General features: G+C 59.6%; 40 protein-coding genes. 9 read left to right on the forward strand and 31 right to left on the reverse strand.

The window, feature by feature from the left end; all coding sequences use genetic code 11:
* The 13 genes from ABYM29_RS04595 to ABYM29_RS04655 form a co-directional block, all read right to left on the reverse strand.
* A partial coding sequence (locus ABYM29_RS04595; RefSeq protein ID WP_372862699.1) for an FtsW/RodA/SpoVE family cell cycle protein occupies positions 1 to 554 on the reverse strand: 554 nt, incomplete at its 3' end.
* Positions 547 to 2418, reverse strand: a complete 1872-nt coding sequence (mrdA, locus tag ABYM29_RS04600; protein ID WP_372862702.1) for a penicillin-binding protein 2 — start codon at positions 2416 to 2418, stop codon at positions 547 to 549. The genes mrdA and ABYM29_RS04595, both read right to left, overlap by 8 nt.
* Before the next feature lie 3 nt (positions 2419 to 2421).
* Entirely contained in the window at positions 2422 to 2889 is a 468-nt protein-coding gene (gene rlmH / locus ABYM29_RS04605) for a 23S rRNA (pseudouridine(1915)-N(3))-methyltransferase RlmH (RefSeq protein ID WP_372862704.1), read from the reverse strand.
* Entirely contained in the window at positions 2879 to 3244 is a 366-nt protein-coding gene (gene rsfS / locus ABYM29_RS04610) for a ribosome silencing factor (RefSeq protein ID WP_372862707.1), read from the reverse strand. Before rsfS ends, rlmH begins: the two co-directional genes overlap by 11 nt.
* Complete coding sequence (nadD, locus tag ABYM29_RS04615; protein WP_372862709.1) at positions 3244 to 3915, reverse strand: nicotinate-nucleotide adenylyltransferase; 672 nt, start codon at positions 3913 to 3915, stop codon at positions 3244 to 3246. Before nadD ends, rsfS begins: the two co-directional genes overlap by 1 nt.
* A 15-nt stretch (positions 3916 to 3930) precedes the next feature.
* Positions 3931 to 5187, reverse strand: coding sequence for a glutamate-5-semialdehyde dehydrogenase (locus ABYM29_RS04620; protein WP_372862712.1), 1257 nt, complete (start codon positions 5185 to 5187; stop codon positions 3931 to 3933).
* Positions 5188 to 5315: 128 nt separating this feature from the next.
* A complete protein-coding gene (locus ABYM29_RS04625; protein WP_372862714.1) occupies positions 5316 to 5948 on the reverse strand; it encodes an LON peptidase substrate-binding domain-containing protein in 633 nt (210 codons plus the stop codon).
* The gene (locus tag ABYM29_RS04630) at positions 5926 to 8580 is read right to left on the reverse strand and encodes an RND family transporter (protein WP_372862716.1); all 2655 of its coding nucleotides are present in this window, start codon (positions 8578 to 8580) and stop codon (positions 5926 to 5928) included. The genes ABYM29_RS04625 and ABYM29_RS04630 overlap by 23 nt, the downstream gene beginning before the upstream one ends.
* A gap of 55 nt (positions 8581 to 8635) precedes the next feature.
* Positions 8636 to 9235, reverse strand: a complete 600-nt coding sequence (locus tag ABYM29_RS04635) for a flavin prenyltransferase UbiX (protein WP_372862719.1) — start codon at positions 9233 to 9235, stop codon at positions 8636 to 8638.
* Between the two features lie 3 nt (positions 9236 to 9238).
* Entirely contained in the window at positions 9239 to 10609 is a 1371-nt protein-coding gene (gene mpl / locus ABYM29_RS04640) for a UDP-N-acetylmuramate:L-alanyl-gamma-D-glutamyl-meso-diaminopimelate ligase (protein WP_372862722.1), read from the reverse strand.
* Between the two features lie 146 nt (positions 10610 to 10755).
* A complete protein-coding gene (locus ABYM29_RS04645) occupies positions 10756 to 11961 on the reverse strand; it encodes an alginate export family protein (RefSeq protein ID WP_372862724.1) in 1206 nt (401 codons plus the stop codon).
* Between the two features lie 365 nt (positions 11962 to 12326).
* A complete protein-coding gene (locus ABYM29_RS04650; protein WP_372862726.1) occupies positions 12327 to 14027 on the reverse strand; it encodes a protein kinase in 1701 nt (566 codons plus the stop codon).
* Between the two features lie 61 nt (positions 14028 to 14088).
* Positions 14089 to 15561 carry a NarK family nitrate/nitrite MFS transporter gene (locus tag ABYM29_RS04655; protein WP_372862729.1) on the reverse strand — a complete coding sequence of 491 codons (1473 nt, stop codon included), beginning with the start codon at positions 15559 to 15561 and terminating at the stop codon, positions 14089 to 14091.
* Between the two features lie 417 nt (positions 15562 to 15978).
* On the opposite strand from ABYM29_RS04655, the gene nirB reads away from it, so the two are divergent.
* From nirB to ABYM29_RS04680, 5 genes are all read left to right on the forward strand, one after another.
* Positions 15979 to 18528 carry a nitrite reductase large subunit NirB gene (gene nirB / locus ABYM29_RS04660; RefSeq protein WP_372862731.1) on the forward strand — a complete coding sequence of 850 codons (2550 nt, stop codon included), beginning with the start codon at positions 15979 to 15981 and terminating at the stop codon, positions 18526 to 18528.
* A gap of 80 nt (positions 18529 to 18608) precedes the next feature.
* Positions 18609 to 18926 carry a nitrite reductase small subunit NirD gene (nirD, locus tag ABYM29_RS04665; protein WP_372862734.1) on the forward strand — a complete coding sequence of 106 codons (318 nt, stop codon included), beginning with the start codon at positions 18609 to 18611 and terminating at the stop codon, positions 18924 to 18926.
* Between the two features lie 151 nt (positions 18927 to 19077).
* Positions 19078 to 19605: an inorganic diphosphatase gene (ppa, locus tag ABYM29_RS04670; RefSeq protein WP_372862735.1), complete on the forward strand. Its 528-nt coding sequence runs from the start codon at positions 19078 to 19080 to the stop codon at positions 19603 to 19605.
* Positions 19606 to 19735: 130 nt separating this feature from the next.
* Positions 19736 to 20167 carry a Zn(2+)-responsive transcriptional regulator gene (zntR, locus tag ABYM29_RS04675; RefSeq protein WP_372862737.1) on the forward strand — a complete coding sequence of 144 codons (432 nt, stop codon included), beginning with the start codon at positions 19736 to 19738 and terminating at the stop codon, positions 20165 to 20167.
* Entirely contained in the window at positions 20167 to 21183 is a 1017-nt protein-coding gene (locus tag ABYM29_RS04680) for a permease (protein ID WP_372862739.1), read from the forward strand. Before zntR ends, ABYM29_RS04680 begins: the two co-directional genes overlap by 1 nt.
* Here the strand turns inward: ABYM29_RS04680 and ABYM29_RS04685 are convergent.
* From ABYM29_RS04685 to ABYM29_RS04695, 3 genes are all read right to left on the reverse strand, one after another.
* The gene (locus tag ABYM29_RS04685) at positions 21180 to 21662 is read right to left on the reverse strand and encodes a hypothetical protein (RefSeq protein WP_372862741.1); all 483 of its coding nucleotides are present in this window, start codon (positions 21660 to 21662) and stop codon (positions 21180 to 21182) included. The genes ABYM29_RS04680 and ABYM29_RS04685 overlap by 4 nt on opposite strands.
* A 196-nt stretch (positions 21663 to 21858) precedes the next feature.
* Entirely contained in the window at positions 21859 to 22647 is a 789-nt protein-coding gene (gene cysE, locus ABYM29_RS04690; RefSeq protein ID WP_372862793.1) for a serine O-acetyltransferase, read from the reverse strand.
* Complete coding sequence (locus tag ABYM29_RS04695; protein WP_372862743.1) at positions 22647 to 23384, reverse strand: M15 family metallopeptidase; 738 nt, start codon at positions 23382 to 23384, stop codon at positions 22647 to 22649. The genes cysE and ABYM29_RS04695 overlap by 1 nt, the downstream gene beginning before the upstream one ends.
* A gap of 91 nt (positions 23385 to 23475) precedes the next feature.
* On the opposite strand from ABYM29_RS04695, the gene ABYM29_RS04700 reads away from it, so the two are divergent.
* Positions 23476 to 24543: a patatin-like phospholipase family protein gene (locus ABYM29_RS04700; RefSeq protein ID WP_372862746.1), complete on the forward strand. Its 1068-nt coding sequence runs from the start codon at positions 23476 to 23478 to the stop codon at positions 24541 to 24543.
* Entirely contained in the window at positions 24540 to 24878 is a 339-nt protein-coding gene (locus ABYM29_RS04705; RefSeq protein ID WP_372862748.1) for a Rieske (2Fe-2S) protein, read from the forward strand. The genes ABYM29_RS04700 and ABYM29_RS04705 overlap by 4 nt, the downstream gene beginning before the upstream one ends.
* Here ABYM29_RS04705 and sfsA read toward each other — a convergent pair.
* On the reverse strand, positions 24875 to 25579 hold the full coding sequence (gene sfsA, locus ABYM29_RS04710) for a DNA/RNA nuclease SfsA (protein ID WP_372862750.1): 705 nt from the start codon (positions 25577 to 25579) through the stop codon (positions 24875 to 24877). The two genes, ABYM29_RS04705 and sfsA, sit on opposite strands and share 4 nt — an antisense overlap.
* 119 nt (positions 25580 to 25698) lie before the next feature.
* Here sfsA and ABYM29_RS04715 point away from each other — a divergent pair, with 119 nt between their 5' ends.
* Positions 25699 to 28377, forward strand: coding sequence for an AsmA family protein (locus tag ABYM29_RS04715; protein ID WP_372862752.1), 2679 nt, complete (start codon positions 25699 to 25701; stop codon positions 28375 to 28377).
* Here the strand turns inward: ABYM29_RS04715 and ABYM29_RS04720 are convergent.
* The 4 genes from ABYM29_RS04720 to ABYM29_RS04735 all read right to left on the reverse strand — a co-directional run bounded on the left by ABYM29_RS04720 (position 28370) and on the right by ABYM29_RS04735 (position 32582).
* Positions 28370 to 29416: a methyltransferase gene (locus ABYM29_RS04720; protein ID WP_372862755.1), complete on the reverse strand. Its 1047-nt coding sequence runs from the start codon at positions 29414 to 29416 to the stop codon at positions 28370 to 28372. The genes ABYM29_RS04715 and ABYM29_RS04720 overlap by 8 nt on opposite strands.
* Positions 29409 to 30143: a 16S rRNA pseudouridine(516) synthase RsuA gene (gene rsuA / locus ABYM29_RS04725; RefSeq protein ID WP_372862758.1), complete on the reverse strand. Its 735-nt coding sequence runs from the start codon at positions 30141 to 30143 to the stop codon at positions 29409 to 29411. Before rsuA ends, ABYM29_RS04720 begins: the two co-directional genes overlap by 8 nt.
* Positions 30144 to 30257: 114 nt before the next feature.
* Positions 30258 to 30734 (reverse strand): hypothetical protein, encoded by a 477-nt coding sequence (locus tag ABYM29_RS04730; RefSeq protein WP_372862760.1) that lies wholly within the window; start codon positions 30732 to 30734, stop codon positions 30258 to 30260.
* Between the two features lie 261 nt (positions 30735 to 30995).
* Positions 30996 to 32582 (reverse strand): peptide chain release factor 3, encoded by a 1587-nt coding sequence (locus ABYM29_RS04735; RefSeq protein ID WP_372862763.1) that lies wholly within the window; start codon positions 32580 to 32582, stop codon positions 30996 to 30998.
* 256 nt (positions 32583 to 32838) lie between these two features.
* On the opposite strand from ABYM29_RS04735, the gene ABYM29_RS04740 reads away from it, so the two are divergent.
* Positions 32839 to 34143, forward strand: a complete 1305-nt coding sequence (locus tag ABYM29_RS04740) for a DEAD/DEAH box helicase (protein ID WP_372862766.1) — start codon at positions 32839 to 32841, stop codon at positions 34141 to 34143.
* Between the two features lie 21 nt (positions 34144 to 34164).
* On the opposite strand, the gene ABYM29_RS04745 is transcribed toward ABYM29_RS04740, so the two are convergent.
* The 10 genes from ABYM29_RS04745 to ABYM29_RS04790 all read right to left on the reverse strand — a co-directional run bounded on the left by ABYM29_RS04745 (position 34165) and on the right by ABYM29_RS04790 (position 42995).
* Positions 34165 to 34614, reverse strand: a complete 450-nt coding sequence (locus ABYM29_RS04745; protein WP_372862769.1) for a chemotaxis protein CheX — start codon at positions 34612 to 34614, stop codon at positions 34165 to 34167.
* A complete protein-coding gene (locus ABYM29_RS04750) occupies positions 34607 to 34978 on the reverse strand; it encodes a response regulator (RefSeq protein WP_372862771.1) in 372 nt (123 codons plus the stop codon). The genes ABYM29_RS04745 and ABYM29_RS04750 overlap by 8 nt, the downstream gene beginning before the upstream one ends.
* Before the next feature lie 39 nt (positions 34979 to 35017).
* Positions 35018 to 37120, reverse strand: a complete 2103-nt coding sequence (locus tag ABYM29_RS04755; RefSeq protein ID WP_372862774.1) for an ATP-binding protein — start codon at positions 37118 to 37120, stop codon at positions 35018 to 35020.
* 292 nt (positions 37121 to 37412) lie between these two features.
* A complete protein-coding gene (locus ABYM29_RS04760) occupies positions 37413 to 38450 on the reverse strand; it encodes a hypothetical protein (RefSeq protein WP_372862777.1) in 1038 nt (345 codons plus the stop codon).
* A 54-nt stretch (positions 38451 to 38504) separates the two neighbouring features.
* Positions 38505 to 38933: a group II truncated hemoglobin gene (locus tag ABYM29_RS04765; protein ID WP_372862780.1), complete on the reverse strand. Its 429-nt coding sequence runs from the start codon at positions 38931 to 38933 to the stop codon at positions 38505 to 38507.
* Positions 38934 to 38967: 34 nt separating this feature from the next.
* Positions 38968 to 40152, reverse strand: coding sequence for an acyl-CoA thiolase (locus ABYM29_RS04770; protein WP_372862783.1), 1185 nt, complete (start codon positions 40150 to 40152; stop codon positions 38968 to 38970).
* Between the two features lie 111 nt (positions 40153 to 40263).
* On the reverse strand, positions 40264 to 40995 hold the full coding sequence (locus ABYM29_RS04775) for a sulfite exporter TauE/SafE family protein (protein ID WP_372862785.1): 732 nt from the start codon (positions 40993 to 40995) through the stop codon (positions 40264 to 40266).
* Between the two features lie 4 nt (positions 40996 to 40999).
* On the reverse strand, positions 41000 to 41446 hold the full coding sequence (locus tag ABYM29_RS04780) for an RDD family protein (RefSeq protein ID WP_372862788.1): 447 nt from the start codon (positions 41444 to 41446) through the stop codon (positions 41000 to 41002).
* 315 nt (positions 41447 to 41761) lie between these two features.
* Positions 41762 to 42226, reverse strand: coding sequence for an adenylyltransferase/cytidyltransferase family protein (locus ABYM29_RS04785; RefSeq protein WP_372862790.1), 465 nt, complete (start codon positions 42224 to 42226; stop codon positions 41762 to 41764).
* A gap of 73 nt (positions 42227 to 42299) precedes the next feature.
* Positions 42300 to 42995 carry a phosphatidylcholine/phosphatidylserine synthase gene (locus ABYM29_RS04790; RefSeq protein WP_372862795.1) on the reverse strand — a complete coding sequence of 232 codons (696 nt, stop codon included), beginning with the start codon at positions 42993 to 42995 and terminating at the stop codon, positions 42300 to 42302.
* Positions 42996 to 43641: the final 646 nt, after the last annotated feature.

Here is a 43641-nt window from a genome sequence, read left to right on the forward strand (position 1 = left end):
AACAGCCCCGAGGTGGCGATCAAAATAGAGGTGCCCAAATCCGGTTGCGTGGCCACCAGCAATGTCGGCACAAAGATCAGCACCAGACTGGTGGCGGTATGCCGCCACCCCGGCGGCAAGGGGTGATTGGACAGGTGCCAGGCCACGGTCATCGGCATGATCAGCTTGGCCAATTCCGAAGGCTGGAAGCGAAAGCCGCCCAGCGACAACCAGCGCTGCGCGCCCTTGGCACCCACACCAAAGAAATGTACCGCCAGCAACAGCACGATACAGCCGGCAAAGGCAAACGGCGCCCAGCGCTGTAACTGTTCCGGGTGCAGCTGGGCCACCAGAATCATGGCGACAAAAGCCACCGACAAAAAGCGCCCCTGACGCAGCACCGCGCCAGTGCTTTCATCGCTGGCGCTGTACAGCACCATCAGCCCGACACCACTTAGCAACAGCAGTAAGAACAGTAACACCGGGTCGATGCGCAGACGCTGAGACAGGCTGCGCTGGCTGTGCATGGGGCCGCTGCCGCTGGGTAGCTGACGCACAAAATCCGAATTATTCATCGCTACTTTCCTCGCCGGGCAAGGGCGGCTCGCCCAATAGGTAGGCATCGATCATCGCTTTGGCCACCGGCCCGGCCACACCGCCGCCGCTCTCGCCATTTTCAACAATCACCGCCACCGCGATTTGCGGGTCTTCGGAGGGCGCAAAGGCAACAAACAGGGCGTGATCGCGCTTGCGCTTTTCCAGTGACTCAGAGTCATATTTTTCGCCCGCCGCAATCCCCACCACCTGGGCGGTTCCCGTTTTACCGGCCAGTCGATACTGCAGACCGGGGCGCAGCGAGCGACCGGTACCGCGGCTGTCATAAATCACCTGTTCCATGGAATGGTTAATGGCGTCCCAATAGGCCTCGGGCACATCTTCCATTTTGCCGAGCAGCGGCGCCTCGACCTCGGCCCCACCCACAGCGGCGAGCAGGCGCGGCGCCCGCAGCTCACCCCGCGAGGCGAGCACCGAGGTGGCCACCGCAATCTGCAGCGGCGTCGCCAACATAAACCCCTGACCGATGCCCACGTTAATGGTTTCGCCGGGGTACCAGTGACTGCCGCGCGTCTCCTGCTTCCATTGGCGAGACGGCAACAAGCCACCGCGCTCGTTGGTATTATCGATGCCGGTGACCTTGCCCAGGCCAAAGCGCTCGCCAAAGGCGTGCAGGCGATCAATACCCAGCTTATAGGCCAGCTCGTAAAAATACACATCGCAGCTTTCTGCGATAGCCTGCTCCATATTCACGGTAAAACCGTGACCGCCGCGCTTCCAGTCGCGGTAGCGGCGACTGTCGTTGGGCAGACTAAAAAAACCGGGGTCGGCATAGCGGGTCGCCGGTGTCACGGCGCCGTAGTACATGCCGGCCAGTGCCCAAATCGGCTTTACCGTCGACGCCGGCGGGTACTGGCCCTGCAAGGCGCGGTTGTACAGCGGCAGGTCGTTGTCGTTCTGCAGCGCCCGGTAGTCGCGACCGCTGATGCCGCTGACAAACAGATTGGCGTCGTAGCTCGGGGTGCTCAGCAGTGCGATAACCCCACCGGTTTTCGGGTTGATCGCCACGGCCGCGCCGCGCCGCCCCGCCATGGCCTCAAAGGCGACGCGCTGCACGTGGGCATCGAGGTGCAACTGTATATCACCACCGGGCAGGGGGTCGTGGCGCTCCAGCACCCGTAAAATACGGCCGTGGGCATTACTTTCGACGTTTTGATAGCCCACCGTGCCGTGCAACAGTTCTTCGTAGTATTTTTCCAGACCAATCTTGCCAATATGGTGGGTGCCGCTGTAATTCACCGGGTCGATAACATCCTGCTCGCTTTCACTCACCCGCCCGACATAGCCCAGCACATGGGCAAACAGCTCACCCTGGGGGTAGTGGCGCACCAACTGGGCGTCGATATCCACGCCGGGCATGCGGTGACGATTGACGGCAATGGCAGCGATTTCGGCTTCGCTAAGGCGAAATTTCAGCGGCACCTCTTCGTAGGGACGGCGGCGACGCAGACGTTTTTCGAACTGTTCGATGTCGTCGTCACTGAGTTCGACGAGACTGCTGATAAGCGCCAGCGTCTCGTCCAGCGACTTCACTCGCTCGCGCACCACACTGAGGGTATAGCTGGGAATATTTTCCGCCAGCAACACGCCGTTGCGATCGAAAATCAGCCCGCGCTTGGGGGCGATGGGCATTAACTGAATGCGGTTGCGGTCGGACTGGGTTTTATAGATGTCGTAGTCAAAGATTTGCAACTGGGTATAGCGCGATACCAGGATACTGGTCATCACCAGCAGCATAACGATAGACACCAGCATGCGGCGCTTGTATATGCTGCGCTCGTAATAGGTATTCTTCAGTAACTGGCGTCTGGGTAGTTTGGCCATTAATCAGCGGTGATAGGGGTGACTGGCAAGTATCGTCCACGCGCGATACAGCTGCTCGGCGAACATAACCCTTACCAGCGGATGTGGCAAGGTCATCGCCGACATCGACCACTTTTCCACTGCGGCCGACAGGCACTCTGCCGCCAGACCGTCTGGGCCACCAACCAAAATACTGACGTTATCGCCCTCCATGCGCCATTGCGACAGCGACTTGGCCAGCGACTCGGTGCTGATCGAGCGGCCGCGCACATCCAGGGCAATAATGCGGTCCCCGCGGGGGATGGCCGCCATCATCGCCTCGCCCTCTTGGGCAATGGCGCGGCGAATATCGGTGTTTTTCCCGCGCTTAGCCAGCGGCAACTCGCGGATATCAAACTGTATTTCGGGCGGCAGCCGCTTGCGGTATTCCGCCACCCCGGCCTCCACCCAGTCGGGCATTTTGCCGCCGATACAGAGCAGGCTAACTCTCATCAGCACCGTCGCTGCTGTCACTGTCGCCGGCCGCAGGCACTTGCCACAGGCGCTCCAAATCGTAGAACAGACGCGCTTCGGGCAACATGATGTGCACAACGACATCGCCAAAGTCCACCAACACCCAGTCAGCGGTCTGCTGCCCTTCCATGCCCAGCGGGGTGAAGCCGGCTTTCTTGGCGTCTACCCAAACATTGTCAGCGAGGGACTTAACATGGCGGTTAGAAGTACCACTACAGATCACCATATAATCGGTGACGCCGCTGATACCGCGAACATCCAGTGTGGTGATGTCGCGCCCTTTCAGGTCTTCCAGTGCGTCAATCACCAGGGTTTTCAATTGCTCAACGGCCATTAATTCTCAGTTCCTGTTTGCGTATCTTGATAGAGGCCCCAACGGGCAATTTGCTCTGCCACCGCAGCGGGCAGCAGGTAATGAATAGAGCGCCCGGCCGCCAAACGGTCGCGGATATCGGTAGCGGAGATCGGCAGCTGTATCAGCTTACTACTATAAAAACCGCCCGCCGCCCGGCGACCCAAATCGGCGGCAAGGGCGACGCGGCACGCGGCCATGGTGTCGGCCACCACGGCATCGGCCTGCAGCGGGTGATCGGCCCGCTCAATGACCATAAGATTGGCGTAGTCCAACAACTGCTGCCAGTGCTGCCAACGGTGCAGCTTGGCATAGGCATCACTGCCGACCACGGCGGTCAGCGCCACCTCGTCGCCCAGCTCCTGGCGCATCTCGCGCAGGCTGTCGACGGTATACGAGGCGCCGTCGCGACGCAGCTCGCGGTCGTCGACCTGCAGTTCAGGCACTTCGGCCACCGCCGCCTCGACCATCGCCAAACGCTGCGCACTGCTGGCACCGGGGCGCCCGCGCAGCGGCGGCTGATGGCTGGGCATCAAGCGCACTTCGTCGGCCACCAACAGTTCGCGCAGTTCGATGGCTGAGCGCAAATGCCCGTTGTGGATCGGGTCAAAGGTGCCGCCAAATACCACAATGTGCCGACGCGACGCGGCCATCAGCAATGCATCGCCTTAGCCGCGCACATGGCCATCGCCAAACACCACCCATTTCTGGGAAGTCAGACCCTCTAAACCAACCGGCCCGCGGGCGTGAATTTTATCGGTGGAGATGCCAATCTCGGCGCCCAGGCCGTATTCAAAGCCGTCGGCAAAGCGCGTAGAGGCATTGATCATCACCGAGCTGGAGTCGACCTCGCGCAGGAAACGCCGCGCCAGGGTGTAGTTTTCGGTGACAATGGATTCGGTGTGCCCGGAGCTGTAGCGGGCGATATGCGCCATCGCCTCGTCGATACCGGCGACCACCTTGACCGACAGAATGGGCGCCAGGTACTCGGTGGCCCAGTCTTCCTCAGTGGCTTCCACGGCCCCCATCAGCACCTGCCGGGTGCGCGGACAGCCGCGCAGCTCGACACCGGCGGCCTGCAGGTCGTCGGCGATACCGGGCAGCAGCTCTTCGGCGCGGCTCTCGGCAATCAACAGGGTTTCCATGGTATTGCAGGTGCCAAAGCGCTGGGCCTTGGCATTCACGGCAATAGCGCGGGCCTTGGCGGCGTCGGCGGCATCGTCGATATACACGTGGCAAATACCGTCGAGGTGCTTAATGACCGTTACCTGGGCGTCGCGCGAAATACGCTCGATCAGGCCCTTGCCGCCGCGCGGCACAATCACATCGACGTATTCGGGCATGGTAATCAGCTCACCAACGGCGGCGCGATCGGTGGTTTCCAGCACTTGCACGGCGGTTTCCGGCAGGCCGGCAGCGGCCAGGCCCTGACGAATACAGGCGGCCAGCGCCTGGTTAGAATGAATCGCCTCCGAGCCGCCGCGCAAAATGGCGGCATTGCCGGACTTCAGGCAGAGGCTGGCGGCCTCGGCGGTCACATTGGGGCGCGACTCGTAAATAATACCGACCACACCGAGCGGCACGCGCATTTTGCCTACTTGAATGCCACTGGGGCGGTAGTTCATGTCGCTGATTGCGCCCACCGGGTCGGGCAGCGCCGCAACCTGCTTCAGGCCTTCAATCACCGCGTCTATGCCCGCCGCGGTCAGCGCCAGACGGTCGAGCAATGCGGCGTCGAGGCCGGCGGCCTCACCGGCCTTGAGGTCTTTTTGGTTCGCCTCGGCGATGGCCGGGCGCGCAGCATCCACGGCCTCAGCAATAGCCAGTAGTGCGCGGTTTTTCACCCCGCTGTCAGCAGCGGCCAACAGCCGCGAAGCGGCGCGAGCCTGCTGTCCCAGCTGCTGCATATACTGTTTGACGTCCATCTACGCGAATCCCCTTGAGCCCTGCGCTAAAACCGGCGACCGCCGGTTGCGGAAAAAGCGCACAGTATACCGGAATGCGACGGGACTCACTACGCGGCAACACCCCGCAGTACACCCAGCCAGTGGACCTACAGCGAGAGACCGTCCAAAAGCATGTGCAGGGCGTCGAGCCGGGCCAGTGGATCATCCACTTCCAGCAGCGGATAGACATCAGCGGCATCCAAGGGCAGCAGCTGCGCCAGGCGATTGACCAGCTCCCCGGCACCGTTGACATCGGCACTAAAGCCCATGCGCTGAACATGGGGATGCTCCACCAACTGGGCGAGCAGCGCCGCCAGCTCCTCGGTGGTTTCCGGCAGCGGCACGTCTTCGGGCTCCTCCAGCCACTGCACCCGGCCGCGCTGCAAGCCGCTATCGTCGCGGTAGCTGTAGTCCAGGCGAAAGCGGCGGCCACCCTCAACGACCACCCCCAGCAAACCGTCCTCGGTTTGGTCCCAGTCGACGATATTCGCCTCGCAGCCCACCGCCGCCAGGCGCTGCGCGTCACCCGCGCCGGCCACTTCGCTGCCAGCATGCAGGTACACAATGCCGAAACTGCCCTGCTCGCGCAGGGTCTGGGTCACCAGGTCCAGATAGCGGCGCTCAAAAATTCGCAGTGCCAGGCGCCCGCCGGGAAACAATACCGAGCCCAGCGGGAATAGCGGGTAGTCATCTTGTTGCTCAATCGCCATCGCGGCATCAACCCCTGCTTTGTTGAGCATTGTTTTCCGGCCCCAGCGGCTTAAGCATCAGTATCAACTTAGGCAGCAGCAGCATGGCGCCGAGCAGCGCCGCCACCATCGCCAAGCCGGTAAGCAGGCCAAAGTAGATACTGGGGTTGAAATTAGACAGCGCCAAAATAGAGAAGCCAAAGACAATAATCACCGAGGTGTAATACATCGCCTTACCGATACTACCGTGACAGCGGTACATGGTTTGCAGGTAGTTGCGATCGCGGGGGAACTCGTCGCGAAAGCGATGTACGTAGTGAATCGTGTCGTCCACACCGATTCCCACGGTGATGGCAGCTATGGTAATGGTCATCATGTCCAGCGGGATACCCGCCAGCCCCATGCCGCCGAGCACCGCGCCGGCCGCCAGCAAATTGGGCGTCAGGGCGATCATCGCCAGGCTTAAGGAGCGAAACAGCACCACGAACATCGCCAGAATCGCGACAAACACCGCCGCCAGGGTGAGGATCTGCGAGGTAAATAGGCTTTGCAGCATATTGTTGTACAACACCAGCAGGCCGGTCAGCTCTACCTGTTCCTCCTCAAACCCCATCTCGTCAATCAAATGGCGCCGCACCTGCTTGAGAAATTCATTGCGCTCCAGGCTGTGACTGGTCTCTTTCACACGCAAGCTGATGCGCGCCTGGTCAACCTCTGGCGACAAATACGGGTCGAGCAAAATACCGCTGATCGACTCGGGCAAGGAGCGCTCCGCCAACGCTAGCTGCAGGTCGTCGACATTGCCCATGATCATCTGCATCAGCTCGTAAAATGTGGCCAGCGACAACACCTTACCGGTCTCAGGCAGGCCGTCGAGATAGTTGTGCACGTCCTGAATCCGGCGCATTCCCGCCACCGTAAACCAGGCACTTTGACTGGCACCGGCACTGCCAGCAGCCGCGCCAAAATCGTCTGCACCGCCGAAGTCATCGGCAAAATCATCGGCAAAGTCATCGCCGGCAAAGCTGCTGTCTGCGGCAAAATCATCGGCGCCGCCATCGTCGGGGCCGCCGTCGCCAAACAGCTGGTCAAACTCCGCGGCAGCAGCTTCAGCGACCGCGCTGTCGACCGGCGCCTGCGGCTCGTCAAGCACCGCAACGGCTTTGTCGCTGGGCCGGTTGAGAATGATGTCCAGACCAATGGTGCCGCCCAACTCGGCATCAATCGTTTCCATGCCCTGATAGATTTCCGTGTCTTGATGGAAGTAATCAATAAAGCGATTTTCCACTTTCAACTGGGAAATTCCCCAGCCACTGAGCAACAACAGCAGCACCGATACCAGCAAAATCGTGCCGCCAAAGCGTTCGGTCGCCACGGCAAAATAGCGCGTAAATGAACCTTCGCCGCCGGCGCCACCCTTCTCGTCGCGGGCGGGCAGCAGCATCAACACGCAGGGTAGCACCAGGAAGCTGAGCAGCAGTGCCGCGGTCACCCCCATCGACATCATCCAGCCAAAGTCGATCACCGGGCGAATACCGCTGACCACCAGCGAGGCGAAGGCCACCAGCGTGGTCAGCGCGGTATAAATACAGGGCCGCGCCATCAAACTCACGGTATCGCTAACGCGCTGCAGCTGCGTGCTCTGCGGCGCCAGCGCCGACAATTCGCGGTAGCGCACCACCAAGTGGATGGTGATCGCCAGGGTGATAATCAGCAGCAGCGCGACAAAATTGGCCGAGATGACCGTCAACCGCCAGTCCAAAAACGCCAACAGGCCAAGCATAAAGACCACGGTGAGCACACAATTAAGCAGCGGGATCAGCACCCAGCGCGGACTGCCAAAAATCACCAGCAGCAGCACGACGATAAACAGCAGAATGCCGCTGCCAAACACTTTCAGATCACTTTTCACAAAGTCGATCATGTCCACGGTGATCATCGGCACACCGCCGAGAAACAACTTGGCGCCGTTGCGATAGTCGTCCAACACCGCCCGCGCTTGCGAGACCAGCTCTTCCTGACTTTCGTGAACTTCGCTTACGTAATCGCTAAACGCTTTTTCGGCCTGCGCCAACTGCCGCTGCCCATCGGCAGTCAATACCCCCTGCTTGGCCTGCGCGCGAAGTGCATCGCGCTCATCCAACAGGCGATAAAACTTGTCGTCGCGCTGCAAGTTCACCTGCAGGGCCGTGGTCTTGCCGTCGGGGCTGGTGAGCAGCGAACGGTAAATCGGACTGTTGGCAAACTCCTGGCGCGCCATATCAACATTGGCGGTGCCGGCACCCAGGGTGGGAATGTCTCCGCCGGTGACATCAGCCAGGCTGACTGGAGGGCTCTGCAACAGCGGCACATCGAGAATGGAGTTGATGCTGGACACCTGGGGCAGCGCCGCCAAGTCGTCGCGCAGCCGTGCCAGCGTCGCCAGCTGCGGCTGGGCAAACAAATCGCCCTCGGGCTGATAGGTCACCAGCAAAAAGTCTTCTGTCTGGTAACGTTTGCTGATCTCGCGAAAGTACTCCAGCGAGGTGTCGCCTTCGAGCACCAGTGCTTCAGAAGACGCATCGAGCTTCATGCCGGGGATATAGCTACCGAGAAAGCCAATTACCACAAACAACACCAGTAAAACCCAGGGAGCGTTGCGAAGAATCAATGCTTGATACAGGCTGGCGAACCGCGCAGTCATTAGAGTTCCTTAATTGCCGGGCAGCAATGCCCAATAATTCACGAGAGAAAGTCGTTTATTCACCCCAGCGCGGCAGCAGTGTCTGCGCCACACCGAGATGGTCCAATACCCGCGCCACCACAAAATCGACGATATCGTCGACGCTACGGGGGCGGCGATAAAAGCCCGGCGATGCCGGCATGATGGTGGCGCCCATTTGACTGAGGCTGAGCATATGTTGCAGATGAATGCTCGACAAGGGCATTTCCCGCGTTACCAACACCAACTGGCGCCGCTCTTTGAGTACCACATCGGCCGCGCGTTCGATCAAATTGTTGCTGGCGCCGCAAGCAATCGCCGACAGCGTGCCGGTACTGGCCGGACACACCACCATCCGTGTCGGCGCACCGCTGCCCGAGGCCACTGCGGCCATCCAGTCTTCCGGGCCGTGTACCTGCAGCTGCGCGGGGTCACAGCCAAAGCGCGCCACCAGATACTTGTGCAGCGCCTGGGGCTTGGCCGGCAAGTTGTCATCCGTTTCCGTCGCCACCACCAGCAGCGCCGCCTTGGAGATCATAAAATGCACCGGACATCCCGCCGCCAGCAAACACTCCAGCAAGCGCAGGCCGTACTGCGCCCCCGATGCTCCGGTCATTGCCAGTGTGACAGACTCCATCACCTACTCCCTGTTACGCAGCGCGTTGAGCATTTGCTGATGCACGCCGCCGAAACCGCCGTTACTCATAATCACCAAGTGGTCGCCAGCGCGCAGCATCGCCGCCAGCGAACGCACGCAGCCGGCAAGATCGCTACTCAAACGCGCCGGCACCTGACTGTCGGCAATCACGCCATCCAGCGACCAGTTTAAACCCGGCGGCTGGTACCAAATGACTTCGTCAGCGGCCGCCGTGGAGGCCGCCAAACGATCTTGGTAGATCCCCATACGCATGGTATTCGATCGCGGTTCTATCAGCGCAATAATTCGACCACCGTCCTTCACCCGGCCGCGCAGGCCCTGCAGGGTGGTTTCAATGGCGGTAGGGTGGTGGGCAAAATCGTCGTAGACCGACACGCCATCAATGCAGCCCAGCAGCTCCATCCGCCGTTTCACGCCCTGAAAGCGCCCCAAGGAAGCAATACTGTCGGCCGGCAATACACCGACATGACGAGCTGCCGCAATCGCGGCCAGTGCATTGGCGACATTGTGGGCACCGGTATGCGACCAACTGACCTCGCCCTGCTCGCGCCCCTGATGCAGCACCGTGAAACGGGAGTAATCGTCACTGCATTGCGCCGACTGCCAGGCGGCATCGGCGCCGCTGACGCTCAGCTCCTCGCGCTCGCTCCAGCAACCCAGCGCCAGGGTGTCGTCGATAGCCACCACCGCCGCCGGGTAAATTATCCGGCCACTGGCCGGCACCGTGCGCACCACGTGGTGAAACTGGCGCTGTATGGCCTGCAGGTTGTCAAAAATATCGGCGTGATCGAATTCGAGGTTGTTAATAATCAGCGTGCGTGGGCGGTAATGGACAAACTTGGAGCGTTTGTCGAAAAAGGCGCTGTCGTACTCATCGGCCTCGATAACAAAAAAATCGGAGTCACCCAACCGCGCCGACAGACCGAAATCGGCCGGCACACCGCCGATCAAAAACCCCGGATCGTAACCGCAATCTTGCAAGATCCAGGCGAGCATACTACTGGTAGTGGTTTTGCCGTGGGTACCCGAGCAGGCCAGCACCCAGCGCCCCTGCAGTACATGGTCACTCAGCCACTGCGGCCCCGAGGTATAGGGCAGGCCGCGCTCCAACATATATTCAACGGCCGCATTGCCCCGCGACATGGCATTGCCCACCACCACCAGATCCGGCGCCGGGTCGAGGTGGGCGGGCTCATAGCCCTCCATTAACTCGATGCCCTGAGCTTCCAGCTGGGTGCTCATCGGCGGATACACGTTGGCATCGGAGCCGGTGACCCGGTGCCCCAGCTGCCGGGCCAAACTGGCGAGGCCGCCCATGAAGGTGCCGCAAATACCGAGGATGTGAATATGCATTACTTGTGCTTCGACCAAGGAATAGTGGCGAGCATGGTATCACCGGCCCCGGGTAAGCTCTACGGTCTGGCGCCGCCGCGGCAGACCCGCTCCCCAAAAAAAAGGCCGGGCAAAGCCCGGCCTTTTTGTCACTGCCAATCGACGCCTTAGAAAGAGGCGCCCACCCACAGCCACAGCTTGTCGGTATCAACCGCCAACTCATCGGCCGAATAGGCGGCGTACTTCACGCCCGCCGAATAGTGCTTGCCGAATTTCTTGCTGTACACCGCATTGACCTCACTGCCGTAGTTATCGACACCACTGCTGTCGTCATCGGCGCTGTAGTCGTGGTAAGCCAGTGCCCACTTGCCGCCGGCCAAGCTTCCACCCAGCGACACATAGCTGTCTACCAAACCGCCCGCCGGGGTGTTGAGGAAAATATCCGCCCAACCGTTAAATTTGTGCAGCGTGGCCAGCGGCGTGGCAAAGCCGTAGGCGCCGTCATCACTGCCCAGCACTTCGTAACCGAGCTTGGCAGTCAGCCCTGCAGCGCTGACACCCCCCTCAAGCAACAGATAGTCGGCATCGGCCTCATTGGCACCGGCTTCGGCCGACTGCGTCGCGTACTCGACGCTGTACAACAGCTTTGTGTTGCCGGCCGGGGCGGCGCCGCTGAAGCTCAAACCGTAGGTATCCAGCGTCGCCTCATTGCCCTGATCCAGCTCCAACAGATAGGAATAGGCGGTGAGTTTACCCGCGCCGGTCTGATAGCTGGCATTGACCAGATGGTCCTTGCTGTCGAGGTCGGCAGCCTCAGCAAAAATGCGATTGCGCTGGTTAATATAGGCGTAGTTCAGCGACAGTTTGTCGCTGGCCTTATAGGCCATACTCAAGCCGTCAAAGGTCTGTTTGTCCTGCCGCCAGCCAACGTGACCAACATGGCGGTGACCATCGAAGGCAATGACCTGACGACCCAGCTTAGCCGTTACCCCGCCCTGCGTATATTGCACAAAAGCCTGATCCAACTCAGTGGTTTCAGGGTCGGCAATCACCGAATACTGCCCGGTTTTATAGCCGCTAGGCGGTACACTGTAATCGCCCTCACCCGCGACAATGCGGGTATCTTCCATTTCCACGGTGGCGGAGAAACCGCTGACGCTGCCGGTCTGATAACCCAGCTTGGTACGCAGCGTCAGTGCGCTGGCGTCGTCCAGCCCGTTGTCTTGCTCCACCGATTCATAGCGCAGGCGAAAATCGCCATAGGCCTTACCGTCGCTCAAGGCCTCGGCAACGCTGTCGGCGGCCTGGGCAGGAATCGCCGCCGCACAGCCGGCAATGGCCACGGCCAGCGCCGCTTTTGAATAAACTGTCATACCGCTTATCTCCTAGTAGTCTTTAGCTATCTTGTGGCGGCACCTAACGGCCCAGCCATGGCGAAAAATTGTTGGCGAATTTATCACTGGCAAGCAGCCGCAATGGCCACCGCATTTCGCTCAAGCAGTATTTAGCAAGGCCTATGCCAGACTAGGCATGCCAGGAAAATATTTTTGAAAACCGATTAATATCAATGAGTTAACAATAGAAAATAGACTGAGAAAGGCGTTGACGGGGCCTGCGAACCAGCACGAGGCGCACCCGCAAAAAGATGCGACTCACAATGAAGCCGAGGCGCACCGAAACGCAGCCGCCCCGGCGCGCCAAAACCTTGCCGACGCGCACAATCGTGGCGCAGCCATGGTCAGCGATTCAAGCTCCACAGCAGCGCCAGCAGCAGAGCAAAACTCACACCCTGCCAAAAACGCAGCGGATGACGCTGAATCAGCGGCTGGAACTGCGCCTGCTGATAGTCGGGATTGGGGTGCTGCAGATCGTGAACAAACTCGGCGATATCGTGGTAGCGCAAATCGGCATTGATACTCAGCGCCCGTTTCAGCGCGCGGTCCAGCCAAAACGGCACATGGGGATTGTATTCACAGGCGGAAATATAGCGCAGCCGCGCGTAGTCGGCAGCGCTGCGACACTGCTCCAGTTTGCCCTCATAGGGCAGCTTGCCGGTCAGCATTTCGTAGGCCAGCACGGCCAGCGAAAACTGGTCGGCGCGCGCGCTCGGTGGCTTTCTCAACACATGCTCTGGCGCGGAGTACTGCGCGGTACCAAGAATGTGGTCGCGCTGCAGCGGCGCCGCAATTTCCGCCAATCCGGCGACATGGCAGCTGCCAAAGTCGATAATGCGCACACTGCCGTCATCGGCCACCAAGACATTGTCGGGCTTGATATCCTGGTGCAGGGTGTCGCGGCGGTGCATGGCCTGCAGGCCGCGGGCAACCTTGGCAAGCATCGCCACCGCCGCGCTGACCGCCGCCTTGTCGCGACCCGCCATCCACTGCCCCAGTGTCTGGCCCGACACGTACTCAGCCAAATAGTAGAGGCTAGTCGGCCGCTGCGGCGGCTCCACTATCGACACCACCGCCGGGTGGTCGATGCGCCGACCGATCCAGCTTTCCAACACAAAACGCTCGATATAAGCCGCGTCGTCGAGGTAGTGCAGCGACGGCGTTTTCATCACATAGTGACGATCCGCCGTGGCATCAAACACCTTGTATAGCTGGCTGCGCGGACTGGCGTGAATCTCCTCCTCCACCACTAAACCATCGATCACCGCGCCCTCGGACAGCGGCGGCGGGAAGGGTAGCTCGGTCAACTTGCGGTAGACATCTTCGACATCGGCCAGCGGCAACGCCTCAACGCGCAGCAGCTGGCAGCTCAGATTGTCATTGCTGCCGGCCTCCAGCGCCGCGGCAATCAGCCGTTCGCAGGCGGCGTCGAGATCGCCGCCGGCACCAACAATTAACGCCTGCAGCTGCTCAGCCGCCAGGAAATCGTGCACGCCATCGGTGCTCAGCATAAACACATCGCCACAGCAGACATCCACTGCCCGGTAGTCGACATCGAGGTTGATATCCAGGCCCATGGCGCGGGTTAAATAGGCGTGACCCGCACTGATGCGGCGGGCGTGATCGCGGGTCAGCTGCTCCAGCTCGCCATCGCGCAGGCGATAGATACGGCTGTCGCCAACGTGGAACAAGTGCGCCAGCTGCGACTTGAACACCGCCACGCTGAGGGTCGATACATAGCCCTTTTCCGCCTGGGCATAGCCCTGACCCTGGGCAAACAGCCAGCGATTCAGAGCGTTGAGCACCTGCTGCGCCGAGCGCTTGACCGACCAGGCATCGGGCGTGGAAAAATAATCACTGAGAAAACCGGTGACGCAGCTCTCGGCCGCCTCCTTGCCCGCCTCGGCCGCCGACACACCATCGGCAATAACCGCGACAGCCCCCTTAATAGTGAGCAGCGAATCGTCGGGCACACGCACGCCGAGGCTGTCCTCATTAAACGACTTAAGCCCAGCGCTACTGCGCTGGGCTATGGTCAGTTGCAATCCACCATCTAGGTGCAAGGCAGTACTCTCCTTGATTAAGGGCGCGGCGCGGCCGCGCTGATCAGCTCACTTCGATCAGCGCCACACTGCCGTCGTCATTGTATTCGGCAATATGCCCCTTGGGTTCGGTCATAAACTGCACGGCAACAAACACGAAGGCGGCACAGGCAGCGATCACCATAAAGAAGCTGGAGGCGTCGACAAAGCTCAATACCGTCAGGAAGATCACTGCACCGACGTTGCCGTAGGCACCGGTCATACCAGCAATCTGTCCCGTCATGCTGCGCTTAACCAGCGGCACGATCGCAAATACGGCACCTTCACCGGCCTGCACAAAGAACGAGCAGCACATGGTAGAAATTACCGCCAACCAGATCGGCCAATCCGAGGTGATTTGGCTAAGCAGCATATAGCCGGCGGCCAGGCCGCAAATCAGGATGCTGAGTGAACGGCGACGACCGAATTTGTCTGACAGATAACCGCCACCGGGGCGCGCGACCAGATTCATAAAGGCGAAGCCCGAGGCCAGCATACCGGCTTTCACCGCGCTCAGCTCAAAGGTATCCATAAAGAACAGCGGCAGCATTGACACCACGGCCAATTCTGAGCCGAAGGTTACCAGGTAGGCAACATTCAAAATCGCCACTTGCTTAAAGGGGTATTTCTGCATTTCCGGGATGTCGACATTGTTGAGCACATCCTGATTCACTCGCAGAATCTGGCTGACTTGAAATACAAACAACACCACCAATCCACAGTAGAGCGCCAGCGCTGCGGTTTCGTTCAGCAGGCCGAGATTTTGCGGCGACAATTTCCAGGTCAGTACCGCCAGTGCCGCATACATGGGCACACACATAGCGATATAGAACACCAGGTCACGCTTACTGGTGACCACCAGACCGCCACTCTTCTTGGGCTTGAAGTAGGTAGAGCCTTTGGGCGTGTTGCGCGCGCGGCTGTAAAAGAACAAACCGTAGACCATTGCCATGACACCGGTGGTGGCAATGGCATAGCGCCAGCCGTCATCACCGCCGTAAAGCAGCGCCAGTGTCGGCAGGCTCATCGCCGCCGCCGCCGAGCCAAAGTTACCCCAGCCGCCGTAAACACCTTCGGCCAGACCGACTTGACGCGCCGGGAACCACTCGCCCACCAGGCGAATACCGATCACAAAGCCAGCGCCGATAAAGCCCATCAAAAAGCGCAGCAGGGCAATCGTTTCGTAGCTATCGGCAAAGGCAAAGGCGATACACATGGCACCGCCGCTGACCAGCAGCGCGGCGTAAACAATACGCGGGCCGAAGCGATCGACCAACATGCCGACAATCACCCGGGCGGGAATGGTCAGCGCGACGTTGAGAATCATCAGCGCTTTAACTTGCTGGCCGGTCAGGTCAAATGCTTCTTTGATAGAAGCCAGCATTGGCGCGTGGCTAAACCACACAACAAAGGTCAAAAAGAAGGCAAACCAGCTCAGATGCAGCAAGCGGATTTTATCCTGCTTGAGATCGAGCACATTAAGAGTAGAGGACGACATAACAGCTCCATATAGCCGACGAAGAATTTGTCAGCTGTACAGCAAACGCCGTGCCAATAACCCAAAACAACCCAATAAGCTATTGATTTACAATGGATAAAAATAAATTTCCAGAGCGCAAACGGCTCCCCGGAGACAATAGCGGCAGACTCCCCCCCACCCCGCGATCACATTGACGCCCCGCAATGATGCACGACGCCCCACGACATGACAGCCGCGCCGCCAACACCGGCACTAAAATGCACCACAAGCCGTCACAAGAAAGCAAACAAGTCTTATAAATCAATAACTTAAAAACAAAAATCAGCGCTGGCACATCTTTTGCTTTTATGTGGCTACCGAGCCGAAACAGGCGCACTTACAAACGCGGTCGCAACTCCAAGCCGCCATAGGTAGAAAGAAGCAAAGGAAGTCATCATGAGCAATCCACAGCGTCTGCTGATCATAGGCAACGGCCCCGTTGGCCACCAGTTTCTTGAATCAATTGTCGACAGTGGCAAAGCCGCCGACTACCACATTACCGTAATCGGCGAAGAACCCCGCGCCGCTTACGACCGCGTACACCTGACCGCCTGGTTTGAAACCCGCGAGGCCGAGTCACTGAATATGGTGAAGGAGGGCTTTTACGAAGCCAACAACATCAGCGTTAAATGTGGCGAAAAAGCCGTCGCCATCGACCGCGACGCCAAACTGGTCAGCACCGACAAGGGCGAGAGCTATGCCTACGACCAGCTGATCCTGTCTACCGGCTCATTTCCTTTTGTTCCCCCCGTGCCGGGCCACGAGCGTGACAACTGCTTCGTTTACCGCACCATTGAAGACTTGGAAGCCATTACTGCTGCAGCCCAAAACGCCAAAGTTGGCGCGGTTATCGGCGGCGGCCTGCTGGGCCTCGAAGCCGCCAAGGCGATCAAAGACCTCGGCCTGCAAACCCATGTTATCGAATTTGCCCCCCGGCTGATGGCCGTGCAGGTCGACGATGGCGGCGGCGCCCTGCTGCGCAAGAAAATTGAAGACCTGGGCGTGGGCGTGCACACCCAGAAAAACACCCAGAACATTGGCGACGGCGAGCAGCACCTGCACAAAATGAGCTTTGCCGACGGCGCCGAACTGGAAACCGACATCATTGTGTTCTCCGCCGGCATCCGCCCGCAGGACGCCCTGGCCCGCCAGAGCGGCCTGGACATCGGTGAGCGCGGCGGTATCGCTGTTAACAATCACTGCCAGACCTCCGACCCCGCCATTTACGCCATCGGCGAGTGCGCGCTGTGGAACAACCGCATCTTCGGCCTGATCGCCCCCGGCAATGAAATGGCTCGCGTCGCCGCCAACCACGTACTGGGCGGCAGCGAAGACCAGCAGTTCACCGGCGCCGATATGAGCACCAAGCTCAAGCTGATGGGTGTCGACGTCGCCTCCATCGGCGACGCCCACGCCGCCACCCCCGGCGCCAAGTCCTACACCTTTATCGACGAGCAGGCCGAGGTCTATAAAAAGATCGTGGTCAGCGAAAACGGCAAACACCTGCTGGGTGCGGTACTGGTCGGCGACGCCGAAGACTACGGCAACCTGCTGCAATTCGCACTGAACAGCATCGAGCTGCCCGAGCACCCCGAGGCGATGATCCTGCCCAACCTCGACGGCAGTGCCAGTGTCGGTCTGGGCGTGGACGCCCTGCCTGACAGCGCGCAAATTTGTAGCTGTAACAATGTCAGCAAAGGCGACATCTGCGCAGCCGTTCAAGCCGGCTCGCAAACCGTTGGCGACCTGAAGAGCTGCACCAAAGCGGCCTCGACCTGCGGCGGCTGTACCGCTCTGGTCGGTCAGGTACTCAATGCCGAACTCAGCAAGCTCGGCGTGGAGGTGAACACCGACCTCTGCGAGCACTTCCCCTATACGCGCCAGGAAATGTATCACCTGGTGCGCGTTGGCGAGATCAAGTCCTTCGACGAGCTGCTGGACAAACACGGCAAGGGCAAGGGCTGCGAAATCTGTAAGCCGACCGCCGCGTCCATCCTCGCCTCCTGTTGGAACGACTACATCCTGGAGCCCCAGCACGCCGGTCTGCAGGACACCAACGACCGCTTCCTGGCCAATATGCAGAACAACGGCACCTTCTCAGTGGTACCGCGCATGGCTGGCGGCGAAGTCACGCCCGACGGCCTGATCGCGGTGGGCAGCGTCGCCAAGAAATACAATCTCTACACCAAAATCACCGGCGGCCAGCGCGTCGACCTGTTTGGCGCCACCGTCGACCAGCTGCCGCTGATCTGGAAGGAACTGATCGACGCCGGCTTTGAAAGCGGCCACGCCTACGGCAAGTCGCTGCGCACGGTGAAGTCCTGCGTTGGTTCAACCTGGTGCCGCTACGGTGTGCAGGACAGTGTCGGTCAGGCCATCGACCTGGAAAACCGCTACAAGGGCCTGCGTTCGCCGCACAAACTGAAGATGGCAGTGTCCGGTTGTACCCGCGAGTGCGCCGAGGCGCAGAGCAAAGACGTGGGCGTGATCGCCACCGAGAAAGGCTGGAACCTGTATGTGTGCGGCAACGGCGGTATGAAGCCGCGCCACGCCGACCTGTTTGCCTCGGACATCGACACCGAGACCATGGTGAAGTACATCGACCGCTTCCTGATGTTCTACGTGCGCACTGCCGATCGCCTGCAGCGCACATCGGTGTGGATGGATAACCTCGAAGGCGGCATCGACTACCTGCGCAAAGTCGTGATCGAGGACTCTCTGGGCATCTGTGACGAACTGGAAGCCGAAATGCAGCACGTCGTGAATAGCTACCAGTGCGAATGGAAAACCACCATCGAAAACGAAGACAAGCTCAAGCAGTTCCGCAGTTTCGTGAATGCCGACAGCCCTGACGCCGACATCGTATTTGTCGAAGAGCGCGGTCAGATTCGCCCGGCTACCGAAGAGGAAAAACAACTTAACAGCGATTTGATCGCCGTTGCCTGAGGCCTCCCTGACAGGAAGCCCTTTACTACAGCCATACCGAGGGCCGTACCAACGGCCCCAGCGAACAACGGAGAAACCCCATGAGCTGGACTACCCTCTGCAAGCTCGACGACCTGCTGCCAAATGCCGGTGCTGCGGCGCTGGTGGGCGACACCCAAATTGCCGTATTCCGGGTCGACGACCAGGTTTACGCCATCGAAAACAAAGACCCGTTCAGCCAAGCCAACGTGCTGGCACGGGGCATCGTTGGCAACCTCAACGACACCCTCGTGGTCGCCTCACCGCTGTACAAGCAGCACTTTAGCCTCGAGGCCGGACACTGCCTGGAAGACGACAGCATCTCCGTGCGCAGCTTTCCAGCGCGCCACGAAGATGGCCTGGTGCAGGTGCAAATCTAACAAGTCGTCATCCAAGGATTCGTCTCCCCTTCACCGGTTGCCCTCTCCCCGGGCAGCCGGCTTTTTTTATCTATTTTGGTATTCGCCCCACTAGCAGTTATAATCTGCGCGAATTTTACACCCCGCACACAGCTGACAACGGAAATCAATCATGAGCTATAACTCTATCCCAGCAGGTAAAGAGCTTCCGCACGACATCTTCGTCGCCATCGAGATCCCGGCCAACAGCAGCCCCATCAAATACGAAATCGACAAAGATTACGACGCCCTGATGGTCGACCGCTTCATGGCCACGCCAATGTTCTACCCCGCCAACTACGGCTATATCCCCAACACACTGTCCGAAGACGGCGACCCGCTGGACGTGCTGGTGGTAACTCCCTACCCCGTAGTGCCGGGCTCAGTGATCCGCGCGCGCCCCATCGGCATCCTCAATATGAGCGACGAAGCGGGCCAAGACGCCAAACTGCTGGCCGTTCCCCACGACAAACTGAGCGTGCTATACAAAGACGTTAAAGAGCCCTCAGACCTGCCCGAGCTGCTGATTAAGCAAATCGAGCACTTCTTCGAGAACTACAAAGACCTCGAAAAAGGCAAGTGGGTGAAAATCGACGGTTGGGCCGGCAGCGCCGAAGCCCTGGCCGAAGTTGAAAAAGCGGCGGCCGCCTACAAAGGCTAAGCCCACGCAGCAAAAAGCCCGGTCACCGCAAGGTCACCGGGCTTTTTTTTGCCCTGCGACCAGCCCTTGACCCTGCAGTAAGCTACAGGCTCTAAGCTAGACTCAAGCTAAGAGACTCAAGGAGCAAGTCATGACCCAACGACGCATTGGCGAACTGGCCAAACAGCTGAACTGCACGGTGGAAACCCTGCGCTTTTACGAACGCGAGGGGCTGCTGGCAGCCACCGGCCGCAGTGCCAACGGCTACCGCTTTTACAACGACGCCTCGGTCAAGCAGCTGGAATTTATTTTGCGCGCCAAAGGCATGGGCTTCAGTCTGGAGGATATCCGCGAACTGCTGGCCATTCGCGTCGACCCCCTGGCCAAGTCCTGCGGCGATGTGCGCGGCATTGCCGAAGAAAAACTCGCCCAGGTGGACCGCAAACTGCGCGAATTACAAAGCATTCGCGACGCGCTGAGCAAGGTCGTCGATGCCTGCTGCGGCGGCGATGTGCCGGCCAACCACTGCAGCATTTTGCTGGCGCTGGACTCCGACTTACAGCTCAACCAGGAGGCGCACTAATGGACTTTGCAGCCAATCTCTACCGCCTGAGCCTCGATGCCGCGCCGCTATTAGTCCTGGGGCTGACCCTTGCCGGCCTGATGAAGGCCTGGCTGCCAAGCTCGCTACTGGAGCGACAACTGGGCAAGCCCGGCATCGGCTCAGTGATCAAGGCGGCGCTGCTGGGCGCACCGATGCCGCTGTGCTCCTGCGGAGTGCTGCCGGTGGCCATGGGCCTGCGCCGCGCCGGCGCCTCAAAAGGCGCCACGGTATCGTTTTTAATTTCCACCCCGGAAACCGGGGTCGACTCCATTGCCCTGAGCTACGGTTTGCTGGGCCCGATCATGACCATCGCCCGCCCCATTGTGGCCATAGTCAATGCCATTGCCGCCGGCCTGCTCACCGGCTGGCACGAAGCGCCCCGCCCGTCCCCCGGCGGCGTCGATCGCCCCTGCTGCAGCAAATCTCAGCCGGCCGACACCGGCAGTAGTTGGCGCCAAGGCCTGCACTATACCTTCGGCCGATTGCTGCAAGATATGTTGCCGTGGCTGCTGATTGGCATGCTCTTCGCCGCCGCCGTACAGACCTTTGTACCCAGTGAATGGCTGACAGAGTGGGCGCGTGGGCCGCTGGCGATGATCGCCATGGTCTTGGTGGGAATTCCTATGTATATCTGCGCCAGCGCCTCCACCCCCATCGCTGCAGGCTTGCTCTTGGCCGGGGTATCCCCTGGGGCAGTACTGGTCTTTATGCTTGCGGGCCCCGCCAGCAACATCGCCGCCGTGGGCATGGTTCACAAGGAGTTGGGGCGCCGCGCACTGCTGGCCTACCTCGGCACCGTTAGTGCAATCAGTATTGCCGCGGGCTTGATACTGGATGAATTGATCGCGGTTTTCGGCTGGCAAATTAGTGCAGGCCACAGCCACCAGCACGCGATGCTACCGCAATGGCTGTCGCTTATCGCGCTGCTACTACTCGCACTGGCGGCAATTAAACCGCTGCGCGAGCACACCTTAAGCCGCTGGTTATCTGCCTAAGAGGCAGCGACCTTGGGCTTGGCCTCAAGCAGGCGCTGATACAGCTTGGAGTTCTTGCGAATAGACTTGTGGCGGGCATAGGCATCAACCGCCTTCAACCAAGCTTCTTCAGTGCCGTGGGCATTCAGTGAAAAGCTGGTGCACACCGTTTTCTTTTCGACCTTTGAAGCCACCCCAACCTGGAAAATAGGCGTCAGATTGCCGCTTTTTTCGGTTTTCAGCAGGTAGCTGATACCGCGCACACTGCCGTCAGATTTAAAGCAGCGCTCCTCTTTGGTCTCTTCCAGATAGCGATTCTGCTGGGCTTCCAGTTCTTCATCGCGTGCAATTGCCTGTTTTTCCACCGCTTTCATTGCGCGGCCTTCCAAGCGCTTGCCATCCTTCTTCAGCGAAAAATACTCCTGATAGAGCTCACCCGCCACCGTGCGACGCACACGGTACCCATAAAAAGCCTTGTTATCTAATAACTTAACGCTCACAAGCACCTCACTTTTGCTGATTCTTTATAGTTTTATCCTCGCGGGGGACTGCGCACCACCCGCAATGGCACTATTGAAGCACAATGTAATCTAACTCTTCTGACGGAATTATCAAGCCGCCGCATGCGATTCCTTGACAAATCACAATTTACGCGGGAATTTGCTGCTTTTTTGAACAAAAAGCAGCTTGGCGAGCTCAGTCGTCGCCGTTGATATGCTGGTCCATATCCAGCGCCGGAATCTCTTGCGAGGGGCGCCCCACCACCTTGGCGGGCACACCGGCCACTGTGGTGTGAGCGGGCACCGGGTTCAGGACAACACTGCCCGCGGCAATTTTTGCCCCCTCGCCAACCAGAATATTGCCCAACACCTTGGCTCCGGCGGCAATCAACACGCCGTCGGCAATTTGCGGGTGACGCTGGCCGCCACTGCTGCCACAGCCACCCAGCGTGACGGAGTGCAGCATCGACACATTATCGCCCACCACCGCGGTTTCGCCGATCACCACCCCAGTGGCGTGGTCGATCATTATGCCGCGACCGATACGCGCCGCCGGATGAATATCCACATCGAACACCGTGGCAATACGGTTTTGCAAAAACAGCGCCAGCGATTCGCGCCCTTGTTGCCACAGCCAGTGAGCAAGTCGGTGGGCTTGAATCGCCTGAAAACCCTTGAAATACAGAAACGGCATACCATAGTGGTCGCAGGCGGGGTCGCGGTCGTAATGAGCGCAGATATCAGCCACCGCCGCGGCCAACACCTCCGGGTCAGCCGCATAGGCCTCGCCAGCCACATCGCGCAGCAACATCGCCGGCACCGAGTCACAACCCAGCTTGGCGGCGATATGAAAGCTCAAGGCCGCCGCAAAGTGTTCGTGGTTCAAAATGCTCGCGTGGTAAAAACTTGCCAGCACAGGCTCGTTGCGACCAAAGTCCCTGGCCTCCTGCTGCATGGCCGCCCACAACTGTTCTACCGTTAAGATCAACCCCACTCTCCTTCAGCCAACAATGCCGCGTATGCCGACGGATAGGCCTCCTTGGGCACCGCGACATAGCGTTGGTACACCTCATCAAGTTGCGCCAACACCGCATCCTTAAGCAGCATATCGGCATCACTCAGCACGTTGCGCAGCCGCGCCACACTCAGCCCCGATTCACAACGCGCCGCCAGAGGCGCGTAACTCAAATGCCAGCGCTCCGGCGCAATACCACCGCGGTCGTGAGCATAGGGGCGAAAAAACCCGTAACCCGCGCCATTCGCCAACTGGTGGTCCAGCCAGTCGTGCAGGGCGGTAAAGGGGCCGCCGTCATCGACCTCCTGGGGACTGAGCTGTACCGCGTAGCCAGCCGGCACCGCTGCGGCATCGTAAACATCTATATCGCTGCCCCAGTGGTGGCGCGAGGCGCCGGGCAACGCAGACCAACGCAGAATACTTTCTAGCAGCTCCGCCTCAGTCAACTGCTCGAAACACAGCTCTCGACCACCGCTATCGAGCAGCTGACGCCGACCACTGGCCTTGGCGTTCCAGATCGCCAACTGGCGCTCAAAGCCGCGAAAACCACTGACAATTTTTAAATCAAAGCCGGCCCGCGCGGCATCGTCACACAGGGCTTCAAAAGGCGCCACCAGCGCCGGGTGCACCGGACACCCCAGCACATCGACCATGGCCGAAGGGTCCTGCCCGGTGAGCAATTGTTGTGTAAGCCGATAATCGTCCATGTCTGCGTGGTATCTGATAGTGTCCGCCGCTCAAGTCATGGCATCATAGTAACGCCATCAACTCAGCGGTGAAACCAGGAGTGATAAGACAGTGGATTCGCACACAGCCAGCGACAAGAAAATTGCCTTAGCACTGGGCAGTGGCTCCGCGCGCGGCATGGCCCACATCGGGGTGATTCAGCGGCTCAATGAGCTGGGCATCAAACCCGACATCATCGTCGGCACCTCTATTGGCTCAGTAATCGCCGCCTGCTATCTAACCGATAAACTCGACGAATTTTCCAACTGGATTCAGGGGCTGAGCAGCACCCAGGTATTCCACTACATGAGTGTCAGCCTTACCGCCACCGGCGGTGTCGCCCACGCAACCCGGCTGATAGAACATTTCATTCATGAATATGGCAATCCCAATATTGAAGACCTCGCGCTGCCCTTTGCCGCGGTCGCCACCGATCTGACCCGCGGTCGAGAAGTCTGGCTGCAGCGCGGCCCGCTGTGGGAAGCCGTGCGTGCCTCCATGGCGGTGCCCGGCGTTCTCACCCCGGTGGCCTATCGCGACTCCTGGCTGGTCGACGGCGGCCTGGTAAACCCCGTGCCCGTCTCGGTCTGCCGGGCCCTGGGCGCCGACATCACCATCGGCGTCGATTTGAACAGTGACTTGGTGGGGAGGCGCAAGGTCGATCGCGACGTTCGCGCCCCGCAAACCGAAACCTCGCGCCTAGAAGAAACGGCCGAAGAAGAAGAGTCCGAGGAAGAAGGCCCGTTCGATGATAGCGACGCTCCCGAAGACAGCGACGAGGCCTCACAACTGGCCGCCGCCTTCGGCCGCTTTGCCAACAGTGTCAAAGAAGCCGCCAGCAATTGGCGCAGCGGCGAGAAAAAGCCTGAGCCCCCCGGCACCCTGAATGTCATGATGAGTTCAATTAACATCATGCAGGACCGCATCACCCGCTCGCGCCTCGCCGGCGAACCCGCCGACATCATGCTGTGGCCGCGGCTGGGCCACATCGGCCTGCTGGACTTCGGCAACGCCACTGAAGCCATTGCCGAAGGGCGCGATGCCGTCGACCGCATGCTACCGGCCATTCGCCACGCCTTTAGCAGCGAGGGCGATCACCGCCTATCGGCGCCCGACCCCGCCGGAGACGGCGACCTATGAGTCCACTGTGCCACATCGACGACATCCCCGACCCGGGTTCAAAGAGCCTCAGCCATAACGGTGAGGCACTGTTTGCCGTGCGCCTTCACGGCCAGGTCTACCTGTATCGCAACCGCTGCCCACACTTAGGCATTGAGCTGAACTGGCAGGAAAACCAGTTTCTCGACTATGACGACAGCCTTATCCAGTGCGCCACCCACGGCGCCCTGTTTATTATTGAAACCGGGGAATGTGTCGCCGGCCCCTGCCTCGGCGAGGCCTTACAGCCGCTGCGCTGCCGCGTGGACAATGGCCTGCTGTTTGTCGACGACATCCTCGCCGCCAGCGCCCATTAAATAGCTAACGGCAGCGCTTCGGTCAGCGCCATCGCCTGCTCGTTAATAGTGGCGCGGTAGGCCAACAAGCGCACGCCCGCGCGCTGTGCGGCCAGCAGGGCCTCGGCGTAGGCCGGGTCGATATGCGCCGCCGGCGCCACCGTGGTGATGCCCTCGTGCAACACCGCAAACAACAGTGCAGCCCGACCGCCAGCGGCCGCCCGTTCGTGCAGGGCCTGAACATGACGACGCGCCCGCAAACTCACCGTATCGGGAAAATAGCCCGCGCCATTGTCACCCAGCAGCGTCACCGATTTGACTTCCAACGCACAGTCGCCAGCGGGACCGTCGCCGAGGACAAAATCCACCCGACTGCCATCGCCCAAGCGCTGCTCTCGACGGTAGCTGGTATAGCCATTGAGCGGCTCGATAAGCCGCTGATCCAATGCCTCGGCCACCAGCGTGTTCGCCAAGGCCGAGTGGATACACACCTTGTCAGCAGCCACTTCGAGCAACTGCCAGGTATAGGGGTATTTGCGCTTGGGGTTGTCGCTACGGCTCAACCACACGCGACTCCCCGGCGTATCACAACCGGTCATCGCCCCGGTGTTCGGACAGTGCACGGTCAACGTTTGGCCATTGTCCAGGCGCACATCAGCTAAAAAGCGCTTGTAGCGCCTCACCAGTGTCGCGGCTTCCAACCGCGAGGGCCACTGCATCATCGATTCTCCCTTTGTCGAACTCGCCGCGGGCGTTGCACATCGCCCGACAAGCTCTCAAACTAGCATGATTCGCGCCGCCACAAGCCCCGGCGCATTACTCACGGACACCTTGTAACAGCATGTTTAAAAAGTCACTGATCGGTCTCAGCATTTTTCTGCTTATTATCGTCGCCGGGGTCAGCACCGTCGTCATTAAGCCCTCGCTGCTGCGCGGCCCCATCACCCTGGGTGCTCAGCGCTTTGCCGGCCTGGACATTGAGCTGGACACACTGGAGTCGCACCGCGCGCCGCTGCGCCTGGAGCTGTCCGGCCTGCGTATCAGCAATCCTGACTGGCCAGAGCCAACACTGCTCACCCTGGATAGGCTGTCACTGAAATTGATCGCCTCGCCCTTCAAACCCGGCGCCTTTTGGTCCCTGGAAAGTGACGGACTCAGCGTCAATCTCGCCGGCAACCGCGACGGCGAGTTTAACTGGATCACCGAGCAGTTGCGCGGCGATGCGCTGCCGCCCCCTACCGAGCAGCCTGAAGCGGGTGTCGCGACACTGCCCGGCGACTTCAACTTCCAGCAGCTGGTACTGCGCAACACTCACATTCACCTGCACAGTGCCGATGACCAGCGCCACCACATCGCGCTGGCAGAAATTCGCGGTGAGCGCACCGAGGTCGGCAACGGCGAATTCACCTTGGAATTAGCCTACCGTCAACAGCGCTTTACGCTCAGCGGCGGCATCGTACTGTTTGACCCCACGGCTGGTATTCTCGACTACCAACTGGCAATTAAACACCCCGACGCCCAGCTAAACAGCCAGGGCAGGCTGACGCTAAGCCCGGACCTTCAAGGCAGCGCACTGCAACTCGACGTCGCCCTGCAAAGCCTAGAACAGCTGGCCAGCCTCGCCGACGTCACCGCACCACCGCTGCCCCCCAGCACCCTCAGCGCACAACTCAACATCACTGATGACTACGAATTGCGCGCACTGACCCTGAGTATCGGCGACAACCGGCTCAGCGGCAGCGCCACACTGTCTAGCGATCTGCGGCGCATCGCCGCAACACTGAACAGTCCCGCACTGGATATCGATGCACTCAGCGCCGCACTCACCAGCGACAGCCCGCCAGCTGACAGCACCGCGAAAGACCGCGAGGCGGAGACAGAACTGGACTGGCAGTGGCTGCATGAACGCCAACTCAGTGCTCGTTTCGACATTGCCAAGCTCAGCGCCAGCGGCTGGACACTGCACAAGGTGCGCGGTGAACTAACAGCAGATCGACAACTTAATTTGTCGCTGCAACTGGCCGAGGCTCAACAGCAAGCCACCCAGCGCCACCTCACCGATATCGATGCCCAGTTGCAGCTGCAGCCGCTGGCCAAGCGCACCCGCGGCAGTGACGCCACCCTGTCGCTGGCCTTGCGCCAACAACAGCTGACCCTGAATGCCGAGGGCAAGGTCAACCTCAACGGTATCGCGGGCAGCCAGCTGAAAATCTCCAGCCAAGCACCGCGCAGCGCCGACATTTGGTCGCTGGCCTTACTGCCCTGGCGCGAAGCCGGAGCGATGCGCCTAGAGGCCGAACTCAGCAGCAGTGACCAGCATATCCAGCTGAGCGCCAACGCGACGCTGGGGCAACAACAGGCCGACCTGGACTTGCGCTACCGCCCGGGCAGCGACACTGCCAACGCCAAGCTCGACGGCAATATTGCCCTGCGCCACCTATCAACGGACTTTATGAGTACGGCAACCCCCACCGCGACGCCGGCACCGACCAAGGCCAAGAAAGCGGCGAAGGTGTTTAGCAAGGAAGCCATCGCCACCGACGCCTTACGGCAGATCGACGGCGAGCTGATCGTCGAACTGCTCGACATCGATACTGGCTACACCGTGATCAGCAAAGCCAAACTCAAGCCACGTCTGCGCAACGGCGTATTGAATCTCGACGACAGCCGTATCTATGCCGACGGCGGCGAGGCGCATATCAGCGCCCAGCTAGATGCCAGCCAGGTCGTACCGAGCCTGCGCGGCCAACTCAAAATCGATGGCAGCGACTACGGTAAACTGGGGCTGATAAAAGCCGCAGGCATTAGCCATGGCCAGGGCAAAATTCGCATCGACCTCAATGCCCAAGGCAACAGCCCCGCCGCGCTAGCCGCATCCATGGCGGGACAAATCGATATGAAAATTACCGGACTGGAAGCCAAGGGCAATGCCCTCAACCTTATCGGCAGTGACGTATTGACCGAAACCATCGACAAGCTCAACCCCTTCAGTGAGAAACGCGAAACCACCCAAATTGAATGTCTCGCTGTTCACTTTAAAGGCGCGCGCGGCAAGTTTGTCAGCAAAGACGGCATTGCTCTGGAAACCGAGAGCAGCAAGATTATTGGCACTGGCCACGTCGATTTAGGCAAAGAAGAATTACAATTTGGCGTGTCGCCCATCGCCCGCAAAGGCGTGGGTGTGAATGTCGGTGCAGCTGCCAGCCTGATTCGCCTGGGCGGCACATTTGCCCGGCCGCGGGTCGAGGCCGACCCCGGCGGCATGTTCACCTCTGGCCTTTCCACCGGCGCAGCGATTTATACCGGCGGTCTGTCCCTGGTGGCACAGGGGCTGATGAAACGCGCCCTGTATGCCGGCAGTGCCTGCGACGGCGAGCTGGATGAGATACCCGCCGCCGAGGAGCTACCCGAGGAGCTGCTGCAACCTCGCCCGCTGCTCAACCCCGATGGCAGCCCGCAGCTCCCGGCTCAGTCCGGCGGCGCCACTCAGCAAACCGCCGCGCCCACAAGCGCTAACTAGCGGCCTGCTTGGCGAGGCGGAACACGCGAAAACCCTCGGCCTCGCCAAGCAGCTCAACAGCGGGAAACAGCCCCTCGGCCTTGCGCTGCAGGGGAATAAACTGATTGACCACAAACAGCGCCTGACCATTGCGCTTCAACAAGCGATGGGCCGCCTGCAAAAACCGCTCGGTCAACTCGCCCTCAACGGCAAAGCCCTGATGAAACGGCGGATTGCACAGCACAATATCCACCGGTCCCTGTAGACCATCGGCGCAGTCGGCCAAGTGCAGCTCGGCACGCAGGCCGTGCTCGGCGCTATTTTTCTCGCAGGCCAACAGTGCCGTGGCGTTATTGTCGGTCAATAGCCATTCGCAGTCCGGCAGCTCAGCGGCCGCCATCACCGCCAGATAGCCGTAACCGCAGCCGATATCCGCCGCGCGCTGCGGCGGACTGCTCAGCCCCTGCAAAAACCGCGGCAACTGCTCAATCAACAAGGCGCTGCCGCGGTCTATTTTTTGCCAACCGTAAATACCCGGCTTGCTGTACAGCGCCGGCGACTCACTGATCAAGCGCAGCTGGCGATAATTCTTGTCAGGCAGGGCCACGTTGCGCTCGCCGCGTTTGGTAATGGTCGCCAGATAGGCCCCGGCGTCGCATTTTTTTATCTTGCGCTCGGCGTCAAACACCTTGGCAATTTTGTCGGCATAGCCTTTCAGGCCGTCATTTTTATAACCGCTCAACAGCAGCTGCCCGCCCACCGGCAAGGCCTGCATGGCGGCGTTGATCAGCAGGTGCACCAGTGGTCGCTCTTTGGAAACCCGGTAGACCACCGCTTGCGGAGCAACATCGAGCTTTTGCGGCACGGCAAAGTCGCCCAAGCTCACCGCAAAACCTACCTCGCGCAGCGCCGCTGCGGTATCGCAGCGATTGCAAAACACCTGGCAGTCTTCGCGCAGCGCCGGCAAATCATCGTTCACCTGCTCGTCGGCAAACCACCACAAGGGGCCGTCCAATTGCGCCAGTTGCCGGTATAGCTGCTGTAGGGGGGCATCATTCATGGCGATCACTCCATACGCTGTCGCGCTCGGTTTCGGTCAGCGGGCGATACTCCCCTTCTGCCAGGCTGGCGTCCAGCTCTATTTCACCAATCGCCTCGCGGTGCAAGTCGACAACGGCGTTGCCCAGCGCGCCAAACATCCGCTTTACCTGATGGTAACGGCCCTCGCTGATCCGCAAGCGCGCCTCGCACTCGGCAATGATGTCTAGCTCAGCCGGCGCCGTGCGCTGCTTGTCGTCCTTCAGAAATACCCCTTTGGCAAACTGGGCTACCGCCTTCTCGGCTATCGGCTCGGCAGTGCGCAACCAATAGCGTTTCCAGCAGTCTCGCTTGGGTGAGGTAATCGCATGGGACCAATTGCCATCATCGGTAAGCAGCACCAAACCGGTGGTATCAATGTCCAGCCGGCCCGCCACATGCAGGCGCTCGGGGTTGTCCTCGTCGAGCAGGTCCAGCACCGTCAAATGGCGGCGATCGCGAGCAGCGCAGACGTAGTCCTGCGGCTTATTCAGCATAAAATAGCGCGGTTGGGCGCTGCGCAATGGCTGGCCGCGCAGGCGCACATCGGCATCGCCGGCTACTGGGGTGCGGGGGTCTAGCAGTGTTTTTCCCTCTAGGCTGATCTCACCAGCTTTAATCAGGCGCTTGGCATCACTGCGGGAATAGTCGGTCACCGTCGCCAAAAATCGATCCAGGCGCAGTGTCGTTGGCGGCGAAGATTTGCTCACAGACTGGCTTCCAACAAAAGCCACTATTGTCGAGAATGTTCGACGCCGGTTCAACTGAAGAAAATTGGCAAAAAAAACGGGAGCCTGGGCTCCCGTTTTTATACATTGCTGGGCTTACTCAGCCTCGGCACCCGCTTCGGCTTCTACGCTCGCATTCACGTTGACATTAGTCGCCTTGCGCAGCGCATCTTTACGCGCTTGCCACTCTGCTTTGGCAGCCGCTTTGCGTTCCTCACGTTCTTTAGCATCGGCCTCAGCCTTCGCCTGACGGGCTGCTTCGCGCTCGGCAGCTTCTTGCTTAGCCTGTTCACGCTTGGCTTTAGCTGCGGCCTTGCGCTCTTCGGCCTGCGCTTTGGCAGCCGCTTTGCGCTCTTCGGCCTCGGCTTTAGCCTTCTCTTTCTTTTCCTTCGCCTTTTCTAGTTTTTCCTCTAGGCCCAAGTCGACATTGCCCTCCACACTACTATCCATGGAAGCATCGTCAGCAGAACCGCTGGCACCGAGACTAAAACTGCCACCCAAACCACTGCCCGCCATAGCCACGCTGGCAGATGTAGCCAACAACATTGCCAAAATACTATTTTTTATTTGCATCGAACCGTCCTCGCTGAATCGTTATACAGAGCATTCTAAGCGGGTTCGGTCGTCGCACAAGCTCGGCATTGGTGAATAATTGTCGAAACTTTCACCGCCGGGCAAGGTCTGCGGCAATGCCGCCCCCGCTGCTGGAAACACAGCCTACTCGCCGCGCCTGAACCGCATATGAACGCAGTGCAACAGCGGCCATGAATGTGCAATATTTACCAGGGGAGGCCGCGCCGCGAGGTATTCAGCGAGGCTGACAAGCCGCCAATGTTAATGTTCGCGGGTAGCGCGGAAGCGCACCTCGGGGTGGCGCTCTTCGGTTAACGACAAGTTCACCCGGGTGGGGGCCAGATAGGTCAGGTGGCCGCCGCCATCGATGGCCAGATTGTCGGCGCATTTGCGCTTAAATTCCTCAAAGGCCTTGGCGTCGTCACAGTCCACCCAGCGGGCGGTATACACGTTAATCGGCTCGTAGATGGCCTCGACCTTGTATTCGTCCTTGAGGCGATAGGCCACCACATCGAACTGCAGCACCCCCACCGCGCCGACAATCAGGTCGCTGTTGCGCTGGGGCATAAACACCTGGGTGGAGCCCTCTTCCGACAACTGCTGCAGACCTTTTTGCAGCTGCTTAGCCTTCATCGGATCGCGCAGGCGAATGCGACGAAACAGCTCAGGGGCAAAGTGGGGAATGCCGGTAAACTTCAGTTCCTCACCGCTGCTGAAGGTATCGCCAATCTGTATGGTGCCGTGGTTGTGCAGGCCGATAATGTCGCCCGACACCGCCTCTTTCACCAGCTCGCGATCGCCGGCCAAAAAGCTCACCGCATCGGCGATCTTCACGTCTTTGCCCAGGCGCACATGGCGCATTTTCATGCCCTTGCTGTAGGTGCCCGAACAGATGCGCATAAAGGCGATGCGGTCGCGGTGTTTGGGATCCATATTGGCCTGAATCTTAAACACAAAGCCGCTAAAGTCGCTTTCCTTGGCATCGACTTCGCGCTGGTCGGTGGCGCGATTAAGCGGCGCGGGTGCCCACTCCACAAAGCCGTCGAGCATTTCGCGCACCCCGAAATTGGACAGTGCGGTACCAAAGAACACCGGCGTCATCTTGCCGTCCAGATAGGCCTGCTGGTCAAACTCGTGACTGGCGCCGCGCACCAGTTCGATTTCGTCCAAGTAGTCGCCGTAGTCGTCGCCGAGCAGGGCCTTCGCCTCGTCACTTTCCAACCCCTCAATACGAATATCCTCGGCGATCACACTGCCCTTACCCGGCTGGAATACGTGAATGGTGTCGGTGTAGAGGTTGTAGACCCCTTTGAACTCGCGCCCCATTCCTATCGGCCAATTGATCGGCGCGGCCTCAATCCCCAACACACTTTCCACTTCGTCGAGCAGTTCGATGGGGTCGCGAATATCCCGGTCCATCTTGTTGACAAAGCTGAGTATCGGCGTGTCGCGCAGGCGGCACACATTCATCAACTTAATGGTGCGGGCCTCGACACCCTTGGCGCCGTCGATCACCATCAGCGCCGAATCCACCGCCGTCAAGGTGCGGTAGGTATCCTCGGAAAAGTCCTCGTGCCCCGGGGTGTCCAGCAGATTAACGATTCTGTCTTTGTAGGGAAACTGCATCACCGACGAGGTCACCGAGATGCCGCGCTCCTTCTCCAGGCTCATCCAGTCAGAGGTCGCCGCCTTGTCGTTTTTCTTGCCCTTGACGGTGCCCGCTACCTGAATCAACTGGCCCAACAAAATCAACTTCTCGGTGATGGTGGTTTTACCGGCATCGGGGTGGGAAATAATCGCAAAGGTGCGGCGTTTGGCGATTTGCTGTTGTAGCGACTGCTCTGACATGGTGGCTATCTTCTGATCGGCGAATTCGGCCCCGCCGCCACAGCGCCGGGAAAAGAGGCGCGATTCTACGGCATTTCGCCGCTTTTTTCAGCAAGCCCCAGCGGCGGCAACTGATCAAACTTTAAGCATTTATCTGGTATTAGCCGCGCAGATCCAGTAAGCTACCGCGCCGCCGCTTCCGGCGGCATTGCACACAGGGAGCAGGAACGACTGGCACCGGCCACTCGCCCACGCCGCTCCCCTATTGAGACGATCTATGCAGTTTACTTCCCTGGGCCTGTCGGCCCCGATTCTAGACGCCGTTGCTGACAGCGGTTACACCACCCCTTCGCCGATCCAAGCCAAAGCCATTCCCGCCGTTCTCGACGGCCGCGATGTGATGGCCGCCGCGCAAACCGGCACCGGCAAAACCGCCGGCTTTACCCTGCCGATTTTGGAGATGCTATCCAAGGGCAAGCGCGCCGCGCCCAATCAGGCCCGCGCGTTGATTTTGACCCCCACCCGCGAATTGGCCGCGCAAATCGGTGAAAACGTACACAAATACGGTATCAACCTGCCGCTGCGTTCCACCGTGGTCTTCGGCGGTGTCAAAATTAATCCGCAGATGATGAAGCTGCGCAAGGGTGTCGACATTCTGGTGGCCACCCCAGGCCGCCTGCTCGATCTCTACCAGCAAAACGCCGTGCGTTTTAACGAGCTGGAAGTGCTGGTATTGGACGAAGCCGACCGCATGCTGGACATGGGTTTTATTCACGACATTCGTAAAATCCTCGCCCTGCTGCCGGCCAAGCGTCAAAACCTGATGTTTTCGGCGACTTTCTCCGACGATATTCGCAAGCTCGCCAAGGGCATTGTTAACAACCCGGTAGAGGTCTCGGTGGCCGCGCCCAACAGCACTGCCGAGCGCGTCGAGCAGTGGATTTGCCCGGTCGACAAAAAACAGAAGCCGGCGCTGCTGGCCAAGCTGATCCACGACAACGACTGGCAGCAGGTACTGGTGTTTTCGCGCACCAAGCACGGCGCCAACAAACTCAGCACCTTTTTGGACCAGCAGGGCATCCGCTCAGCGGCGATCCACGGCAACAAAAGCCAGAACGCCCGCACCAAGGCGCTGGACGAGTTTAAGCGCGGCAAAGTGCGCGCCCTGGTCGCCACCGACATCGCCGCCCGCGGCCTCGACATCAGCCAGCTGCCCCACGTGGTGAATGTCGACCTGCCCAATGTGCCCGAAGACTACGTGCATCGCATCGGCCGCACCGGCCGTGCGGGCGCCGCCGGTCAAGCGGTATCGCTGGTCAGCGCCGACGAATTCGACCTGCTGTCGGGCATTGAGCGCCTGATCAAACAGATTCTGCGCCGCGAAGAAGTTGAAGATTTTGAGCCGACCCACAATCTGCCCGAATCCAATCTCAACGCCCGCCCGGCACGCCGGCCCGCACAGAATCGCCGCCCGCACAGCGAGCACCGCGACGGCCAGCGGCCGCCCCAGGCCCGCCGCCGTCGCCGCAGCGGCGGTGGCAGCAGCAGCGCCGGTCGCAGCGCCCCCAGCGGCAACCGCTAGCGCGCCGCACCTGCCTGCAGCCTAGCGCTGCAGGCAGATCACCACGGCGGCGTGGTAACTGCGCCAGGTCGCCGGGACAACATAGGAACGCAAATCCGCTGGCAAATGCACCCGGCTCGGCGTGCCCGACACCACCACTGGCACGGAAATCATAAACTCCTTACCCAGCTCCCGGCGCGCATTTCCCGAAATGGTATTGGCCACTTCCCCCACCAGATCCACCATATTGGCCTCTGAGGTATCGGGTTCACCGAGGCTCAAAATCATATGTTTGAGCATGGCTTTGGGCGCCGTGAAATAGACGCAGCCCTTGCTGGACCCCGACACCCCGATAATGCCCGTGTAATCCATCGACACCGGCTCGCTATTGGCCGCCAGATAGGGCGTGCCGACGCGCAGATCGTTGCCCTCGGTATGTTCAAAGTAACGACTCACGCCATCGATAAAAATTTGCAGCTTGTCTTCAGTCATCAAGGTGTTCCGTCAATTCGTCCAGCGCCTCGCGCAATTGCTCTTCACTAAAGGGTTTCAGCAAAAAGCCGCTAGCGCCCTTCTCCAGCGCCTCGATACCAGTGGCCTGATCCGACAGCGCCGACACCACCAAGATCAGCACCTCGGGGTTCAACCCCGCCAAGGTCTCAATACAGGCAATGCCATCCATATTCGGCATGGTGAGATCCATGGTGACCACTTGCGGCTGGCTGTCCTGAAACAGCCTCACCGCTTCGGCGCCGTCTTTGGCCACCGCCACCACATTGAACCGCTGCCGATCGTGGGCGCGGTGAATTTTCGAACGGATGATATTGGAATCATCCACAATCATCAGACTAAACATGAGCCTCCTTAGACGGTGTTTAGGCGAGCGAGTATGGGCTTAGGCGGCGGAGGACACACGCTCCGCCGCGAGCTGCGGAATGGTAATTTGGAAGCGGGTTCCCACTCCGCTGCGCGAGCGCACGCTGATTCGACCACCGAGTTCGCGCACCGCCTGGCGCACCGCATACATGCCCTGACCGCGCCCGGCATCCTCATCCACCGTCTCGCGCGTCGACAGCCCCGGGTGAAAAATCAAATTCAACATGGCCTTGCTATCGAGGCCCTCGGCTGCTGCGTCGTCAAGTAATCCCGCAGCGATGGCACGCTGCACAATCGCCTGGCGATCCAGGCCGGCGCCATCGTCCTCAACACTGATACGCAGACTGCCGTCGCGGCGACGCAGCAGGCGAATATCCACTTCACCGCAGCCGGTTTTTTCCACCAGGCGCCGCGCCTCGGGGGACTCAATGCCGTGGCTGACAGCATTGCGCAACAGCTGCACGGCGATCGCGTTAATCGATGACGCCAGCTCGCTGTCGAGTTGCACTTCGTCAAAGCCGCTGCACAACACCTCCACCTGTTTGCCCTGACCCTCGGCGAGTTGCGCCACTAACTGGCGGAAATGAGCACTGCGATCGGCGCTGTTGCCAGCGACCGTCACCGGGCTGGCAATAACATTCAGCTCCGCCAATTTGCTTGCGACCCCGGCTATCGTTTCAGTCTGGGAGATCAGCGCATTGAGGTGAACCGCCAAACCCAGGAAGTCCTGACCACTGAGTTGGGGGCGCTCGCGCAGCGCCGCCAGCAGGTCCTCGAAGTCGTGGGCCTGGCTGGCAAAACGGCGCAGATTAAGGGCGGCCGCCTCGCCCTTATAGCTGTGAATCAGTGCGGCAATTTGATTGATCTTGTCCAGATACTGCTCGCGACTGCGGGCGCTCTGCTTGAGCTGATGGTTAATTTTTTCAAAACTGCGAAAGCTGTTATGCAAAAATTCCTGCAGCAATGCACCGTCGCTCTGGATCACCGTAGACAGCAATTCCAGCTGCTCCTCTCCCTGCGACTTGGCGCTCTCCAGCTCGCGCGCCAACTGCACCTGCGCAGAAATATCCTGCACTGTCACCAAAATGTGAACGATTTGGCCACCCTTCTCGACCCGCGAAAAATCAAAACTCAGGTGTTTGTTGGCAAAGCTGCCATCGGCCTGGGGAATATGCACCTCCAGTTGGCGCAGCGGATTGAGATCGCCAATCAGCTTTTGTTTTTTGCGCGGATCAAACAACAGGTTGATAAAACTGGACGCCGTATGGCTTTGCTTATCCGAGACAATGCCGTCGAGCAAACTGTCGAAATGCTTTCCCGCCAGATCTCTGTGACCAAAAATGCTGTGCATCGCGGCGGAATACTGACCGCCAATAACCTGGTCTCTGTCCAAGAGAAACAGCCCTTCATTGACTGTTTCTAAAATTTCTACCGTCTCTTCTCGCGCCAAGGCAATTTTTTCATCGCTAGTTTTAAGCTGGCGCAAAAAATGAAACATGATGATTAAAAAATTAATGATCGCCAGGCTGATCCCCACCGTTTGAATCAAGCGCAGGCGCTTGGCCTTGGAATCGGCGATATTCTCCAGCTCCACCGTCAAGTCGTTCATCAGTGTCAGCAGACGCACATTGTGCCGGCGTCCGTAGGCCACCGCCGCCGGCACCAGCCCGGCAATTTCGCCGAGACTGTCGTCGGCATCAACGGCGAGCAGGGGAGACAATATCCCGTTAAATGGCTGCCATATTGCCAGCGCCTTCGACAGGACCTCTGCGGCGAGGGGCGAATTCGCCGCCTGCAGTGCGACCGGACTGCCATCGGCACCGGCGATCTGCCCGCCGTGTATAAAGGCCTGCAAGGTGGCATCAAACAGCTCGGTGGTGCGCTGTAATTCCGCCAAGGCCTGCCGGCGGCTGTCGGCATCTTCAGCTAATTGGAAATCGAGCAGCGACTTCATCATGCGCTGCGACAACATTCGCTGACGCCCGGCAATGTTAACGCCTACCGCGTCCTCTGAAATTTCATAGGAAATGTAAAAGTTCAGCGTCAGCACCGAGGCATCCAGCAATAGAAAGAGTGCTATCGAGACGATAATGCCGCGATATTTTCCGAAACCAAAATTCATAATATTTTCGCCTTCCTGTAAGCGGCGCCTGCCGAGCAAGCGGTTGCGCAGTGCTTACAGCAAAGAACGGGCCGGCTTTTGCGCTAATGCGAAAATATTTTTTTACTGCAGAGAAATCGTCGACCCGGGCACAAAAAACCTGCCCTTGCACCAACATTAGGCCTGCGCGCTCACAAGTAAGACCACAAACCCGCACTATTACACAGCGCTTTCAGCGGCATTGCACCGCTTTGAGGAGGCCAGCCCGTGCTCACCAGCAGTTCGCCAACAACGCAGCCGGCAAGGCCAAGCGCTACGGCGAGGCCTCCAGCCAGCGCTTGCGCCTCACCTGCTGTCGCAACAGTGCCACCACGTCGTCCAGCGCCGGGCCAAAATCCCGCGGCTGCTGCCCCCGCTCGTCGACAATATCGTCGATCACACTCCGTACAATTTTCTCCAGCAGGTCGCCCCCTAGGGCCGGTTCTCCCGGGTGGTAAGCCAACAACTCGTCGATGGTGTCGCGGCTGGCGCTCACCAGAATATCTTCAATGAGTTCAACAATGGCATCGCCGATGCCCGGCAGACGATCGATGCGCTGGGCGGCCGCATTGTGGGCAATGGTGCGCTGCACTAACTGGGCAATATAGTCGTGAATTTCACTGCGGCGCTGGCGGTATACCGTGCTAGCTGTGCCACCAATGCGCGCCGCCAGCGCACTGGCCAGCGCCTCGCGGCGCGGCGCGAGCACCTGCTTTACCATGCGATCGGGCAGCTGCGATGCACCGCTGCGCAGCTCACTTTGCACACCCGCCAGGACATTGTCGACAATGCGGTCCGACAATTCCTCGATCGCGATACTGTAATAGCGCGCCAACAGGCCGTAGGCTGGCCAGCGCCGCACATCGATGAGTCCCAGGCGCTGCAGGCGAAACAGAATCGACACCACCCGCAAAATCCGCAGCCAGCGGAATCCCGATAGCGGAATACAGCCCAACACGTCGTACCAGTGCACAAAGGGATAAAACCACCAGCGCTCATAGCGCCGTTGCCAGGCGGCGAGCGCCCAGCCCAACAGCACGTCGGTGAGCAGGATCGCCACAAACAGCAGATCGATGCGCTGAAAATCGGCGTGAATACGCTCACTGTAAAGCGCGTAAAAACGCGGCCACTGCTCAGCCAATAGCTGCTGAAACGGCGCAAACATAAACAGGCTGTCAAACAGGATTAGCAGCAGATTCGCCGACACCAACACAATAATGGCGACATCCCATAGCAGTAACAGCTGTTCTTCTAGGCGACTCGCCGCCGGTCGAGCATGGCGACTAGACGGCGGTGTGGGCGATTCATTCATCGATATTTCCTTTGCCGTAACATCAATGGGGTGACCGCCAGCAGCGGGGAAAATTCAATCCCTGGCGCGCCGCAAGGCGCTGCGCTGGCGCACCCGCTCGGCGGGCACACACAGTTGCCGGTAGAGGTAGTCCTTAAAACTCAGCGCATAGGGCTGGCGGTCTATCGCGCGCTGCATACACCACAGCCAGGCGTCGCGCTCGGCGCCGGCCACCGCCAAGTGTTGATGAACCTCGGGAATATTAATGCTGCCGTAGTGCTGCTGGTATAGGCGCGGCCCGCCCAACCAACCGCAGAGGAAGTAACACAGCTTGCGCCGCGATTCGCCCAAGTCTGCCGGGTGCATGGCGCGGATGGCCGCCGCTTGCGGCGCGCTGTCCATAATGTCGTAGAAGGCATCGACCAGCGCGGTCACGCCGGCCAACTCGCCCGCCGCCTTAAAAGAGGCATCGGCATTGCCGTAGCCCGGTTCTGCAATCGCCATCGTTAGCCCACTGTACGCTGAAAACCCCAGTGTATCAGCGCAGACGCTCAATAATCATCGCCGCGCCGATGCCCGAGGCGCCGGTGGCCACCACCATGCCCAGGCGGCCATCGCGATGCTCCAGCGCGTCCATCAGGCAGGATAACAACACCGCCCCGGTTGCCCCCATCGGGTGCCCCTTGGCCAAATGGCCACCGGCAATATTCACCTTATCGGGGTCCACCTGATAGCGCTGCTCAAGCAGCGCCGGCACCACCGCGAAGGCCTCCATAAACTCTATGCAGTCCAAATCATTCAGCCCCAGGCCGGCGCGGCTAAGGGCCTGCTCCATGGCCGCAAAGCCACCGGTTAGGGACTCGGCGGCGCTGCCGCAGCGCTCTGACACCGCCACAATTTTCGCCCGCGGCGCACTGTCCAGCGGCAGCTGTGGGCCGCCTATCAAAGCCAGCGCCGCACCGTCGACCATCGGCGGCATATGGGCAAAACTGTGCAGCGCCTGCAGGGGACGATCGCCAATGGTGTCGCGATAGGGCGCGGCGAACTCCGCAAAGGCTGCCGGCATCGCCGCCAGGGCCTCGGCGGTGACGCCGGCGCGAACCGCCTCATCGCGGTCCAGCAACACCGCGCCGTCACCATCGCACATCGCCACCATCGAGGCATTCAGGGCCGCAACCTGCTGCGCCGCCGCGGCGCGCTGCTGGGAGCGCAAGCTGATGGCATCGAGCTGGGCGCGCGCTACCCCGCTGTGGCTGGCCAGTAAATCCGCCGCCACCGGCACCGGCAAAAACCGCCCGGCGCGGGGCAGGCTGGTATCTTGATAATAACTGGCGCGGTCGGCCATAAACGGCACTTGGCTCATGTTCTCCACGCCGCCGGCCAGGCTCATTTGACTCAGCCCGGCCTGCACCGCCAGCGCCGCCTGGCTGATCGCCGTCAGCCCCGACACGCAGTAATTATTCAGGCTGTAGGCCGCTGCGCTATCGGGCAGGCCCGCCGCCACCTTGCTCACCAGGGCAATATTGCCGCCCTGACTGGCCACCTGACCAACACAGCCCAACAGCAATTGTTGAGCGCTGTCGCGCAGACCGGGATGGCGCTGCTCCAAGCCCGCCACCAGCTGCGCAACCATCATTTGCGGCGCCAGTGCAGCCAGCGTGCCCTGCTCGGGCACCGCTTTTGCGCGCGGGCTGCGCAGGCAATCGTAAAGATAGGCATCCATAGTCGTTCCTCATTGCAGTGCTCGGCGCCGGCAGCAAGCCGGCAGACAAAAGGTATCATAACGCAAGTTACAAATCTTTTGTCGGCAATCCAACGGCGAGCAGGCGACGCCTCAGCGCAAAAAGAACAGCAGCGCCAAGGCCAGCCCAACCGCGACGATAAAGCCCCGCAGCGCCGCCGCCGGAATACGGTAACTCAGCGCCGCACCCGCATAGCCGCCGACAACGGCGGCGCCGGCCAGCACCAGCAGCTGCGGCAGAGCGATCAATCCGCCCGCCCAATACACCGCCACCGCCACCGCTGTCAGCAGCGCCGACATGGCATTTTTTAGCCCGTTCATCGCCGGCAAATTGCGCTGCCCCAACAAGCTCAGCGCCGCCAACAAGATAATGCCCAAACCACCATTGAAATAACCGCCGTATACGCACACGGCAAACAGACTCAGCAGGGCGATAGCGGTGGGCGCCGGACGCCGGCGCCGCAGTAGCGTCGGCGCCAGGGCAAACATGGCGGTTGCCAGCAACACCAACCAGGGAACCAGCGCCGCAAATACCTGCGCGCTACTGTGCAGCAAAATTCCCGCACCGACACAGCCGCCCAGCAAGGTGAGACTCAGCAACAACGGCAGCGAAACACCGCGGGGCACGGCAATATCGCGGCGAAACCGCCAGGCACTGACCGCGTAACCCGGCAGCAGCGCGGCGGTGCCGGTGGCATTGGCCACCACTGGCGGCAAGCCGACGTACACCAGCGCCGCCAGAGTAATAAAGCTGCCGCCGCCGGCCAGGGCATTCAGCGCGCCGCCCAACACACCGGCGACTAGCAACAGCGACAAGTCGACCACGAGCTCAGCCGCCCGCCGGTGTATCGCGCGGCTCGCGAATCACCACCGAGCCGGCGATTTTGTCGTGCCAGCCCTGCTTGCGTCGGTCCCAGCCAATCCACAGCAAGCCCAAACCCAGCGGCAACATGGCGGGGATATAGGCAAAATAGCGCAGCAGCGACTGGGCCAGCGTCATGGTCTTGCCGGTGGCGGCATCCACCACCCGCAGACGCAGCAGCATCTTGCCCGGTGTGCCGCGAAAGCGCCGCCAGAACCACAGCGTTAATACCAGCGGCAACACATAATTGAGCAGTCCATCCCACAGCCCCAGCAACGGCCCCTGATGCTGCCAATAGTCGGCGCCGTAAATCCAACTCAACGGCAGATAAATCACCGGCAATAACAGCAGCACATCGATCACCGTGGCGATCGCGCGCAACAAAAAACCGGCATAGTGGGGGGAATCCTGCATAATCACGTTGCTCCATATTCATTTGCGAGCAGGTCTGCCACGCAGCACCGATGGTAAGCAAATTTTGCCTGAATAACAGCCGTCACACCCAGCGGCGGACTGACGGCGTAGCAACCCTATTGCACGGCTGTGCGACCGCTTTCCAGATACTTCAGGCCTGGGCTCTCCGACGAAAAAACACGGCCCTTTACGGCCGCCCTACCCTACCGAAAACAGCGGCTTAACACCGACGCCAAACTACCCGCGGCCTAGCGACTGTGGATAATAGCTTGAACCTAGGGAAGCTCCGCCCGTTTCGTTTACCGGCTCGTTACTCTAGCTAACCAGGACGCGCAAGCTGCGCTCCACCGCAGTCGTATTACCGGCCTTGTAAACTTGCGCCATGACATTTTGCTTGATCGCGGTTGACGATGTACGGGGGTTATAGAGCACTTGTTTAATCTGCTTGCCCACCGACTGCAGATACGACTCCACCGCTAGGTTATGCGGCTGACTCCCCCAGTCTTCACCAATCACAAAAATGTCTGCCTCCAAGGCCTTGCAGCCAGACACGTATTCAAGTTCGTCATAGGGGCGCACAATGTCAACACAGCGCAAAGCACTCAACATTTCCATACGCTGCTCCAGCGGAATCACCGGCACATTCGGTTTGTAAGAATTGACCACGCGATCTGAAGCAACACCGACGGCCAGAACACTCCCTAATGACTTACAGTATTCGAGTAAAGCCAGGTGACCAACATGCAGTAAATCAAAGGTGCCTACGGTATATACCATCATTTGCAATTTAATCCTGTTAAAAAATTATCTATGCCAGCGTGGCTAGCGGCAAGGTTCGCTGCACGGTCGCCCGCTACCAAAGCTTCCAGATATAAATCCCGCTTATTCCACAGGTATAAAATGCCAACAAATAAACATTCCGGGGATTACCCGAAAGCTTCGGCGTTTTAATTTGAGAAACATTGAGAGCCGCCAAGCCGACAGCGGTAACAGGAAGCAGTAGCGCGAAAACGCCACTTGGAATCACACTTTCCAACAGGAACACCGACACCAGCACGAGATTATTATTATCCAGCGCCAAGCCCGTATATTTAGCCCCACCAGACAGGCCATAGGTACTGAAATAGCTCAGGCGTATAGCGCTGGCCGCAATGACCACAAAGGCGACGGGCAACAATACCGGAGCGAATTCCCCATAACTCAGCAGCAGAATGGCCGGAGCAACACCATAGCTAACGATGTCTATTAGCAAATCAAGCTGACCACCAAACACTCGGTCACTGCCGCTGCGGCCCGCCATGCTTCGCGCCACTAGGCCGTCGGCCCAATCAAAGGCAACAGCCCAAACCATAGCAATCATTACCGCGTAGTAAACGCCGACAATACTGAAATAAATTGCCAATACCGTGCAGGCCAAGCCGGCAAGCGAACACAGATTAGGAAGATCTTTTACATAGGAGAGAATAGAGGGTTGTAACTCGTTAAGGTCTTCGCTAATTGCGCTCATGGAGCTCCTAAGAAATAAGGAAAATTCAGGAACACACCTCACTGCCGACAAAAAACTCGCGCGCCCCTGCTCAAGTAAACAGAGGGGTGCTAGAAGTCTGGCATGTACTCATGCAAAATCAAAAATACAAACAGCGGATGCAATGAAACTATGCCATTTGCCTACGGCAAACAGCATCAAAATAAGGAGGATAGAGGCGTGTGGCCAGTAGGCTCGATACAGAAAATACTAAGCCCTGCACTATACGCGCTATTGCGTCGGGAACACAGCGGTATATCATTAACTGCAGAACCGCACTTACTTGTCTTCAGCTACACGGCTCACAACAGGCAGCATCACCGCTGCGGCAAACACTCTTGAAGTCTTCGTCACCGGATAAAACCGTGTCTAACCGAACTTTGTTTAGCCCCGCTGTTTCGTTTTATAAAATGCGACAACGGCGACCACTCGCGACGCCACTGCCATCGGTTCACCGCATACGCCCCCACAGGGCCAATAATTACCACCCTCACGGCCACCCCGCCACAGAGAACCATTGATTATGCACGGCGTATTTCTCGACAGCGACAGCTTTTCACCCAACGACCTAAGCTGGCAGGCCCTGCAAAACAGCGTGGACACGGCGACAATTTACCCGCACACCGACGCAGCTGACACCGCGGCGCGTATTGCCGACGCCGAAGTCGTG

This window comes from Spongiibacter sp., from assembly GCF_041602295.1.
Lineage (GTDB): Bacteria > Pseudomonadota > Gammaproteobacteria > Pseudomonadales > Spongiibacteraceae > Spongiibacter.

What these genes read in the sequence shown, in the direction of transcription:
- ABYM29_RS04630 (WP_372862716.1), bottom strand. Translation starts at nt 8,580, where the DNA reads ATGACTGCGCGGTTCGCCAGCCTGTATCAAGCATTGATTCTTCGCAAC.
- ABYM29_RS04745 (WP_372862769.1), bottom strand. Translation starts at nt 34,614, where the DNA reads ATGACTGAAGACAAGCTGCAAATTTTTATCGATGGCGTGAGTCGTTAC.
- ABYM29_RS04785 (WP_372862790.1), bottom strand. Translation starts at nt 42,226, where the DNA reads ATGATGGTATATACCGTAGGCACCTTTGATTTACTGCATGTTGGTCAC.
- ABYM29_RS04770 (WP_372862783.1), bottom strand. Translation starts at nt 40,152, where the DNA reads ATGGATGCCTATCTTTACGATTGCCTGCGCAGCCCGCGCGCAAAAGCG.
- ABYM29_RS04735 (WP_372862763.1), bottom strand. Translation starts at nt 32,582, where the DNA reads ATGTCAGAGCAGTCGCTACAACAGCAAATCGCCAAACGCCGCACCTTT.
- ABYM29_RS04755 (WP_372862774.1), bottom strand. Translation starts at nt 37,120, where the DNA reads ATGAATTTTGGTTTCGGAAAATATCGCGGCATTATCGTCTCGATAGCA.
- sfsA (WP_372862750.1), bottom strand. Translation starts at nt 25,579, where the DNA reads ATGATGCAGTGGCCCTCGCGGTTGGAAGCCGCGACACTGGTGAGGCGC.
- ABYM29_RS04620 (WP_372862712.1), bottom strand. Translation starts at nt 5,187, where the DNA reads ATGGACGTCAAACAGTATATGCAGCAGCTGGGACAGCAGGCTCGCGCC.
- mrdA (WP_372862702.1), bottom strand. Translation starts at nt 2,418, where the DNA reads ATGGCCAAACTACCCAGACGCCAGTTACTGAAGAATACCTATTACGAG.
- ABYM29_RS04730 (WP_372862760.1), bottom strand. Translation starts at nt 30,734, where the DNA reads ATGCAAATAAAAAATAGTATTTTGGCAATGTTGTTGGCTACATCTGCC.
- ABYM29_RS04780 (WP_372862788.1), bottom strand. Translation starts at nt 41,446, where the DNA reads ATGCAGGATTCCCCCCACTATGCCGGTTTTTTGTTGCGCGCGATCGCC.
- nirD (WP_372862734.1), top strand. Translation starts at nt 18,609, where the DNA reads ATGAGCTGGACTACCCTCTGCAAGCTCGACGACCTGCTGCCAAATGCC.
- ABYM29_RS04720 (WP_372862755.1), bottom strand. Translation starts at nt 29,416, where the DNA reads ATGAATGATGCCCCCCTACAGCAGCTATACCGGCAACTGGCGCAATTG.
- ABYM29_RS04635 (WP_372862719.1), bottom strand. Translation starts at nt 9,235, where the DNA reads ATGGAGTCTGTCACACTGGCAATGACCGGAGCATCGGGGGCGCAGTAC.
- ABYM29_RS04750 (WP_372862771.1), bottom strand. Translation starts at nt 34,978, where the DNA reads ATGTTTAGTCTGATGATTGTGGATGATTCCAATATCATCCGTTCGAAA.
- ABYM29_RS04705 (WP_372862748.1), top strand. Translation starts at nt 24,540, where the DNA reads ATGAGTCCACTGTGCCACATCGACGACATCCCCGACCCGGGTTCAAAG.
- nirB (WP_372862731.1), top strand. Translation starts at nt 15,979, where the DNA reads ATGAGCAATCCACAGCGTCTGCTGATCATAGGCAACGGCCCCGTTGGC.
- ABYM29_RS04655 (WP_372862729.1), bottom strand. Translation starts at nt 15,561, where the DNA reads ATGTCGTCCTCTACTCTTAATGTGCTCGATCTCAAGCAGGATAAAATC.
- mpl (WP_372862722.1), bottom strand. Translation starts at nt 10,609, where the DNA reads ATGCATATTCACATCCTCGGTATTTGCGGCACCTTCATGGGCGGCCTC.
- rlmH (WP_372862704.1), bottom strand. Translation starts at nt 2,889, where the DNA reads ATGAGAGTTAGCCTGCTCTGTATCGGCGGCAAAATGCCCGACTGGGTG.
- zntR (WP_372862737.1), top strand. Translation starts at nt 19,736, where the DNA reads ATGACCCAACGACGCATTGGCGAACTGGCCAAACAGCTGAACTGCACG.
- nadD (WP_372862709.1), bottom strand. Translation starts at nt 3,915, where the DNA reads ATGGCCGCGTCGCGTCGGCACATTGTGGTATTTGGCGGCACCTTTGAC.
- ABYM29_RS04760 (WP_372862777.1), bottom strand. Translation starts at nt 38,450, where the DNA reads ATGAATGAATCGCCCACACCGCCGTCTAGTCGCCATGCTCGACCGGCG.
- ABYM29_RS04695 (WP_372862743.1), bottom strand. Translation starts at nt 23,384, where the DNA reads ATGGACGATTATCGGCTTACACAACAATTGCTCACCGGGCAGGACCCT.
- ABYM29_RS04740 (WP_372862766.1), top strand. Translation starts at nt 32,839, where the DNA reads ATGCAGTTTACTTCCCTGGGCCTGTCGGCCCCGATTCTAGACGCCGTT.
- ABYM29_RS04680 (WP_372862739.1), top strand. Translation starts at nt 20,167, where the DNA reads ATGGACTTTGCAGCCAATCTCTACCGCCTGAGCCTCGATGCCGCGCCG.
- ABYM29_RS04765 (WP_372862780.1), bottom strand. Translation starts at nt 38,933, where the DNA reads ATGGCGATTGCAGAACCGGGCTACGGCAATGCCGATGCCTCTTTTAAG.
- ppa (WP_372862735.1), top strand. Translation starts at nt 19,078, where the DNA reads ATGAGCTATAACTCTATCCCAGCAGGTAAAGAGCTTCCGCACGACATC.
- ABYM29_RS04645 (WP_372862724.1), bottom strand. Translation starts at nt 11,961, where the DNA reads ATGACAGTTTATTCAAAAGCGGCGCTGGCCGTGGCCATTGCCGGCTGT.
- ABYM29_RS04715 (WP_372862752.1), top strand. Translation starts at nt 25,699, where the DNA reads ATGTTTAAAAAGTCACTGATCGGTCTCAGCATTTTTCTGCTTATTATC.
- ABYM29_RS04625 (WP_372862714.1), bottom strand. Translation starts at nt 5,948, where the DNA reads ATGCTCAACAAAGCAGGGGTTGATGCCGCGATGGCGATTGAGCAACAA.
- rsfS (WP_372862707.1), bottom strand. Translation starts at nt 3,244, where the DNA reads ATGGCCGTTGAGCAATTGAAAACCCTGGTGATTGACGCACTGGAAGAC.